This is a genomic window from Xanthomonas boreopolis, from assembly GCF_046529185.1.
In the GTDB taxonomy this organism is placed as follows: Bacteria; Pseudomonadota; Gammaproteobacteria; order Xanthomonadales; family Xanthomonadaceae; genus Pseudomonas_S; species Pseudomonas_S boreopolis.
Window position 1 is genome coordinate 3,730,309 of sequence record NZ_CP097162.1, and the last position, 57,671, is coordinate 3,787,979.

A 57,671-nucleotide genomic window follows, 5' to 3' on the forward strand; every position below is an offset into this window, starting at 1 on the left:
AGAAGATCGGCATCGCTGCGGCCGTAGCGGGCGCGGCTGTATTGCTCGATCCACTGTTCCCACGGCCGCGCAGTGCCGTCCCAGGCCAGGTCGTAGAGGTATTCGTAGACGATGGAATTGTTGTGCAGGCCCTCCGGGAACACGCCGAAGCCGGCCAGCTGCCGATGCTGCGGATCGGCCAGCAGCGCCTGCAGGTCCCGGCGGTAGAAATCGAAATCGCCGTAGACCGGATTGCTGCCGCCGTAGTTGTGCACGTAGCCGTAGATCCACTGCTTGCCGTCGAACGCCTGCGAGGCCTTCCAGGTGCCGGGATAACGGTCGTTGCCGATATCCAGCACCAGCATGCGCGCATCGGGCACCCTGCTCAGGAACGCGGCAATCGCCTCGGGCTGCCAGAACTCGCGGTCCGCCCCGAACAGCCAGCCCTGCATCACCCAGGTCGCCTTGGGGTTGGCCTGCGCGATCGAGCGGTAGATCGCCTCGCCGTACTGCGCCAACCGCGCATCGCGCTGCGCCGCGGGCACCGCCTTGGCCTTGGCCGCCTCGGTGTTGGCGGTGCCGTCGCCGTACTTGGCGGCGGCCACGTCGCTGCCGTCGTCGGCCACCGGCGGCAGCATCTCGTTGAAGGCGTCGGCCAGGTAGAACTCGCCCTCGCCGTAGGCCTGCGTGTACAGCTCGATGAAACGCTTGGCGATGCGCGCGAACAGCGGATCGGCCGGGTCCAGCCAATAGGTTTCGTGGAAGCCCTCCCAGGCCCGCATGCGGTAGATGCGCGCCTGCGGATGCGCTTGCGCGAACGCCTTGGGCACGTAGCCCGCGAACGCCGGCAACACCGGCTTCATGCCGAGCTCGCGCATGCGCGCCAGGATCCGCTTCTGCAAGGCCCGCTTGTCGTCGATCCAGCGCTGCGGCAATGGCGCGCGATAGCCCTCGATGTTGCCCATGCGCTGCCACGGCGCGAACGCCGGCCCGGAGAAATAGCCGGCAAGCTCGGCATCGGCCACGCCGAACTCGCGCCACAGCCGCTGCCAGATCGCCTCCTGCCCCTCCATCGCCAGCGGCATGTCGATGCCGTGCAGCGCCATCCAGTCGATCTCGCGCTGCCAGCGCGGCCAGTCCCAGAACGGCGTGGTGTAGCCGTAGGTGCAGGTGTTGAGATAGGCGCGATGCTTAAAGGGCGTGCCCACCCTGGATCCGGCGAAGTCCTCGAAGCGCTCGGGCATCGCGATCCGGTCGCCCTCCCAGCTGATCGAGGCCGCGCCGATCGAGTTCAGGTAGGCGTAGGCGCCATGCGCCAGCGCCACCGGATCGGAGCCTTGCACGTTCAAGCGTCCGCCCTGCGCATCCACGCGGTACCACGCATGGCCCGTTTCGCCCGCCCGGGGACTGAGGGTGATGCGCGCGGCGGCCTCGGCACCGAGGCTGCGTTCCAGCACCTGGTGGGCGGCCTCGTTGGCGCGTGCGCCACCGGCCAGCATCGAACAGGCCAGGAGCATCGACAGAACGGATGCGGGACGTCGGGTGAAGCCTTCTACGTTCAACTCATTCCTCCTGCGGCATTTGGCTCTCGACCGTAACGCTCGACGCCCGAAATCCCTCTCCCTCCGGGGTGGGCACCGCTTGCGCGCCATCGGCACCGGCCCGAAGGGAGAAGGGAAGCGCGGCGCGCTACAAGATCTCCCATTTCATCGTCAGGTAGTAACTGCGTCCGGTGACGCCGGTCATCTGCCAGATGTCGCTGGCCTGGTAATAGGCCTTTTCCTTCTGGTCGGTCAGGTTGACCGCGCCCAGCGAGAAGCTCAGCTTGTCGTTCATCTGGTAACCGAGCTGCGCGTCGAGCTGGGTGCGCGCCTTCATCACGTGGCCCGCATAGGCGAAGAAGCTGTCCGAGCGCGTCTGGTAGTACTCGCTGCGATGCGTCGCCGACAGGCGTGCGCTGAACATCCGGTTCTCCCAGAACGCGGTGGCGTTCCAGGTCTTCTCCGACAGGTTGCTGATGACGAAATCGTCCTTGTAGTCGGGGATCACCCGCGTGAAGTTGGCGGTCACGCCGAATCCGTCCACCGGCAGCCAGCGGTTCAGCGACTGCGTCCACGACAGCTCGTAGCCCTTGAGGTAGTTGGTCTCGTCGCTGTTGAAGGTCTTGGTGAACTCGTAGACCTCGCCATTGGTCGCCACGCATTCGCCTGCCGCGTTGCCGCTCAGCGACACGCCGCCGTAACTGGCCGGGCAGATGTTCTGGTTGTAGGTGCCGTTCTTGATCGCCTTCCAGAAGCCCGACAGCGACAGGCCGCCGCCATCGTAGTACCACTCCACGCCCAGGTCGGCCTGGTTGGCGGTCATCGCCTTCAGGTCGGCCGAGCCCAGCGTCACCGAGTTAAGCGTGCGACCGTCGGTCAGCAGGCTGGTTTCCTCGGTGGTGGCGATGGCCGTGCTGCTGGTCAGGATCGGGCGCACCAGCACCTTGGCCGCCGACAGGCGCAGCAGCAGGTCCGGGCGCATCTCCAGCACGACGTTCAGGCTCGGCAGCCAGTTGTGGTAGCGATAGGTGGAGCTGGCGGTGCCGACGATGTTGTTGGCTTCCTCGTTCACCGCGTCGGGCTCGGTGATCCAGGTATCGGTGTCGCGCTTGGTGTTCTCGTAGCGCAGGCCGAGGTTGCCGCGCAGCGGCATCGAGCCGATCTCGGTTTCGATCCTGGCCAGTGCGTAGCCGGACCAGATGTCGTTGGTGATCGAGTAGCTGCTCTGCGGCGCGAACACCACCGGGATGGTGACGCCCTCGGCCGCCAGCGCAGCCTCGTAGGCGGCGATGTCGGGCACGATGAAGGCGTGCTGGATGGAGTACAGCCCCCCGAGGAAGCCGGTGTCCACCGTGCCGTGCTCGGACATGCGCGGCAGGTCGGCCGGATCGGCGTCGCCGATGATGTAGCGGTCGCGCCGCCACACGTCGCGGTCCAGCGTCTCGCGCCGGTACTTGGCGCCGAACTTGACCGAGCTCAGCCAGCCCCAGCCCAGCCAGCGCTCTGCATCGAGCTGGAAGGAGTCCTCCTGGTTCTCGACGTGCCGGATCGCGCCGTTCGGGTACTCGTTGCGGACCATCGTGTAGGGGTCGTACCAGCTCGCGTCGGCCAGGTCGTTGGACACGCTGAACGCGGGACTGGACGGGTTGGAGATGTCGAGCAGGCTCGAGTCCACCACCACGCCGAGGATCGCGGCGGCCTCGCTCTCCTCGGTCTTGCCCACGGTGTGGTTGAGCGCCCCGGTCAAGGTCCAGTCGCCGGGCGTCCACTTGAAGTCGTAGGTGAGCATCTGCGAGGTCCAGTCGTGTTCCTCGAGCTGCCGGTTGTTCTCCATCCGGTAGTCCTCGGCCAGCACCTGCGTGGCATGGCCGTTCTCCACCGCCTGCACGGTCTCGGTGCCCGAGCTCAACAGGAACACCTGCTGCTTGATGTCGTTCCGGGTCTCGTCCTTGCTGTAGAGCCAGGTCAGGCCCATCTCCAGGTTGTCGGCGGGTTGCCACTGCAGCGCGCCGTTGAGCATCCTGCGCTCGGTGTCGCGGTCGATGCGACGGTAGCGGGTGCGGGTCGGCATCAGCACCGAGTCGCCGCCGTAGGTGCCGGTGCCCCAGCGGTCGATCCAGAAGTAGTCGGCACGGTCCTTGAGCTTCTGGTAGCCGGCGTTGAGGAACAGCCCGAGCTTGCCCTCGCCCGCGTCGAACTGGTCGATGTAGCTGAGCACGCCCTTGGGCGTGGTGCTCCCGACCGAGTCGGAACGCTGGCCGGTGGCCGAGAAGATCAGCTTGCGCTGCCTGTAGTCGAGCGGCTTGACGGTGTCGATGTTGACGGTGCCGGACAGCCCGCCGGCATCCATGTCCGCGGTCGGCGACTTGATCACCTGGATGCCCGCGGCGAGTTCGGGCTGGATGATGTCGTAGCGGAAACCGTCGGTGAAGTCCGCGCTCTTGAAGGTCTGGCCGTTGACCGTGGTCATCGCGTACTGCGGACCGAGGCCGCGGATGCTGATGGTCGAACCGCGGCCGTTGATGCTGGAGATCTGCACGCCGGGGATGCGCTGGATCGCCTCGGCGATGTTCTCGGCCGGGAACTTGCCGATGTCCTGCGAGGAGATGCCGTCGGTGACGCGGATGTCGTCGCGCTTCTTGTCGAGCGCGGTGATCAGGCTTTTCTCGTAGCTGCTGGTCACCGTGATGGCGTCCAGCTCGGCCACCTTGTCCTGGGCGCCGGGCGCGGCGTCCTGGGCCAGCGCGCTGCCGGCGCACAGCCCGGCAGCGACGGAGACGGCAAGCACGGACAAGGAACAGCGACACGAAGGAATGGGGGAGGTGCGTGGCATAGGGCTATCCTGGAATGATGGCTGGACGACGACGGGACGACAGCGATCGATGGACCCGATCGGCCAGGCGTGGCGATCCGCGACGACCGGACCATTCCCGCAGGCACGGCACGCCATCGGCATGGCGGCAAACCCGCCCTGCATGCGCACCCGACCGACATTTCCCCAGCCGCCGGCGCATTGCCTGCCGGAACGGCTCCCCTGGTCCATCACCCCGACGGACGCGTACCAATCGAGGGCGAATCGATTGTCATGGTATTAAAAACGTCATGTCAACGCTCTTCCGTACCTTGTCCAGGACAACTGCGCGCGTCCTCGATAAATCCTCTTTGTTTCAATGCCTTGCGCGCGAAACGGAGCGATTTCGCCGCGCGATCCTGCGCATCGTTGTCAGCCAACGTCTTATGGACCAATTCCGCGCATAGGACCAATGCGCAAAAACGTGCTGCATCGCCGCAATCGCCTGAAAAAAAAGCGGCTTTTGCAGCGTCCCACTCTTTATAAGTGGGTAGCAGGACTTCCATACGAATTTCATTACCAACTGTTGACATCGTTGTCACGACATTCTAAGAATCCGGCAAAGCTCGGGCATGCCCCGGCAATCCACAGCGCACAACGGCCGGGAGCCTCATGAGGACGTACGAAGCGGTCCCAGAACGCGAGCAGGAACAGGCGCCGGCGACGGCGGAGCGCGTTTGCTTTCTGGCCGCGGACGTCGGCGGTACCCACGTGCGCGTGGGGCGGGTGCAGGCCTGCCACGATGCCGAGCACCCGATCCAGATCCTGGACTACCGCAAGTACCGCTGCGCCGACTATCCCAGCCTGGCCGCGATCCTGGGCGACTTCCTGCGCGGCCGCCCGGCGGTGGCCGAGGTGGCGATCGCCAGCGCCGGTTTCCCGCTCGAGGACGGCACCGTGATCACCGCCAACCTGCCCTGGCCGGTATCGCCGCGCGCGATCCGCGACGAGCTCGGGCTGGCCGCGGTGCACCTGGTCAACGACTTCGAGGCCGTCGCCCATGCCGCGGCCTACATGGACGCCAACGCCGTCGCCCAGCTCACCGGGCCGGAACGGGTACCGCGGGCGCCGGTGCTGGTGCTCGGCCCGGGCACCGGCCTGGGCGCGGCGGTCTGGATTCCCAACGGCGGCCGCCCGGTCGTGCTGGCGACCGAAGCCGGCCACGCCGCCCTGGCGGCCACGACCGAACTGGAAGCGCAGCTGCTGCGCGAGATGCTCAAGACGCGCAGCCACGTGCCGGTCGAGCACGCGCTGTCCGGGCCCGGCCTGCTCAACCTCTACAACGCGCTGTGCGCGGTGCGCGGCGCCACGCCGCGCCTGGACAGTCCCAACGCGATCACCGCCGCGGCGCTGGCCGGCGAGGACGCGCTGGCCGTGGAGGGCCTGGAGGTGTTCTGCGGCCTGCTCGGCAGCATCGTGGGCGACATGGCCCTGCTCTACGGAGCGCAGGGAGGCATCTACCTGGCGGGCGGCATTCTCCCCCACATCCGCCAGTTCCTGATCGACAGCAGCTTCGTCGCGCGTTTCCTCAACAAGGGACCGATGCGCGAGGCGCTCCAACGCATTCCCGTGAAGCTGGTCGAGCACGGGCAATTGGGCGTGATCGGCGCGGCCAATTGGTACCTGGACCTGAACCACACCCCCGGCGCACCCGGTCGCCCCGCACTCTGAAGGCGGGTCCCCACGCGTCGTCGTCGACGTCGGACAGCAAAACCATGTGATGAGGAGAGACATCATGTCGCACCGCAAGTCCGCCCTATCCGTTTCCATCCTGGCCTGCCTGGCCTTCGCCGCGCACGCGCAGGAAACATCGCCACAGCCGACCGAGCTGGACACCATCCAGGTCACCGGCATCCGCGCCAGCCTCGAGAAGTCGCTGGATACCAAGCGCAACAACGTCACCATTTCCGAGGCGATCACCGCCGAGGACATCGGCAAGTTCCCGAGCACCAACGTCGCCGAGGCGTTCTCGCAGATCCCCGGCGTCACCCTGGACCGCCGCTTCGGCCAGGGCGAGCGCGTCAGCATCGACGGCACCGACCCGAGCCTGAACCTGTCGTTCCTGGACGGGCACCCGGTCGCGCAGGCGATCTGGCTGTACGGCGAGCAGCCCAACCGCGGCTTCGACTACACGCTGCTGGCGCCGCAGATCCTCGGCCGCGCCGAGATCGTCAAGTCCTCCGAGGCGCGCCTGACCGAGGGCAGCCTGGGCGGCACGGTGCTGATGCACTCGCGCCAGCCGCTGGACCTGAAGGCCAACGAGGTGGCCGCCTCGGTCGGCTACAGCTACAGCGACCAGGCCAGCAAGGGCAAGCCCAACGCCGCGCTGCTGTACAGCTGGAAGAACCCGGCCGAGACCTTCGGCGTGACCGTCTCGGCGCAGCACTACGAGGAACGCGTGGACCGCCAGGGCATCGAGGTGTTCGGCTACGCCAAGGCCTCGCAGTTCGCCAACGCCGCCGGCGGCGTGCCGGCCGACGCGGACGTGCCCAACTCGATCAACGCCGCCTGGTTCCAGCAGGACCGCGAGCGCGACAGCGCCGTGGTCAACCTGCAGTTCAAGCCGACCGACACGCTGGAGTTCAACCTGCAGGGGCTGTACATCAAGGAGAACTTCGACAACTACAACCAGTCGCTGTACAGCTTCCTGACCTGGACCGCGGATACCGTGGCGGCGGTCGACCAACTGGGCGGCGTCCGCAACGGCGTCGTCACCAGCGGTCATTCGGACGCCAACGCCAATCCCGCCGGCGGCACGGTGATCTACGACAACAACGTGCGCAAGTCCGAGGTGACGACCAAGGGCATCGACCTGCGCGGCTCGTTCCGTGGCGAAGGCTGGGGCATGAGCGGCCAGGTCGGGCAGAGCAAGTCGGACAACAAGAACCTGGCGCAGTACTTCATCGAGCCGTTCTACAACGGCGGCTTCAGCTGGGACATGGATCGCGGCATACGCTTCGACGATCCGGCCGCGGCGCGCGATCCGGCCAACTGGGGTTCGGCGGGCGGCTGGTTCGGCAACAACGGCATCTTCTCCACCGAGAGCAAGGACACCTATGGCCAACTGGACTTCAACGTCCAGTTCGACAGCGTGTTCAACCAACTGCTGTTCGGCGTGCGCCAGGGCAAGCACAAGGAGAACTTCGCGCTCAACGTCTACGGCGGCGTCACCCCGGGCACGCTGGCCGACGTAGGCACGGTCGGCCTGACCGACATCCAGGGCTTCTATCCGGACCAGGGCCGCCACATCCAGGTCGGACGGGGCAACGTGCTGGACTGGATCCGCAACAGTCCGATGGACTACGGCAATCCCGATCCGGCCAGCTACCTCAACAATACCTGGGCGCTGGAGCAGACCAACAACGCGGCCTATGCGCAGCTGAACTTCTCCACCGGCGCACTGCGCGGCAACATCGGCGTGCGCTACGTGGATTCCAAGACCGAGGGCAGCGGCTTCGTCTACAGCGGCCAGCCCACCCTGGACGACCTCGACAGCAAGTGGCAGACCCGCAGCAAGAAGGAGGACTTCTTCCTGCCGTCGCTGAACTTGGTGCTGGATACCGGCAACGACTGGGTGTTCCGCTTCGCGGCGGCCAAGGTGATCGCCTGGGCGCCGTACAACCAGATGGTCAACAACACCTTCCTCAACGACACCACGCTGACCGGCAGCGGCGGCAACGCCGAGCTCTCGCCCTACGAGTCGTGGAACTTCAACCTGTCGGCCGAGTACTACTTCGACACCAGCGCGGTGGTGGCGTGGTCGGTGTTCTACAAGAAGATCGACAACTACATCGACTCCTCCGCCACGATCGAGCGTTGGTACAACTCCATCCGCGACACGTCGCCGCAGACCTGGGCGCAGATGGTCGGCAGCAACGGCTGCAGCGCCGACGGCTACTGCGACTACAGCATCCAGCGCCCGCGCAACGCCGGCAGCGGCAAGGTCAAGGGCTTCAACATCGCCTTCCAGCAGCCGTTCGGCGACAGCGGCTTCGGCCTGACCGCCAACTACACCTACGCCAACGGCGAGAACAACACCGGCGACCCGCTGCCGTACCAGTCGCGCAACAGCATCGCGTTCAGCCCGTACTACGAGAAGGGCCCGATCAACGCCCGGATCACCTACAACTGGCGCGACAGCTACCTCGCCGGCGGCTACGTGGCCGGCGCCGCGCCCGCCAGCGTGGACGACTACGCCGAGCTGGGCGCCAGCATCGGCTACAAGTTCAACGACAACTGGTCGCTGCAGATCGACGCGCAGAACCTGCTGGACGAGGAGTACTTCCAGTACCTGGGCGACGAGCAGCACCTGGCGGGCAAGTACAAGACCGGCCGCCGCTACATGGCCACCCTGCACTTCAAGTTCTGAGGCGTTCCACCCGTCCGCCGGCCCGGGGGGCCGGCGGACGTCGTTCTTCCGCTCCAACCCGCGCCACCCGCTCCACCGCAAAAAGCCCGTTCCTACCGTCCCTGCATGTCCCGCAATTTTTAGATCGTTTTAAACCGCCCGAGTCCGCCCCTCCCGGGGGCGGCCTTTCCCTTCCAGGCAGTACGCGATTGCCACCCACGTCACCTGCCATTCCATCGAGACGTCACATGACCCGCCACACCACCAACAGGATCAGCACCCTCTCCGCCAGCATGGCCGCGGTGCTGTGCATCTGGGCGCACCAGGCAGCGGCACAGACGCAAGGAAGCGCTTCCGCGCAAGTCCAGGAGCTGGATACCGTCACCGTCACCGGATACCGCGCGTCGCTGGAGAAGAGCCAGTCGGTCAAGCGCGCCGCCAACTCCATCGTCGACGCGATCAGCGCCGAGGACATCGGCAAGTTCCCCGACACGAACGCGGCCGAGTCGCTGTCGCACCTGCCCGGCATCAGCGTGGACCGCCAGTTCGGCGAGGGCGAGAAGGTCAGCATCAACGGCACCGACCCCGCGTTGAACCGCGTGCTGCTCAACGGCCAGACCATCGCCTCCGGCGACTGGGGCGGCAACCCGACCGATACCAGCGGCCGCACCTTCAACTACACCCTGCTCTCGCCGGAGATCATCGGCCTGATGGAGGTGTACAAGACGCCGGAAGCGCGCATCGACGAAGGCTCGATCGGCGGCACCGTGATCGTGCACACCCGCAAGCCGCTCGACCTGCCCAAGAACACCATCCGCGGCTCGATCGGCTACAACTACAACGACCGCTCCGAGGAAGGCAACCCGCGCGGCTCGGCGCTGTGGAGCTGGAAGAACGACGACGAGACCTTCGGCGCCTTGATCTCCGCGACCCACGACAAGCAGGACATCGCGCGCGCGGGCATCGAGTTCTTCGGCTACACCACCGGCGCCAACATCCCCTCCGGCGCCACCATCACCGGCGACGGCGGCGACGTGGCCACGGCCAAGGTGCCGGCCGGCATCAACAGCGCCTACTTCCAGCAGACCCGCGAGCGCAACGGCCTGCAGGGCGCGCTGCAGTGGAAGCCGAACGAGCAGAACGAGTTCAACCTCACCGGCATCTACATCAAGGGCAAGTACAACAACTTCAGCGAATCGCGCTACGTCTGCCCTAACTGCAGTTCGCCGGCGGCCGACGGCTCCGTCGACGAGAACGGGAATCCGGTCAACATCAGCAACATGCGGCTGATCACCCAGGCCAACGTGCAGAACGGCTACATCACCTCGGCCAAGGTGTCCGATGGCGACCTGGCCCAGCCCTACGCCCAGCTCGACGCCAACTACCGCATGAGCGAGGTGACCACCAAGAGCCTCAACCTGCGCCACGACTGGTACGGCGACAAGTGGGTATTCACCTCGCAGGTCGGCGCGACCAAGGCCACCGGCGGCAAGGACCCCGAGTACCTGATGAAGTTCCTGCTGCAGAACGGCGGCTACGACTTCGCCTACGACGGCAGCCACACCTCGGTCGACTACGACGACAACAGCGCGTCGAACTGGGGCCTGGCCAGCGGCCAGCAGGCCGGCGGCATCGAGTACACCACCACCAAGGACCAGGAGAAGTACTTCCAGTTCGATGCGGCGCGCGATCTCGACTGGGGTCCGCTCAACAAGCTGCAGGTGGGCTACAAGTACATCAACCACGAGAACGGCCAGAAGTCGCGCGGCAACGCGCTGTTTGCCGACCAGGACATCCTGCTGACCTCGTTCAGCCCGGGCACCACGCCGGGCGGCCTGTACGACGGCCTGGGCGCCAGCGGCGACCTGGTCAACTGGCCGACCGCCAACCTCAACTCGATCCTGTCCTACCTCAGGTCGCTGCCGCAGGGCGAGTTCGAGGAGAAGTACGGCCAGGAGTTCGACGTCAAGGAGATCACCAACAACCTGTACGCGCAGTTGAACTTCGAGTCCGGCAAGTGGCGCGGCAACTTCGGCGTCCGCTACGTGAGCACCAAGGACAAGTCGTCCTATTGGCAGACCAACGACGGCGGCACGACCTACTCGCCGGTGGAAGTGTCCAAGAAGTACGAGAAGCCGTTGCCGAGCTTCAACATCGCCTATGACCTGGACGACGACAAGGTGGTCCGCTTCTCGGCTGCACGCGTGATCGCGCGTCCGCGCTACGGCGACCTGGCCGGCTCGTTCAACTTGAACAGCACCAGCGGCGACCTGACCGCGAGCGGCGGCAATCCGGACCTGAAGCCGTACGAATCCACCAACTACGACCTGGCCGCCGAGTGGTACTTCGCGCCGTCCAGCATGCTGTCGGCCGAGGTGTTCTACCGCGATATCAGCTCGTACATCGTGACCACCACCACGACCGAGACGCTGAGCGACCCGACCAACGGCATCGTCAACGGGCAGTACACGGTGACCCGCCCCGAGAACGCCTCCGGCGCCAAGGTCACCGGCGCTTCGCTGAACTACCAGCAGGCGTTCGGCCTGGGCTTCGGCCTGGCGGCGAACTACACCTACGCCGAGTCCAGCTCGGACGACGGCCTGAACCTGCCGTACCTGTCCAGGAACACCTACAACGTGATCCCGTACTGGGAGCACGGCCCGTGGATGGTGCGCGTCAACTACAGCTACCGTTCGAAGTACTTCACCCAGATCGGCCGCCTGGAATCGAACATCTTCACCGATTCCTACAAGCAGCTCGACCTGACCGCGTCGTACGAGTTCAACGACTGGGTCAGCCTGAGCCTGAGCGCGACCAACCTGCTCGACTCGACCTACTACTGGTACAACGAGGTCAAGTACGCGCCGATCGGCATGTACAAGAATGGCCGGGGTTATCAGGCCCAGCTGAACTTCAAGTTCTGATAGGGTTCTGGCGCGCCACCTCCCTCCCTTCGGTGGCGCGCCTTTTTTATCCCCGGTACCGGCCGGCATCCCGGCCGGCACTTCAACGACAAGGAGTGCAGTTCCCATGACGATCGATCCCTGCCCCGCCGCAGACGCACCCCTCCGCGCCTCCGGAACCGCACGCAGGGCCCTGGCGTACGCCCTTGCCATGCTGCTCGCACTCCCCGCATCCCCCGCGATCGCGGCCGATCCGCCCACCGCGGCGACCGCGGCCACGCTTTCGCCCGAACAGATCGACGCGCAGTGGCTGCAGGCCACCGCCAAGTACGCGCCCGAACGCGAGCGCCTGGTGCGCGAGGCCGGCGAAGGCGCGCGCAAGGGGCCGTTCCGTCCCGACTGGACCTCGCTCAAGCAATACCGGTCGCCGGGCTGGTACGACAACGCCAAGTTCGGCATCTTCATCCACTGGGGCGTGTTCTCGGTGCCGGCGTTCGGCAACGAGTGGTATTCCAGGAACATGTACCAGAAGGGCTCGAAGGAATACGAGCACCACATCGCCACCTACGGCCCGCAGGCGACGTTCGGCTACAAGGACCTGGTGCCGCTGTTCACCGCGCCGAAGTTCGACCCGGCGGCCTGGGCGAAGCTGTTCCGCGAGGCCGGCGCGCGCTACGTGGTGCCGGTGGCCGAGCACCACGACGGGTTCGCGCTGTACGACTCGCGCCTCTCCGACTGGACCGCGGCCAAGATGGGCCCGAAGCGCGACCTGCTCGGCGAGCTGTCCAAGGCGATCCGCGCCGAAGGCCTGCACTTCGGCCTGTCCTCGCATCGCGCCGAGCACAACTGGTTCTTCGACGGCGGCCGCGCGATCGATTCCGACGTCAACGACCCGCGCTACGCGGACCTGTACGGCCCGGCCCAGGTCCGGCTGCGCGGCAAGGACGACGGCGACGTCGCCAACGACTGGACGCCGGTCTCGCAGGCCTGGCTGGACGACTGGCTGGCACGCACCACCGAGCTGATCGACCGCTACGACCCGGACCTGGTCTATTTCGACTGGTGGATCGCCCACCCGACCTTCCGCAGCACGCTGCCGACGCTGCTGTCCTATTACTACAACCGCGGCGCCGCCAAGGGCGGCGTGGTGGTGAACTACAAGCTCGGCGCGTTCGCGGAAGGCGCCGGCACGCTGGACATCGAGCGCGGCCAGCTCACCGGCATCCACCCGACCCACTGGCAGACCGACACCTCGGTCAGCGACGCCTCGTGGAGCTTCGTCGAGAACGACACCTACAAGTCGCCGACGTTCATCATCCACCTGCTGGCCGACGTGGTGTCCAAGAACGGCAACCTGTTGCTCAACATCGGCCCGCGCGCCGACGGCAGCATCCCGGACACCGAGCGCGACATCCTGCTGGCCATCGGCAAATGGCTTAAGACCAACGGCGAGGCGATCTACGACAGCCGGCCGTGGCGCACCTATGGCGAAGGCCCCACCGAAGTGGCGGGCGGCAGCTTCCAGGACACCAAGACCAAGCCGTACACGCCGGAGGATTTCCGCTTCACCGTGCGCGACGGCGCGCTGTACGCGATCGAACTGGGCTGGCCCCGGGACGGCAAGGCGGTGATCCGTTCGCTCAAGCCGGCCGACGGCGTGCGCGCGGTCACGCTGCTGGCCGACGGCCGCAAGGTGCCGTTCGAGCAACGCGACGACGGCCTGCACCTGCGCCTGCCGGCCAAGCCGGTCGGCGAACACGCCTGGGCCTACAGGATCGAGCTCTCTTCTCCCATCCCACCCCGCTGACGGAATACCGATGATCAAGCGACTGTCCGCGCTGATGCTGGCGCTGGCCCTGGCCGCACCGGCCATGGCCAAGAACCCGACCGCCCTGTTCTATCTGATGGGCACGCAGAAATCGACCAACTCCTTCCTGGCCAACGTCGACAAGATCGACGTGCTGGTGCCGACCTGGTACGGCGTGGACGCCAACGGCCTGGTCAACGGCGGCCCGAACGACTACGTCTACGGCATCGCGCGCGCGAAGAAGCTGCCGGTCACGCCGATCCTGTCGATGACCGCCGGCCGCGAGGGCTTCCACAAGCTGCTGCACGACGAGACGGCCAAGAAGCGGATGAACGAGTACCTGGTCCGCGAGGGCAGGCAGCGCGGCTACAAGGGCTTCCAGTTCGATTTCGAAAGCATCGCGTGGACCGATCGCGACGCCTATACCCTGATGGTCAAGCAGACCGCCGAGGCGCTGCACAAGGCCGGCATGACGCTGTCGGTGGCGGTGGTGCCGAACGCGCCGGGCTATCCGGAGGGCGGCCGTTTCGCAAAGTGGATGTGGGAATACTGGCGCGGCCCGTACGACCTGAAGGCGCTCGGCCAGGCCGCCGACCTGATCAGCCTGATGACCTACGACCAGCACACCCGCTGGACCACGCCCGGCCCGGTCGACGGCATGCCGTGGATGAAGAAGCACCTGGAGTACGCGTTGACCCAGGTACCGAAGGAGAAGCTGTCGCTGGGCATCGCCACCTACGGCTATCGCTGGTACACCGGCGACCCGGTCAGGGAGGACGGCACCGAGGCCTCCAACATCTCCGCCACCTACATCGACGCCGACGAGTCGTTCCCGCTGGCGATCGAGCAGAACGCCACCGTGCAGTGGGATCCGGTGGAACAGGAATCGTGGTTCTACTTCTACCGCGACGACATGCGCGAGTGGGTGTTCCGCCCGGATGCGCGCAGCTTCCGCGCCCGCTACGACCTGGTGAAGCAATACGGGCTGCAGGGCTTCAGCTGCTGGGTGCTGGGCGCCGAGGACCCGAAGGTTTGGGACGAACTGCCGCTGGCCGAGCGTTGAGGAAGAAGCCCCTCTCCCCGCGGGAGAGGGGCTTGCCGGCATGATGCCCTGCAACTCGAACCAGACCGCTCCACGACGTACTCTCCATCACTTCACCGCATGACGTCCGCGCTCCGATCCCGATCGGGCGCCACGCGAACCACCGGGGACACTCCATGAACTCACGTTCTGCATCCCGCGCGATGACCGCACATCGCCTGCGTGCCTTCGGGCTTGCCGTGCTGGCCGCCGTGCTGCTCGGCGGCTGCGGCGACGAGCGCCATACCGGCAATCCGCCACCGTTCCCCAACGCGGAGTCCGGCCCGCACGTGCCGCCGCCGCTGCCGCTGATCCCCGCCCCGGCGGAGAGCCAGCGCCACAACGGCAGGCTGGACATCGGCCCGCGCACGCCGATCTCGGTGGCCGCCGGCGACGATGCGGCGCTGCGCAGCGCCCGCTACCTCGCCGGCCTGCTGCAGCGCACGCGCGGGCTGGACCTGGCGGTGAAGACCGAAGCCACCGCGACGCCCGGCAGCATCCGCCTGCAGCTCGATCCGCAGGCGCCGGTGGAGCAGAAGGAAGGCTACGCGCTCGACGTGGACCAGCAGGGCATGCGCATCGCCGCGCGCGATGCCGCCGGCCTGTTCTACGGCGCGATCAGCGCCTGGCAGCTGATGACCCCGGACGCGCGCAAGGGCGAGGTGACGGTGCCGGCCGCGACGATCCGCGACTGGCCGCGCTTCGGCTGGCGCGGCCAGCACCTCGACGTCGCCCGCCACTTCCACGACGTGGCCACGGTCAAGCACGTGATCGACGCGATGGCCCAGCACAAGCTCAACGTGCTGCACCTGCACCTCACCGACGACCAGGGCTGGCGCATCGAGATCAAGCGCTATCCCAAGCTCACCGAGGTCGGCGCGTGGCGCACGCCGCCCGGCGCGGGCCGCCACGGCACGCCGCAGCGCTACGGCGGCTTCTACACGCAGGACCAGATCCGCGAACTGGTCGCCTACGCCGCCGAGCGCCACATCGCCATCCTTCCCGAGATCGACATGCCCGGCCATGCCCAGGCCGCCGTGGCCGCGTATCCGGAAGAGGTCGGCGTCACCGGCGAGCGGCCGGCGGTGTCGGTGGACTGGGGCGTGAATCCCTACCTGTTCGGCACCGACAAGCGCAGCCTGGATTTCATCTTCGGCGTGCTCGACGAACTGCTCGAACTGTTCCCCTCGCCCTACATCCACATCGGCGGGGACGAGGCCATCAAGGACCAGTGGGAGGCTTCCCCGGCGGTCCGCGCGCAGATGCGCAAGCTCGGCGTCAAGGACGCGCACGCGATGCAGGGCTGGTTCAACGAACAGCTCGCGCAATACCTCACCGCGCACGGACGCCGCCTCATCGGCTGGGACGAGATCCTCGAGGGCGGCCTGCCCGCCAGCGCCACGGTGATGTCCTGGCGCGGCGTGGACGGCGCCGTCGCGGCCGCCAAGCTCGGCCACGACGTGGTGCTGGCGCCCGCCGGCTGGATGTACCTCAACTACCTGCAGACCACGCGCAGCGACGAACCCAACGGCCACATCGGCCCGCTGCCGCTGTCGCGCGTCTACGAGTTCGACCCGGTGCCGGCCGGGCTGACCGCCGAGCAGTCCAGGCACGTGCTGGGCGTGCAAGGCGCGCTGTGGACCGAGTACACCCCCTCGGCCTGGCACGTGGACCATGCGTTGTTCCCGCGCCTCGACGCGGTGGCCGAGGTCGCGTGGTCGCCGGCGGCAGCGCGCGGCTGGGCGGGTTTCCTGGGACGCCTGCCGGCGCAGCTGCAACGCTATCGCGCGCTCGGCATCGATTACAGCGACGGCGCCTTCGCCGCCGACATCGCGCTCGACGGCGGTCCCAACCCGGTGCTGGCCGGCGCGCCGGCCAAGGTCAAGCTCGGCAACCAGGCCGGCTTCGGGCAGATCCGCTACACCACCGACGGCAGCGAACCGACCCTGCAGTCCTCACGCTACGGCGCACCGTTCGCGGTGACGCTGCCGGCCACGGTCAAGGCCGCGGTGTTCACCGAGGACGGCCGCCCGCTGGCGGCCGCCCGCAGTCGCACCTTCGACCGCCCGTCGCTGCTCAGCCTCGACACGCAGGGCCTGCGCAACTGCCACGACCAGGGCGAGCTCGGCCTGCGCCTGCCGTTGTTGCCGGACATGCCCGGCGCCGATACGCCGGTCTACAACGTCGACCTGTTCTACGCCTGCTGGGTGTACCCGCAGGCGCGCCTGGACGGGATCGCCGCCGTGCGCGTCGATGCGGCGCGGCTGGCGCGCAACTTCGGCCTGGCGCACGACCAGTCGAAAGTGCACCAGTACCCGGCCAGCACGCCGCAGGGCGAACTGGAAGTGCTGCAGGGCTGCGACGGCGAACGGCTGGCGTCGGTCCCCCTGCCCGCCGGCGACGCGCTCGGCGAGCAGTTCGTGCTGGAAGCGCCGCTGCCGCCGCGCAGCGGCATGCACGACCTGTGCCTGCGCTTCACCGCGCCGATCTCCGGTCCGCTGTACGCGATCGGCGGCGTCCACCTGATCGAGCAAGCCGCGCAGGCGCCGCCCGCCAAGCGCTGACGACACGAGGAGAACCCCTATGCCCGTATCCCAACGCCATCGTTCCTGCACCGCCGTGCATGCGACCGCACCTGTCCGCAACGGCGCCGGGGGCTCCCCTTCGGGCACGCTGGCGCTCCTGGTCGGGCTGGCGCTTGCCCTGCCGGCCTCCGCCGCGCCGCCGTCCACGCAAGTGCTGGACAGCGGCTGGCAGGTCCGGCTCGCGCCGGGCCAGGCGCAGGCCAGGCAGTATCCGAAGGCGGCGCAGTGGCTGCCAGCCAAGGTGCCGGGCGCGGTGCAGAGCGATCTCATAGCCGCCGGCCTGGTGCCCGATCCGTTCCTGCGCGACAACGAGGCGCAGATCCAGTGGGTGGGCCTGAGCGACTGGCAGTACCGGGGCGAATTCGAGGCCGACGCCGCGCTGCTGGCGCGCCAGCACGTCGAACTGGTGTTCCAGGGCCTGGACACGCTGGCCGAGGTCAAGCTCAACGGCAAGCCCTTGCTCGAGGCCGACAACATGTTCCGGCGCTGGAGCGCCGACGTGAAGCCGCTGCTCAAGCGCGGCCGCAACCAGCTGGAGATCACCTTCCGTTCGCCGGTCGAGGCGATCCGCCCGTGGCTGGCCAAGCAGCCCTACGGGCTGCCCGGCACCTACGACTCGATGTTCGGCGACGAACCGGTGGGCCGCAACAGCTCGATCTACGTGCGCAAGGCACCGTACCAGTTCGGCTGGGACTGGGGCCCGCGCATCATCAACGCCGGCATCTGGAAGGACGTGCAGCTCAACGCCTGGGATGCCGTGCGGGTGGAGGACCTTTACATCGAGCAGAAGCGCCTGGATGAGCGCGTCGCCCAGCTCGGCGCGCAGTTGCAGATCGCCAGCAGCGTCGCCGGCGCGGTGGAAATCACCCTCGACGTGCTGGGCCCGGACGGCGCCACCGTCGTCCACGCCGTCGAGCAGCGCCCGGTCGATCCGGGCGACAACCGGATCGACCTGCCGGTACGCATCCCATACCCGAAGCGCTGGTACCCGGCCGGCTACGGCGCGCAGGACCGCTACACCTTCGTCGCCAGGGTGCGCGACACCAACGGCGACACCCAGGAGTTCCGCCGCGTCGTCGGCCTGCGCACCGTCGAGCTGCGCCGGCAGAAGGACGCGTGGGGCAAGAGCATGGAGTTCGTGATCAACGGCATTCCGGTGTTCGCCAAGGGCGCCAACCTGATCCCGCTCGACAGCTTCCCGAGCCGGGTCACCGAGGCCACGATGCGGCGCACGCTACAGGACGCGCGCGACGCCAACATGAACATGCTGCGCATGTGGGGCGGCGGGCACTACCAGGACGATCGCTTCTACGAGATCGCCGACGAACTCGGCATCATGATCTGGCAGGACTTCATGTTCGGCGGCGCGGTGCCGCCGCATGACGTGGCGTTCCGCGAGAACACCCGCCAGGAGGCGATCGAGCAGGTCAAGCGCCTGCGCGGCCATCCCAGCATCGTGCTCTGGTGCGGCAACAACGAGGTGCAGACCGGCTGGGAGAACTGGGGCGGCAGCGTCGAGTTCAAGCGGTCGCTCGACCCGGAGGAACGCAGCCGCATCGAGATGGGCATGACCACGCTGTTCGGCACGGTGTTGCGCGAAGCGGTCACCCGGTATTCGCCCGGCACGCCCTATTGGGCGACCTCGCCCGGCACCGATTTCGACGGTCCGGCCGACCAGACCGACGACGGCGACATGCACTACTGGAAGGTCTGGGGCGGCCCCGCGCTGCCAGTGACCGAGTACATGAACGTCACCCCGCGCTTCATGTCCGAGTACGGCCTGCAGTCGTTCCCGGACATGCGCACGATCCGAGCCTTCGCCCAGGACGGCGACCTGCAGCCGGAATCGCCGGTGATGCGCGCGCACCAGAAGTTCGACAAGGGCAACGGCAACCAGCGCCTGCTGCTGTACATCCGCCGCGAGTTCGGCGAGCCGAAGGATTTCGAGAGCTTCGTCTACCTGAGCCAGCTGATGCAGGCCGAAGGCATCGCCATCGCCGCCGAGCACCTGCGCGCCTCGCGCCCGCAGTCGATGGGCTCGCTGTACTGGCAGCTCAACGACGTGTGGCCGGTCGCGTCCTGGTCGAGCGTGGACTACTACGGCCGCTGGAAGGCGCTGCACTTCCACGCGCGCCGCTTCTACGCGCCTGAACTGATCGCCGCGCTGCGCAAGGACGGCACCACCACGGTCTCGCTGGTCTCCGACCGCACCGCGCCGCTGGCGGCGCGGTGGCGCATGCGGGTGATGGACTTCGACGGCAAGGTGCTGTCCGCCCGCACCCAGCCGGCGCGGCTGGCGCCGCTGAGCAGCACGCGGGTGGCGCAGTACGCCGACGCGGAACTGCTGCGGGGCGCCGATCCGAAGCGCACGTTCGCGGTGTTCGAGCTGCTCGACGGCGAGCGCGTGCTGTCGCGTCAGGCCGTGTTCTTCGACGCGGCCAAGCGGCTGGCGCTGCCGCAGGCGCAGGTGCGCAGCGAGTGGAAGGCCGACGGCGACGGCTACGCGCTGACGCTGACCAGCCCGGTGCTGGCGCGCGAGGTCTGGCTGTCGTTCGGCGACAACGACGCGCGACTGTCCGACAACGCCTTCGACCTGCTGCCCGGCGAGCCGATGACGCTGCACGTGCGCAGCGCCGCCGCGCTGGAAAAGCTGCAAGCGGCATTGCAGGTCCGCGACCTGGCCTCGACGCTCGCGGGCGCGCCGGCGGAGGCTGTGCAGTGAAAGGCGCCCTCATCCGCCCCTTCGGGGCACCTTCTCCCGCAAGCGGGAGAAGGGACGAGCGCGCGTGCCGTGATGGATGCCGGGCCGCTTCCTTCTCCCGCGGGCGGGAGAAGGCGCCCGGAGGGCGGATGAGGGCCCTGCTCGCCGCAACCCTCACCCTGTGCACCCTGCCTGGCCTCGCACACGCCGACGAGGCCGAGGACAAGGCCGCCGCGCTGGTCGCCAGGATGACCCGCGAGGAAAAGATCGCCCAGGCGATGAACGACGCCCCGGCGATCCCGCGCCTGGGCATTCCCGCCTACGAGTGGTGGAGCGAAGGCCTGCACGGCATCGCCCGCAACGGCTACGCCACCGTGTTCCCGCAGGCGATCGGCCTGGCGGCCACCTGGAACGCCGACCTGCTGCAGCAGGTCGGCACCGCGACCTCGACCGAGGCGCGCGCCAAGTTCAACCTCGCCGGCGGCCCCGGCAAGGACCACCCGCGCTACGCCGGCCTGACCCTCTGGTCGCCCAACATCAACATCTTCCGCGACCCGCGCTGGGGCCGCGGCATGGAGACCTACGGCGAGGATCCCTACCTCACCGGCCAGCTCGCCATCGGCTTCATCCGCGGCCTGCAGGGCGACGACCCGCGCCACCCGCGCACGATCGCCACGCCCAAGCACCTGGCCGTGCACAGCGGCCCGGAACCCGGCCGCCACGGCTTCGACGTGGACGTCTCGCCGCACGACCTGGAGGCGACCTACACGCCGGCGTTCCGCGCCGCGCTGGTCGAGGGCCAGGCCGGCTCGGTGATGTGCGCCTACAACTCGCTGCACGGCACGCCGGCGTGCGCGTCCGGATCGCTGCTCGATGGACGGCTGCGCGGCGACTGGGGCTTCAAGGGCTTCGTCGTGTCCGACTGCGACGCGGTCGACGACATGACCCAGTTCCACTACTTCCGCCCCGACAACGCCGGCTCCTCGGCCGCGGCGCTCAAGGCCGGCCACGACCTCAACTGCGGCTACGCCTATCGCGAACTCGGCAAGGCGATCGAGCGCGGCGAGGTCGAGGAGGCACTGCTCGACCGGTCGCTGGTGCGCCTGTTCGCCGCGCGCTACCGGCTCGGCGAGCTGGATGCGCCCGGGCGCGATCCATATGCCCGCCTCGGCACGAAGGACATCGACAGCCCCGCGCATCGCCGGCTCGCCCTGCAGGCCGCGGTGCAGTCGCTGGTGCTGCTGAAGAACGACGCCGGCACGCTGCCGCTGAAGCCGGGCACCACCCTCGCCGTGCTCGGTCCGAACGCCGATGCGCTGGCGGCGCTCGAAGCCAACTACCAGGGCACTTCGCGCGAGCCGGTGACGCCGCTGCTCGGCCTGCGCGCGCGCTTCGGCGCCGACAAGGTGCGCTACGCGCAGGGCGCGCCGCTCGCGGCCGGCGTGCCCGGCACGATCCCGGAAACCGCGCTGCGCAGCGACGGCAAGCCGGGCCTGAAGGGCGAGTACTTCGACAACCTGGACCTGGCCGGCACGCCGCGCACGGTGCGGCAGGACCGCGTGGTCGGCTTCAACTGGGACCGCGTCGCACCGGCCGAGGGCGTGCCGGCGGACCGCTATTCGGTGCGCTGGACCGGCGAGCTGCTGCCGCCCGGCCCGGGCGACTACACGCTGGCGGTGCGCGTGGCGCGCTGCTTCGATTGCGCCGGCCACGATCCGGTGCGCCTGTACGTCGACGATGCGTTGGTGATCGCCGGCAACGCCGAGGACAGGCGCATCGCCGCCGGCGTGCACAATGCCGACGGCCGCAACGTCGAGGCCACGCTGCATTTCGACGACGCGCGCCCGCGCCGCATCCGCCTGGAGATCGAGCACCGCGGCCAGGACCAGGGCCTGCGCCTGGAATGGCTCGCGCCCGCCGAGGCGCAACTGGCCGAGGCCGAGCGCGCGGTGGCGCAAGCCGATGCGGTGGTCGCCTTCGTCGGCCTCTCGCCCGACGTGGAAGGCGAGGAACTGAAGGTCGACGTGCCCGGCTTCGACGGCGGCGACCGCAACGCGATCGGGCTGCCGGCCGCGCAGGAAGCCCTGCTCGCGCGCGCCAAGGCCGCCGGCAAGCCGCTCGTGGTGGTGCTGATGAGCGGCAGCGCGGTGGCGCTGAACTGGGCCCAGCAACATGCCGACGCGATCCTCGCCGCATGGTATCCGGGCCAGTCCGGCGGCACCGCGATCGCGCAGGCATTGGCCGGCGACGTCAATCCGGGCGGGCGCCTGCCGGTGACCTTCTACCGCTCGACCAAGGACCTGCCGCCCTACGTCAGCTACGACATGAAGGGCCGCACCTACCGCTACTTCACCGGCACGCCGCTGTATCCGTTCGGCTACGGCCTGAGCTACACCCGGTTCGGCTACGACGCGCCGCGCCTGTCCGCCTCCACGCTGAAGGCCGGCGACACGCTGACCGTCTCCACCCGCGTGCGCAATACCGGCACGCGCGCCGGCGACGAAGTGGTGCAGGTGTACCTCGAGTATCCCAGGCGCCCGCAGTCGCCGCTGCGCGCCCTGGTCGGCTTCCGGCGCGTGACCCTGCAGCCCGGCGAATCGCGCGAACTGACGTTCGCGCTCGACCCACGCCGGCTCAGCGACGTCGACCGCGCCGGTACCCGCGCGGTCGAGCCCGGCGACTACCGCGTGTTCGTCGGCGGCGGCCAGCCCGGCACCGGCGCGGCGGGCGCGGCGGCCACGTTCTCGATCGAGGGCCGCGCGCCGCTGCCGAAGTGAAGCCGGGGCCCGGGACCCGGGAAAGCCGTCTTCTTGCATTGATCCCCATTGGAGCCTGTTCCATGCCAGACACCGATTCGCCATCCGCCCGCCGGCTGCGCCCGGGTCCCGGCTTCTCCGCCACCCGTCGCGACCTCCTGCGCGCGACCGCCACCGGCCTGCTCGCCGGCGCCCTGCCCGGCTTCGCCGTCGCGGCGGCCGGCGACCGCACGTTCGCCAGCAAGCGCCCGCCGAAGTCGCAGCGCCGTTTCGTCAGCGCCGCGGTCGAACGGCACCTGCAGCAGGTCAAGGCGAAGATCGGCGATCCGGAACTGGCCTGGCTGTTCGAGAACTGCTATCCCAACACGCTCGACACCACCGTCGAGACCGGCACGCGCAACGGCAAGCCTGACACTTTCGTCATCACCGGCGACATCCACGCGATGTGGCTGCGCGATTCCTCCGCGCAGGTGCATCCCTACGTGCCGCTGGCCAGGCAGGACCCGGCGTTGCGCCGGATGTTCCATGGCCTGATCCAGCGCCAGGCGGCGTGCATCCGCCTCGACCCCTACGCCAACGCCTTCCTGCCCGACGGCACGACCGCGCGCCTGAAGTGGTCGGTCGACGACATCACCGAGATGAAGCCCGGCGTCGGCGAGCGCAAGTGGGAAGTGGATTCGTTGTGCTATCCGATCCGGATCGCCCACGAGTACTGGCGCGCCAGCGGCGACACCGCGCCGTTCGACGACGACTGGCGCGAGGCGATGCGCGTGGTGGTGCGCACCTTCCGCGAACAGCAGCGCATGCACGACCGCGGCCCCTACACGTTCCAGCGGCCCTCGCCCCTGGCCACCGAGACGCTGGTGCTGGAGGGCTACGGCCAGCCGACCCGGCCCAACGGCATGATCCACTCGATGTTCCGCCCCTCCGACGACGCCTGCGTGTACCCGCTGTTCGTACCGGCCAACCTGTTCGCGGTGGTCTCGTTGCGGCAGCTGGCAGCGATGAGCGAGGCGATCCATCGCGACGCCGCTTTCGCGGCGGACTGCCGCGCGTTCGCCGACGAGGTCGAGAAGGCCACCCGCGCGTTCGGCCAGATGCGCGATGCCGACGGCCAGCCGTTCTGGGCCTACGAGGTGGACGGCTATGGCAACCAGCTGTTCATCGACGATGCCAACGCGCCCGGCCTGCTCAGCCTCGCCTACCTCGGCTGCTGCGAGCGCGACGATCCGGTGTTCCTGCGCACCCGCGCATTGGCCTGGAGCGAGCGCAACCCGTACTTCAGCCGCGGCCGCGCGGCCGAAGGCGTCGGCAGCCCGCATAGCGGCCTGGGCACGATCTGGCCGATGGCGATCGTGCAGTACGCGCTCGCCAGCGACGACGACGCGCAGATCCGCCAGTGCCTGCACTGGCTCAAGACCACCCACGCCGGCACCGGCTTCATGCACGAGGCGTTCGACAAGGACGATCCGGGCAAATTCACCCGCGACTGGTTCGCCTGGGCCAACACCCTGTTCGGCGAACTGGTCGTCGACCTGGCGCAGCGCAAGCCGCACCTGCTGAAAAACTGAGCACGAAGCCCTCTCCCGCTGGGAGAGGGGTTGGGGTGAGGGTACGGAGCGAAGCCCTGCGATGTTCCGACTGCACGCGGCTTCGCCCGAACCCTCATCCGCCCCTGCGGGGCACCTTCTCCCAAAGGAGAAGGAAGGTCCTCGCCTTCACCGAACGACGGAGTACACCCAATGGCAACACGACGCGGCTTCCTGCAGGGCGCCATCGCCCTGGCCCTGTTCGGCGGCACCGGCCTTGCCGGCACCGCGCTCGCGCGCGCCGGCCGCTACGCCATGCCGGCCGACGCGCGCGCCAAGGCCGACCTCACTCGCCACGTCGACGTGTTCATCGGCACCGGCGGGCACGGCCATACCTTCCCCGGCGCGACGCTGCCGTTCGGCATGGTCCAGCTGAGCCCGGACACCTACAACGCGGTATGGGACGCATGCAGCGGCTACCACGAGTCCGACGGCTCGATCATGGGCTTCTCGCACACGCACCTGTCCGGCACCGGCATCGGCGACATGCTCGACGTGCTGGTCGTGCCCGCGATCGGTGAAGTCAGGCTGGCGCCCGGCCCGCTCGACAATCCCGACGCCGGCTACCGCCAACGCTACGACCACGCCGACGAGGCCGCCTCGCCCGGCTACTACCGCGTGCGCCTGGAGTCCAACATCCATGCCGAGCTGACCGCCACCGCGCGCGCCGGCCTGCACCGCTACCACTTCCCGAAGGGCCGGCCCGCGCACCTGCTGGTCGACTTCGCCCACGGCATGCAGGACAACCCGTCCACGCCGACCCGGGTCACCGAGGCGCAACTGCGCGTGGTGGACGACCGCACCGTCGCCGGCGGCCGCCGCGTCTGGCAGTGGGCCAAGGGCCGCTACGTCTTCTTCGCGATGCGCCTGTCGCGCCCGTTCGCGCAGGCGCAGCTCTACAGCGGCGACCAGCCGCTCGCCGGCGACGCGCGCCAGGCCGACGGCAGCAAGCTCAAGCTCGCCCTGCACTATCCGGACGCCGGCGACGCGCCGCTGCTGGTCAAGGTCGGCATCTCCGCGGTCAGCGCCGAGAACGCGCTGGCCAACCTCGACGCCGAGCTGCCCGACTTCGACTTCGCGCGCGTGCACGCCGAGGCGGTCGCCGCCTGGGAGAAGGAACTCGGCCGCGTGCGCATCGACACCGGCGACGACGCGCAGCGCCGCATCTTCTACACCGGCCTCTACCACGCGCTGCTGGCGCCGACGCTGTTCAGCGACGTGGACGGCCGCTACCGCGGCATGGACCTGCAGGTGCACGCGCTGCCGGAGGGCCAGCACAACTACAGCACCTATTCGCTGTGGGACACCTACCGCGCCCTGCATCCGCTGCTGACGCTGGTCCAGCCCGAGCGCGTGCCGGACCTGGCGCAATGCCTGGTGCGCGGTGCCGCCGAATGCCCGGACGGCGTCGGCATCTGGCCGCTGCAGGGCGTGGAGACCGGCTGCATGATCGGCTACCACTCCGCCGTCGTGCTGGCCGAAGCGCATGCCAAGGGTTTCGCCGGGATCGACTTCGCCGCGGCCTGGCCGCTGTACCGCAAGCGCGCCATGGAGGACGACTTCCATGGCCTGCCGTATTACCGCCGGCTCGGCTACATCCCCAGCGACAAGGTCGACGAGGCGGTCAGCCGCACGCTCGAATACGCCTACGACGACTGGGCCTGCGCGCACCTGGCGCGCGCCGCCGGCGACGAGGATGCCTACCGCACGCTGCTGCAGCGCTCGCGCAACTACCGCAACGTGTTCAACCGCGACAGCGGCTTCGTGCAGCCGCGCCTGGAGGATGGCCGCTGGGCGGCGCCGTTCGACCCGCGCGCGATGGGCCACGCGAAACGATGGCGCGACTTCACCGAGTCCAATGCCTGGCAGGCCACCTTCCTCAACCAGCACGACCTGTACGGCTACATGGAACTGTTCGGCGGCCGCGACGGCTTCGTCGCCAAGCTCGACGAGCTGTTCGCCACCAGTTCCGAACTGCCCGCCGACGCGCCGCCGGACATCGACGGCATGGTCGGCCAGTACGCGCACGGCAACGAGCCGAGCCACCACGTCGCCTACCTCTATGCCTATGCCGGGCAGCCGTACAAGACCCAGGCGATGGTGCGCCGGCTACTGCGCGAGCAATACCACGACGCGCGCAACGGCCTGTCCGGCAACGAGGACTGCGGGCAGATGAGCGCCTGGTTCGTGCTCAGCGCCCTGGGCCTGTACGCGGTCGATCCGGTCAGCGGCAACTACGTCGTCGGCAGTCCGTTGTTCGACGCCGCCGAACTCGACGTCGGCGGCGGCCGCAAGCTGCGCATCGTCGCCCGCGGCAACGGCGCCGAGAACGTCTACGTGCAGTCGCTGCGCTGGAACGGCCAGCCGTTGAACCGCGCCTGGCTGCGCCATGCCGACATCGCCGCCGGCGGCACGCTGGAGTTCGAGATGGGGCCCAAGCCCAATCCCGCATTCGGCTCGCGCAAGCAAGACCTGCCGCCGTCGTTCGTGTAGCCGGGACTGAGGACTCGGGACTTGGGACTTGGGACTTGGGACTCGGGACTCGGGACTCGGGACTCGGGACTCGGGACTTCAACATGCTGCCGCATCCCCACTCCGCATGCCTGTCTCGCCCACTCCTGCTCCCACAGGCGGATCTTGCCCATCCCTTCTCCGCAAGCGGATCTCGCCTCCCCTTGCCTGCAAGCGGGCTTTGCCTATCCCTTCTCCCGCTTGCGGGAGAAGGTGGCCCGCAGGGCCGGATGAGGGCGCTTCGCTCAATCCTGACACCGGACATCGCAATGCTGCGTAGAACGCTCGCCTCATTCACCCTCGCCTGCGCGCTTGCGCTGCCGGGCATCGTCGCCGCACAGAGCGTCGATGCCTGGCCCGCCTTCTCCACCACCGGCGACCACTTCACCCGCGGCGGCAAGCCCTACCGGATCGTCTCCGGCGCGATCCACTTCCAGCGCATTCCCCGCGCCTACTGGAAGGACCGCCTGCTCAAGGCCCGCGCGCTCGGCCTCAACACGGTCGAGACCTACGTGTTCTGGAACCTGGTCGAGCCCAGGCCGGGCACGTTCGACTTCGGCGGCGACAACGACGTCGCCGCGTTCGTGCGCGAGGCCGCCGCGCTCGGCCTCAACGTGATCCTGCGCCCCGGTCCCTACGCCTGCGCCGAATGGGAAGCCGGCGGCTATCCCGCCTGGCTGTTCGCCGAACCCGGCATGCGCGTGCGCAGCCAGGACCCGCGCTTCCTCGCCGCCAGCGGCGCCTACCTCGAGGCCGTCGCCGGCCAGGTGCGCCCGCTGCTCAACGGCAACGGCGGCCCGATCATCGCCGTGCAGGTCGAGAACGAGTACGGCTCCTATGGCGACGACCACGCCTACATGCAGGCCAACCGCGAGCTGTTCGTGCGCGCAGGCTTCGACAAGGCGCTGCTATTCACTTCCGACGGCGCCGACATGCTCGCCAACGGCACCCTGTCCGGCACCCTGGCGGTGGTGAACTTCGCGCCGGGCGAGGCCAGGAGCGCATTCGAGAAGCTGGCGAAGTTCCGCCCCGGCCAACCGCGGATGGTCGGCGAGTACTGGGCCGGCTGGTTCGACCACTGGGGCGAGAAGCACGCCAGCACCGACGCCGCCCAACAGGCCGGCGAGTTCGAATGGATCCTGCGCCAGGGCCATTCCGCCAACCTGTACATGTTCGTCGGCGGCACCAGCTTCGGCTTCATGAACGGCGCCAACTTCCAGGGCAATCCCGACGACCATTACGCGCCGCAGACCACCAGCTACGACTACGACGCCGTGCTCGACGAAGCCGGCCGGCCGACGCCGAAGTTCGCGCTGTTCCGCGACGCCATCGCGCGCGCCACCGGCATGCAGCCACCGGCCCTGCCCGCGCCGATCCATTTCGCCGCCCTGCCGGCCACGCCGCTGCGCGAATCCGCCTCGCTGTGGGACAACCTGCCCGCGCCCTCGCCGCGCAGCGACGACCCGCAGCCGATGGAGCGCTACGGCCAGGCCTACGGCTACATCCTCTACCGCACCACCCTCACCGGCCCGCGCAAGGGCGCGCTGTACCTGGGCGAGGTGCGCGACTATGCGCGCGTCTACGTCGATCGCAAGCTCGCCGGCAGCGCCGACCGCCGCCTGAAGCAGGCGACGGTGGACGTGGACATCCCGCCCGGCCGGCACACCCTCGAGGTGCTGGTCGAGAACGGCGGCCGCATCAACTACGGCCCGCGCATGGCCGATGGTCGCGCCGGCCTGGTCGATCCGGTGTTCCTCGACGGCCAACCGGTGAAGGGCTGGCAGGCGTTCCCGCTGCCGATGGACGCGCCCGAAGCGATCCGCGGCTGGACCACCGCCAACGTGGAAGGCCCCGCCTTCCACCGCGGCACACTGAAGATCGCCACTCCCGCCGACACCTACCTGGACATGCGCGCCTTCGGCAAGGGCTTCGCCTGGGCCAACGGCCACAACCTCGGCCGCCACTGGAACATCGGCCCGCAGCGCGCGCTCTACTTCCCAGCGCCATGGCAGCGCAAGGGCGGCAATACGGTGATCGTGTTCGACCTGGACGACGTGCCGGAACCTCGCGTCGGCGGGCTACGGCACCAGGTCTGGTCGGCTCTGGAAAACTAGTTCCCGTTCCCTGCCACCGGCAATCTCCGCACTTCTACCTCAAGCCGCCACCCGACGCTGGCGGAGCTTGTGAGCAACGCCCGCCGGTGATAGCGTCGCCTCGTGCTCTCGCGCATGGCGAACCACAGGGGATTACACGCATGGATTACGCGACATATTTCAGGGGAAAACCAACAAGGACTTGGAGATCCAGCTGCCAGGCTTTGGAAACTGCTGCGCTATGCACCGTGCATACGCACCATTTTGACGTCGAATAGTAGTTAGGGCGCATGAGCAGGCAATTGCGGCTACCAAAGTTTTGGATACTCGCGCTGGCTCAGCTGGCGCTTGCGGTTGCTATTGCCGGCACTTGGTTCTACTTCCGGACAGAGGCGCTTTTAGCTGGCCCACCAAGTGGCGACCTCTACGCCAACAACTGGGGATTCCAGCTCATCGTTTTTGTCGTAGCCTGGCTTCCCGCCACACTCCTTATAACTGGCATTCTGCTTGCCATCGAGCATCGAGCGCTAAAGCCACATTACTCGGCGCATCAGGCGGAGGGCGTGCGACATGCGCCCTAACAATTCATTCAAGCCGAACCCGCTTCGCGGGTCGGCTTAATTCAGGCGTTAGGTGTCAATGAAATGTTCTCGCTAACCACACAAGAGCTAGATAACGCGTTTGCGGCCATCCAGAGACATGGATACAGCGCAATGTTGCCCGCACCCCCGGAATGGGGCGAGGTCGTTGCTAACTGGGCGGCAGTCCGAGATGCAATCGCTCAGATTGATTTAGATACATACATCCCGTACAAGCCGTTAACTGTATTCTCTCCGAAGAATCGCGCTAACGTCCGCGTGCTTCATCTGCTACATCCTCAAGACCTATTGATATACACAGCGCTGACGTTAATAGCAAAGCGCGACATAGAGGCCAATCGCCTCCCAACACGATCCAAGCGGGTGTTTTCCTACCGCGCGTCGCTGGTCGACGGTGAACTCTATAGTGTAAGAGGCTCATACGACTCATTTAGAGCGGCTAACAAAACCGCCTTGTACACCTGAGCGGTGATGACAAAATCGCCTGCATGGCACGTCGCAAAGAGATTCCCGCCGCGCTGTGGAAGCGCATCGAACCTTTGATCCCGCCCGTGAAGCCCTCGCCCAAGGGAGGGCGACCGCGCGTGAGCGACCAACAAGCCCTCAACGGTATCGTCTATGTCCTGCGCACCGGCATCCCGTGGGAGGAGTTGCCCCAGGAACTGGGCTACGGCAGCGGCATGACCTGCTGGCGGCGGTTGCGCGACTGGCAAGCCGCCGGGGTCTGGCATCGTCTGCATCAGGTCCTGTTGGCCGAACTGCGCCGGGCCGACAAGCTGGACCTGAGTCGAGCCAGCCTGGACGCGGCCAGTGTGGCCGCCCCCCGGGGGGCGCCTACACCGGGCCGAACCCGACCGATCGCGGTAAGCTCGGTAGCAAGCGGCACCTGATCACCGACTGCAACGGCATTCCCTTGGCGTTCTGTGTCACCGGAGCCCACCGGCACGACTCGGTGGTATTCGAGGAGTTGGTTGATGCACTGCCCCCGATCGCTGGCAAGCCGGGGCGTCCGCAACGCTGGCCGGGCAAGCTGCACGCCGACAAGGCCTACGACATCGACCGCTGCCGCGATCACCTCAACCAGCGAGGTATCACCCCGCGTATCGCCCGCAAGGGGATAGAACGCAACGATAGGCTGGGACGCTATCGTTGGGTAGTCGAGCGCACTCATGCTTGGTTCGCGGGCATGGGCAAGCTGCGCATCCGTTTCGAACGCCGGATCGATATCCATCTGGCCCTGCTGTCTCTCGCCTGCTCGGTCATCTGTCTTCGCCATCTTCCCGGGTTTTGTTAGCCGCTCTTAAACGCAGACTTGCAGAGCTAGCGCAGCGGCCTGCGTTCAAATATGTCGCCATAGCGGATATAGCGGACTTCTACGCTAGGATTTATCAGCATAGGCTCGAGAATGTAATTGAAAGCGTAGCAACCACGCAGCGCGTACGTGACGTCGCAAGAGTTCTCGTCAGGAAGTTGATCGGCAACCTGATGGGGAAAGATAGCTATGGCATACCTGTGGGGCCGTATGCGTCGAGACTTCTCGCTGAGGCGCTACTCATTGACGTAGATACGCAGCTAGATACGGCAAAGATCGAGTTCGCGCGCTGGGTCGATGACTTCGTCATGTTCACGAAGAGCGAGTACGAAGCTCAATCCGTTCTCTTTACCCTAGGGGAGTGGCTCTACACCAGGCACGGCCTAACGCTTCAGTCTGCAAAGACCCAAATCATTCCGATCGGCCGCTACAGGGAAGATCATCTCGTTGGGCATGAGGATCTTTTGACTGACAGAGATGCCGTGGTTCAGATGTTCCGAGACGCGGGCGATCTTTATGGAGACGCGGAGGAGCCTTCGGAAGAAGAAATCCAAGACATCTTAGAGAACCTCCAAGGTCACGATGTGGTTGGATTGCTGCGGCACTCGATGGAGGACACTGCACTCGTTGACTACCAAGCGGTAACTTACGCACTCACTAAGAGCGGCTAACAAAACCCGGGAAGATGGCGAAGACAGATGACCGAGCAGGCGAGAGACAGCAGGGCCAGATGGATATCGATCCGGCGTTCGAAACGGATGCGCAGCTTGCCCATGCCCGCGAACCAAGCATGAGTGCGCTCGACTACCCAACGATAGCGTCCCAGCCTATCGTTGCGTTCTATCCCCTTGCGGGCGATACGCGGGGTGATACCTCGCTGGTTGAGGTGATCGCGGCAGCGGTCGATGTCGTAGGCCTTGTCGGCGTGCAGCTTGCCCGGCCAGCGTTGCGGACGCCCCGGCTTGCCAGCGATCGGGGGCAGTGCATCAACCAACTCCTCGAATACCACCGAGTCGTGCCGGTGGGCTCCGGTGACACAGAACGCCAAGGGAATGCCGTTGCAGTCGGTGATCAGGTGCCGCTTGCTACCGAGCTTACCGCGATCGGTCGGGTTCGGCCCGGTGTAGGCGCCCCCCGGGGGGCGGCCACACTGGCCGCGTCCAGGCTGGCTCGACTCAGGTCCAGCTTGTCGGCCCGGCGCAGTTCGGCCAACAGGACCTGATGCAGACGATGCCAGACCCCGGCGGCTTGCCAGTCGCGCAACCGCCGCCAGCAGGTCATGCCGCTGCCGTAGCCCAGTTCCTGGGGCAACTCCTCCCACGGGATGCCGGTGCGCAGGACATAGACGATACCGTTGAGGGCTTGTTGGTCGCTCACGCGCGGTCGCCCTCCCTTGGGCGAGGGCTTCACGGGCGGGATCAAAGGTTCGATGCGCTTCCACAGCGCGGCGGGAATCTCTTTGCGACGTGCCATGCAGGCGATTTTGTCATCACCGCTCAGGTGTACAAGGCGGTTTTGTTAGCCGCTCTAAGTTGCCCCGCATTCCAGGCGCCCCTGCGGACCTAAAGCGAGAAGTTCTTGAGCTTGTAATCGACAACGCGGAACTTTTGTATCCGGTGGCAGAGCACATCGCTACGTACGTGCTCTCTTTTGATGACCTTACTGCTGCCGAGCGGAAGAAGATCGCAAAGAAGCTCCTCAAGCCACTGCAAAGTAAGCGGCGGCCACCCCCACCGTACTACGCAATGTGGATCTTGCACATTTTTGCTTCGTCTGAGGACTGGAATCATGCCAGTGAAATTATGAAACTGTTCACCGACAGCAGCTCAGAGGTAATCAAGCGCGCCTGCGCATTGGTAATTCATAAGTCTGGCACGCGAGCTCAAGCTGTGGCGGTCATGGACTCGTATGCCACAGCTTCCCCTCTACTTCGGCTTGGGATCCTGTCCGCTACTCGAAAGCTTGGGGTCGACGAGCGTCGACACTGGAAGATCGTGCAAGGGGTGAACGGGGTCTTGGAAAAGTTGGTTTGACACCTAACAAATCATTCAAGCCGAACCCGCTTCGCGGGTCGGCTTAATTCATGCGTTAGCCGCTATGCACAATCGCCTCTTCGTGTATGTGTCCTTCGCACTGATGTTTGCGCTCGTGGGTATGTCAAATATCTACGCACAAACCCCAACTGCCGCTTCGCCAGATCAGGTAAAGGAAGCTGTCGAGGCGTCGAAGAAGAAGAGGGGCAGAACTACCTTTTGGCGTTCAGAGGCCCTCGCAGTCTCTTTTGGGTACGACGAGCGCTGGGTGCAGGTTCCTGCTTCTCAGAAGAACTCAGCGGTAGTTATTAGCTGGAGAAGCCGCACGTCTGGAGGGCTAATGGCCACCTGCTACCTAGAAACATCTAGGTCGTCTGAGCTTGCAAACCTCTCGCCAAACCAGGTGGAGCAGCGCGCAGATGCTATCGCGCAGGCGCTACTTCGCCGTACTCGGCTCAGGGATCCGAATGCGCGCTTGGTGAAGTGGAGGCCCGCGAAACAGGATAATCATCCCGTTGTGTACTCGGAGCGCGACGTCTCTGTAGAGAACATTGATGGAAAGACGCGCTTGCGCCTTTACTCATTAACATCTGCGTGGAACGGCACTGAAGTGAATTTCGAGTGCGGCTCGTCCATCCCCCGCGATATGCCGCAAGCATCCGGAGTCGTCGAGTTCCCCATACAGGCAATCCTCGGCTCTTTGCAATTTACTCGCGGGGGCTAACAATTCGTCCAAGCCGACGCCGCTTCGCGGCGCGGCTTAACTCAGGTGTTAGGCGCCACACCGGACTCCCAGAAACCTGAAGGGCCAGAGCATGAAAATCACGGTGACTTGCACAAATGACCGGGCCTTGCGCCGCGACATCATCGTGCATTCTCTGAGCTTTGACGTAGCGTCTCACAGCTTTTCCGTACCCTGTCCGAGGGGGGATGACTGGTTGCAACGGATCCAATTCCCCCTCAAGTCCTCGCAAGTCACCATCCACCTCCAGTATGACGTGGCCACAGTCGCGTTCGCAGACAGCGCACATGCAGACGCATTTTTTGATTGGGTTACTAGCGCAGAGCGTGAGGCCCAACATGGCTACACAACGATGCGCGGCTAATCATTTTCCAGGAGAGAGAAATGTTTGGCCTTTTTAGAAAAAAGACTGACATGCAGCGACGGATTGAGGCGCGCATTAATCTAATTCCGTCCTTGCAGGACAAGGATCCAACGACCTACGCAAAAGCGTCAAACACCATATGGCCATTTTTGCTCAAGACGATTCTTCTGCAACTTAAGATGACCGAAGAGAATGAAGGCATCTTTGCAAAAAATTCGTTTTGTCTAGGCTACTTGTTAGGCGCTACTGAGTCGATGATCCAGAGACTTGGTTATCCAGATAATGCGCGAGCGGTAATTGTTCCAGAGGTTCTTAGAGCGGCTAACAAAACCGCCTTGTACACCTGAGCGGTGATGACAAAATCGCCTGCATGGCACGTCGCAAAGAGATTCCCGCCGCGCTGTGGAAGCGCATCGAACCTTTGATCCCGCCCGTGAAGCCCTCGCCCAAGGGAGGGCGACCGCGCGTGAGCGACCAACAAGCCCTCAACGGTATCGTCTATGTCCTGCGCACCGGCATCCCGTGGGAGGAGTTGCCCCAGGAACTGGGCTACGGCAGCGGCATGACCTGCTGGCGGCGGTTGCGCGACTGGCAAGCCGCCGGGGTCTGGCATCGTCTGCATCAGGTCCTGTTGGCCGAACTGCGCCGGGCCGACAAGCTGGACCTGAGTCGAGCCAGCCTGGACGCGGCCAGTGTGGCCGCCCCCCGGGGGGCGCCTACACCGGGCCGAACCCGACCGATCGCGGTAAGCTCGGTAGCAAGCGGCACCTGATCACCGACTGCAACGGCATTCCCTTGGCGTTCTGTGTCACCGGAGCCCACCGGCACGACTCGGTGGTATTCGAGGAGTTGGTTGATGCACTGCCCCCGATCGCTGGCAAGCCGGGGCGTCCGCAACGCTGGCCGGGCAAGCTGCACGCCGACAAGGCCTACGACATCGACCGCTGCCGCGATCACCTCAACCAGCGAGGTATCACCCCGCGTATCGCCCGCAAGGGGATAGAACGCAACGATAGGCTGGGACGCTATCGTTGGGTAGTCGAGCGCACTCATGCTTGGTTCGCGGGCATGGGCAAGCTGCGCATCCGTTTCGAACGCCGGATCGATATCCATCTGGCCCTGCTGTCTCTCGCCTGCTCGGTCATCTGTCTTCGCCATCTTCCCGGGTTTTGTTAGCCGCTCTAAAGACACTTGCCTCTACAATCAAGGCCCTGAGCAATCTTAAATTGACCGACAAGCAAGTCGAGGTTGTGATTCAGCACTTGCGGTCATCCGGAAAGGTCACAGTTAACAATGATCAAGTGGCGTACAAACTGTAGCGGTACGCCCTCTAACAATTCATTCAAGCCGAAACCGCTTCGCGGTTCGGCTTAATTCAGGCGTTAGACCGCAAAGAAAGTCTTCCACACTTTGGAGAAGAGCATGAGACGTGTCACTGGGATTGGCGGCATTTTCTTCAAATCCAGAGACCCAAAAACACTCGGTGCTTGGTACCGCGACCACCTCGGCTTGGATGTGACAGATTGGGGCGGTGCAGTCTTCCAATGGGGCGGTCCCGAGAGTCAGCCGGGCATGACCATCTGGAGTCCATTTGCGCTGGACACAGACAAGATGGAGCCGAGCGCCGCCCCCTTCATGCTCAATTTCCGAGTAGCTGATCTCGACACACTTCTTGCAGCGTTGCGCGCTGAAGGCTGCAACGTGCTGGACAGTACAGAGTCATCGGACTTCGGCAAGTTCGGATGGGTGATCGACCCGGACGGCAACAAAGTTGAGCTGTGGGAGCCGCCGAGTGCGCAATAGCTGGCTGCGGCCTAACAATTCATTCAAGCTGAACCCGCTTCGCGGGTCAGTTCAATTCAAGCGTTAGCCATCCCCCGAGAGCTGTGCAGCTTGTCGATGCAAGGCGACGCGTAGCAAGTAGCGACGGGGGCAGGTTCGCCTCACCAGGCGGACCTGCCCCTACCCGGCGCCGTCATCTCCAACTCAACGCACCGCGCCCTTCCCCGTATCGAACAGCTGGAACTCGCGGATATGCACCGCGTCCGCGCTGGACAGGATGTTCAGGCGCACCTTGCTGGTGGTCACCGGGGCGAAGTGGTCGATCTTCATGCGGCCGATGGCCTGCGCCTGCGCGAGGCGCACCCACTTGCCGTCCTGCCAGGCCTCGACCGCGTACTTCTGCACGAGCTGGCCGTCGTTGATCCACTCCATGCTCAGCGCCGCGTCGAAGGTGACCGGCTGCTTGAACTGCAGTTCCAGCACCGCGCTGTGCGAGCCTTCCGGCGCGCTCCAGAAGGTGTCGCGGTCGCCGTCCACCGCCGCGGCGATCGCGCCGGGATTCTTCAGGTTGCGCGGCACCAGGTTCCTGTCCACGCCGTAGCGGGCCTGGATCGCTTCGCCCATCTCCTTCAGGCGCTGCACGTCGGCCTCCGGCAGCAACCCGCGCTCGTCCGGGGCGACGCCGAGCACCAGCTGACCGCCCAGGCCCACGCTCTTCTCCCAGATCTCGACCAGTTCGTCCACGCTCTTGAGCGTCTCGTCGCTGTTCGGGTGCCAGAACCACTGCAGCTTGTGCAGCGGCGTATCGACCTCGACCGGGCGCCAGCGCAGGTAACCGTGGCGATCGATCACGTTCCAGTTCTCGCCCTCGATGAAGCCGGCCTCGTTGCCGACCCAGCGGATGTCGCCGTACTCGAACAGCGCGGTGTCGGCGAACACCATCGCGTTCGGCTGGTAAGTGCGCAGTTCTTCCATGTATTTGTCGAAGTCGTAGACATGGCCGGCGCTGCCGGCGCCGTCCAGCCACCACTCGGTGATCGGGCCGTAGTGCGAGGCCAGTTCCACCAGCTGCGCGGCGTAGAACTTGTCGTAGGCCTTGGAATCGGCGTACTTGGGCTCGTGGCGGTCCCACGGCGAGAGATAGATGCCGAAGCCGAGGCCTTCCTTGCGCACCGCCTCGCCGGTCATCTTCACCAGGTCGCCCTTGCCGCCCAGCCACGGGCTGTTCTTGACCGAGTATTCGCTCTGCGCGGTCGGCCACAGCGCGAAGCCGTCGTGGTGCTTGGCGACCAGGATCAGGTACTTCGCGCCGGCGGCCTTGACCGCGCGCGCCCACTGGCCGGGATCGACCTGGGTCGGGTTGAAGACCTTCGGGCTGGCGGTGCCGTCGCCCCATTCCTGGTCGAGCCAGGTGTTGGGGTTGAAGTGCACGATCACGCCGAACTCCAGGTCCTGCCATGCCACCTGCTGCGGCGAGGGCTTCACCTCGGCGAAGTTCTGGGCGATCGCGGCCGGCAGGGCCAAGGCCAGGCCGAATCCGGCCAACCAGCGCAACGGGGAAAGCGGGCGTCGTTTCATCGCGGATCCTCGAAGGGGTCGGCGGCCGGCGGCCGCCCTGAACCTCGAGCATATGGTATTTAATAGATCATATACAGGTATATCACCAATCCTACGGACCCATTCCATGCCGCGCTTGTTCGCCCTCGCCGCCCTGGCCTTGCTGTCGTCCGCAGGCGCTGCGGCCGCGCCATCGCCGATCGTGCTCGGCGAGTTCGTCGCCGAGGCGCCGCCCACGCCGCAGAGCCACGCCTCGACCATCGTCGAGACCGGCGACGGCCGGTTGCTGGCCGCTTGGTTCGGCGGCGCGCACGAGGGCGCGCCCGACGTGGCGATCTGGCTGAGCGAGCGCGATGCGAACGGCTGGTCCGCGCCGCGCAAGGTCGCCGACGGCGGCACCCAGCCGGCCTGGAACCCGGTGCTGTTTCAACCCGCGCACGGCCCGCTGCAGCTCTACTACAAGGCCGGCCCAAACCCGTGCCAGTGGTGGGGACTGCTCGCCACGTCGGACGACGACGGGCGGCACTGGTCGACGGCGCGGCGCCTGCCTGGCGGCATCCTCGGGCCCATCAAGAACAAGCCGCTGCAGTTGCCCGATGGACGCATCCTCGCCCCGAGCAGCACCGAGGCCGATGGCGAGCGGTGGCGTGCCCACATCGAATGGAGCGACGACGGCGGCACGCACTGGCAGCGCGGCGGCGACCTCAACGATCCGGCCCAGATCGGCGCGATCCAGCCCAGCCTGCTGCTGCACCCGGACGGTCGCCTGCAGGCGCTCGGGCGCACGCGGCAGGACCGCGTCTTCAGCACCTTTTCCGAGGACGGCGGCGAGACCTGGTCGCCGATGACCCTGCTCGACCTGCAAAACCCCAACGCGGGCACCGACGCGACGATGCTGCGCGATGGCCGCGCCCTGCTGGTCTACAACCCGGCGGTGGCCGGCAAGGACTGGTGGGACGGCCGCGGCACGCTGGCGGTGGCGCTGTCCCGCGACGGCGTGCACTGGCGCCGCGTGCTGACGCTGGAACACAGCCCGAAGGACGAGTTCTCCTATCCGGCGGTGATCCAGGCCCGCGATGGCCTGGTGCATGTCACCTACACATGGAAGCGCCGGCGCATCAAGCACGTGGTGATCGATCCGGCGCGGCTGTAGCTTCTCTGTGGGAGCAGCATTACCGAAACAACTTCCGATCCAACGCCTGCAACCAGCCACGCGCCGGCGTCCACGCCAGCGCCAGCCCCGCGACCACGCCGACCGCGTCGGCCAGCGCATCGGCCGGATCGGCGCTGCGCGTGGCGGTCAGCGCGCCCTGCAACACCTCGATCAGCACGCCCATCAGCAGCAGGCCCAGCGCCGGCCGCCACAGCGTCGCGCGCCGCGCATGCAGTTGCGCCGAAGCCGCGGCGAGAAGGAAATAGGCCAGGAAATGCTCGACCTTGTCGCCGCCTTCCGGCACCTGCGGCAGGTCCGGCGCCGGCAGCAGGCAGACCGCGAACACCACGGCGACGCCGAGCCACCAAAGCCCCTGCCACAAGCGGGGCCGCGCGAACGGACGCAAGACCGGCACGACCTACAACCGCCAGGTCAGGTCGCCCATCAGGAACGCGGCGTTGAGATCGACGTCGCGCGAGAACCCCATCACCTGGAAGCGCTCGCCCATCTCGCTGGGCAGGGTCAGCCGCTTCACCTGCTCGCGCAGGCGCACGCGCCCGACCTCGTCGGTGCGGGTATCGGCGACTTCCAGCAGCTTGTGCAGGCCATTGCCGAGCAGGAAGCTGGCCTGGGTGCAATAGCCGGCCAGGTCGAAGCCGGCGCCGGTGCCGGCTTCGGCCAGCGCGGTGAAGTCCACCGAGGCGGTGAGGTCCTGCAGTCCCGGCCAGCGGTACAGGTCGTCGTGCACCCGGTGGCGATAGAACGCGCGCAAGGTGCCGTCGGTGCGCTGCGGCTGGTAGTACTCCGAACGCGGATAGCCGTAGTCGACGAACAGCATCGCGCCGCTCTTCAGCCCGCCCGCGACCGCCTGGATCCAGTACGGCAGCTGCGGCAGCAGTTCGGAACGGTAGCCGCTCTCGAACGGCCGCTCCAGGTACGCCTCGACGTGCCGGACCGCGGCGACCATCAGCGGATCGGCCGGCTGCATGCCGCGCACGAAGCGCCCTTCGCCGTCGAGCGCGACGGTCTCCTCGTGGATCTCGCCCTCGTGGATCAGGAAGCGCGGGGTCGGCAGCGCGTCGATCACCTCGTTGGCGAACAGCACGCCGTTCCAGTCGTCGGCGAACGGGCCGTCCACCCATTCGACCAGGTCGAACACCGGCGGGATCAGCGACTTGCCGAGCCGCTCGCGCTGGCGCTCGCGCAGGTCGGCGCTCGGCTCCAGGATCGCATAGCGTTCCGGCAGCGCGTCCAGTTCCAGCAGGCGCTTGAGCGTGACCTCGGCGAACGCGCCGCTGCCGCCGCCCAGTTCGAGCATGCGCGACTGCGGGCCGAGCTGCTGCAGCACCGGCGCCAGCGCACCGGAGACGGTGGCGGCGAACAGCGGCCCCAGCTCCGGCGCGGTGACGAAATCGCCGGCCTCGCCGAACTTGTGCGCGCCGGCGCTGTAGTAGCCCAGGCCCGGCGCATACAGCGCCACTTCCATGAAGCGCGAGAACGGGATCGCCCCGCCCGCGGCCATGATCTCCGCCCGCAGGTGGGCCGCGAGCCGCTCGCTGTGCTCGAGCGCGTCGGTACCGGGAGGGGGAAGGTCGGCGTGCATGGCGGGATCGATTGCGTGGACAATGCACAGGATAGCCGAGCGGGAACCACGCGATGTCTTCAACTGCCAAGGTCGTCCTGATCACCGGCGGCGCGCGCCGCATCGGCGCGGCGATCGCCCGCCGCCTGCACGCGCGCGGCTGGGACCTCGCCGTGCACGCCCATCGTTCCGGCGACGCGCTGCAGGCGCTGGCGGACGAACTGCTGGCCCTGCGCCCGGGGAGCGTGGCGACGCTGCATGCGGACCTGCGCGACCCGCAGGCCCCGGCCGGGCTGGTGGCGCAGTGCCTGGCGCGGTTCGGCGGGCTGGACGCGCTGGTCAACAACGCCTCGAACTTCTATCCGACCCCGCTCGGCGGCGCGACGCCGGCGCAGTGGGACGACCTGTTCGCGGTCAACGCGCGCGCGCCGTTCTTCCTCGCCCAGGCCGCCGCCCCGCACCTGCAGGCCCGCAGCGGGGCGATCGTCAACATCACCGACCTGCACGCCCGCCAGCCGCTGCGCGACCACGCCGTCTACACCGCGGCCAAGGCGGCGCTGGCGATGCTGACGCGCTCGCTGGCGCTGGAACTGGCGCCGCGCGTGCGCGTCAACGCGATCGCGCCCGGTGCCATCCTGTGGCCCGAACAGGGCAAGAGCGAGGCCGCGCAACAGGCGCTGCTGGCGCGTACGCCGCTGGCGCGCACCGGCACCCCGGAAGAAGTGGCCGAGGCGGTGCGCTGGCTGCTGGAAGACGCCGGCTACGTCACCGGCCACACCTTGCCGCTGGACGGCGGCCGCACGCTGTCCTGACAACGCGCGCCGCCGCCGCGGGAGCCAGCTTCCATTGGCTCTTGTGGGAGCGGCTTCAGCCGCGATGGGTTTTTCCCATTGAACCCCTGCACAGGGATGTGCAGGCTGTTGCAGAGGGATCTGGCATGAAAGCCCCATCGCGGCTGAAGCCGCTCCCACAGAAGCCGTTCCCGCAGAAGCCGCCCGCGTCCACAAGCGCCGATGCGCCCAGCCAGACCCATCCGGCGCTACAGCGCCACCACCTCGAACGCCCGGTCGTGGTCCGGATGCGCCCGCCACAGCTCGGCCAGCGTGCGTCCGGTCACCGGGTCGACGAAATCCGGCGCGATGTCGGCCATCGGCCGGAGCACGAAGGCATGCTTCAGCTCCGGCCGCGGAATGCGCAGGTGGCCCGGCCCTTCGACGATCGCATCGCCATAGAAGACGATGTCCACGTCCAGGGTCCGGTTGCCGAAGCGCGGACCGCTGCGGTCGCGGCCGTGGCGGTCCTCCAGCGCATGCAGCCAGGCGTCCAGCGCCGGCAGCGCCATGTCGGTCTCCAGCGACACCGCATTGTTGAGGAAATCCGGCCCGTCGAAGCCAACGGCCGGGGTCAGGTACGCGGGCGAAACGGCCAGCTCGCCGAACGCCGCGCGCAGCTCGCGCAGCGCCGCGCCCAGATGGCGCGCCGGTTCGAGGTTGCTGCCGAGGCTGAGAAGCACCGTGGTCATGCGATATTCGCGCATGCGCGGCGGGGCAGCGTCAACCGCGGCGTGCGGCCCGGCGGCGCGGTCCCGCACTAGTCACCGCCCCGCCGCGGTGCATAGAATCGGCCTGCACAGCCACGGGCAGCACCATGACCTATTGCGTCGGCATCGAAACAGACGAAGGCCTGGTCTTCGCCGCGGACACCCGCACCAATGCCTCGCTGGACGACGTGCGCGTCCATCGCAAGCTGCATGTGTTCGAGTACCCGGGGCAGGCGGTGTTCGCGATCATGTCCGCCGGCAATCTAGCCACGACCCAGCTCACCCTCGCCAAGCTGCAGCGGGATGCGGACGACGGCGCGCCGCGCAGCCTGCGCGCGTTCCGCCACCTGTTCGAGGCCGCCGAGTACGTGGGCGAAGTGCTGGTATCCAGCCAGGCCAAGCTCAGCGAACAGGCCCAGCAGAGCGGCGTGAGCACCTCGGCCACGCTGATCCTGGGGGGCCAGATCGCCGGCGAGCGGCCGGGCCTGTACATGATCTACCCGCTCGGCAACGCGATCGCCTCCTCGCCGGAGACGCCCTACATGCAGATCGGCGAGTCCAAGTACGGCAAGCCGATCCTGGACCGCATCATCCGCCCGGAGATGAAGCTGGAGGACGCCGCCCGCACCGCGCTGGTGTCGCTGGACTCGACGATCCGCTCCAACCTGTCGGTCGGCATGCCGATCGACCTGGCGCTGATCCGCACCAACGACCTGCGCGTCACCGAGCGCATGCGCCTGGAGGCGGATACGCCGCTGTACGCCGACATCCACGAGAACTGGTCGCGCAAGCTGGAGAATGCGGTGCGCACCTTGCCGCGCTTCCCCTGGGAGCCGGCGCTCCCCGAAGCCGACACCGCCGCGGCGCCCGGCGCCCTGCCGCCGCTGCCGCCCCGGCGCTCGGCGATCCGCCGCGATCCGGAGGACCAAGCGGCGCAGCAGTGAAGGGTGGGATTCGGGATTCGGGATTCGGGATTCGGGATTCGGGATTCGGGATTCGGGATTCGGGATTCGGGCAAGGGTCCTTGCCAAGACCTGGCTGTCAAGCGATCCGATGTTTCTCCTGGGGGTTTCAGGCCACGGTAGGCCGGCAAAGCCCGTCGAGGCCGATCCCCCTGCCGTAGCCGGCGTCTCTCCGAAGCCGGCTTCTACGAATCCCGAATCACGGCTCTTCCAACGCCATCGCCACGGCACGGAACACCCGGCGCATCTCCAGCGGCTTGTGCAGCACATGCACCGGGATCTCGGCCGGGTAGTGCTCGTGCTGCAAGGGCGAACCGATGTCCTCCAGCACGATCGCCGGGCCCTGGTAGCCGAGTTCCTGCATCGTCAGCAGCAGGCTCACCGCGGACAGCAGGATGATGTCGCTGTCCACGATCACCAGGTCCGGCAGCACGTTCTGCTGGGCGTACTGCAACGCCGCGGCGCCATCGATCGCCAGGTGCGGCCGGTATCCCTGGCTGGACAACGCGTTGCCCAGCAGCGACAGCCGCGTGGCCTCGCCGTCCACCAGCAGGATGCGCTGGCCCCTGCCCGGCACCAGCGGCGCGTCGGACTCGACCTCCGGCACCACGCCGGCGCGCACCGGCAACACCATGTCGAAGCTCGTGCCCTTGCCCGGCGCGCTCTCCACGCTGATGCTGCCGCCGTAGGACTCGACGATGCGCTTGCACGAGACCAGGCCCAGGCCGGTGCCGTCGGCCTTGGTGGTGAAGAACGGGCTGAACAGCCGGGCGCGGGTCTCCTCGCTCATGCCCACGCCGGTGTCGGCCACGCTCAGGCGGACATGCTCGGCATCGGTGGCGGCGGCGGAAAGGGTCAGCGTGCCGCCGTGCGGCATCGCCTGCAGCGCGTTCAGCCCGAGATTGAGCAGGCATTGCTGCAGCTCGGTGTAGTTGGCCTCCACGCTCAGCGCGTCGTCGGCCACGTCCAGCCGCAGGTGCACGCCCTCGGGCAGGCTGCTCTTGAGCAGCAACTGCACGGCCTGGAACAACTGCGGGATCGCCACCTGCTCGCGCGCCTTGCTCGAGCCGCGCACGAACGAGAGCATCGATTCGGCCATTTCGTGCCCGCGCCGCCCGCATTCGGCGATGACGTTGGCGAGCTGGCGCAGCTGCGGATCGTCGGTACGCCCGGCCAGCAGGTCGGGCACGATCAGCAGCGGCTGCAGGATGTTGCGCAGGTCGTGGCTGAAGCCCGCCGCGAGCAGCGCCAGGCTCTCCAGGCGCTGCGCGCGCATCAGTTCGGCTTCCACGCGCCGGCGGTCCATGTCCGCGCGCGCCTCGCGCACCGCGCGCGCCACCGCGGCCGGCAGGCGCGTGGGATTGTGCTTGATGATGTAGTCGTTGGCGCCGTCCTGCAGCGCCTTGACCGCGGTCTCCTCGCCCATCGTGCCGGAAACGAACACGAACGGCATCGCGGCGTTGTTCTCGCGCACCACGCGCAGCGCCTGGTAGCCGGAGAAGCCGGGCATGCTCAGGTCCGACAGCACGATGTCCGGCTGGAACGACTCCAGCGCCAGGCGCAGCGACGACTCGCTGTCCACCCGCTCGAAGACGGCGTCCAGGCCGGCTTCGAGCAGTTGGTCGGACAACAGTTCGGCGTCCTCCGGCGAATCCTCGATCAGCAGGATCCGCAGCGTGCCGAGCTTTGCGGCTTCGTTCGACATCGCGCTCAACCCAGCTCCGGTGCCTGGTTGATGACCGCCCAGAACGTGCCCAGGGTCTTGACCGCGTTGAAGAACTGGTCGACGTCCACCGGCTTGACCACGTAGGCGTTGACGCCCAGGTCCCAGCTGAGCGCCAGGTCGCGCTCCTCGCGCGAGGACGAGAGGATCACCACCGGCAGGCGCTTGAGCTGCTCGTCGGCGCGGATCTGCTTGAGCACTTCCAGCCCGTCCATGCGCGGCATCTTGATGTCCAGCAGCAGTACCGCCGGCAGGCCTTCCTCGCGGCCGGCGAACGCGCCCCGGCGCAGCAGGTAGTCCATCGCCTCCACGCCGTCCTCCACGTGCACGATCGGGTTGGCCAGCCGGGCCTCGCGCAGCGCGTCGACGGCCATTTCCGCGTCGGCGGCGCTGTCTTCGGCGAGCAGGATGGTGCGAATGGAGGTCATGCGTTGGACTCCGTGTTGGCCGCTTCAAGCGCGGGAGGCAGGATGAAATGGAAGGTGGCGCCCTGGTCGACCGCGCTCTCGGCCCAGATGCGCCCGCCATGGCGCGAAAGCACGCGGCGCACGCTGGCCAGGCCGATGCCCGTGCCGGGATATTCGCTGGCCTTGTGCAGGCGCTGGAACACGCCGAACAGCTTGCTGGCGTAATCCATGTCGAAGCCGGCGCCGTTGTCGCGGACGGCGAAATGGTGGCTGCCGTCGGGCAGCGCCTCGTAGTCGATCTCGATGCGCGCCACTTCGCGCTTGGCGCTGTACTTGACGGCGTTGCTCATCAGGTTCATCCACAACTGCCGCATCATGTTCTCGTCCGCCACCAGGATCGGCAACGGGGCGATCCGCCATTCCACCCGGCGCGCGGAATTCTCCGCCTGCAGGTTGGCGTCCAGGATCGAGCGCGTCTCGGCCACCAGCGACTGCATGTCCACCGCCTGCATGCGCATCGCGCTGCGGCCCAGGCGCGAGTACACCAGCAGGTCGTCGATCAGCGCAGCCATCCGCTGCGCGGAGCTGCTGATGACGTCCATGTAGTGGCGCGATTTCTCGTCCGCCTGCTCGCCGAGGTGGCGCGACAGCTTGTCGGCGAAGCCGGCGACGTGGCGCAGCGGCGCGCGCAGGTCGTGCGAGACCGAGTAGCTGAAGGCCTCCAGTTCGCGGTTGACCTCCGACACCTGCTCGATCTTGCCCTCCAACTGCCGGTTGAGCTCCTGGATGCGCCGCTGCGCGGCCTTCTGCAGGCTGATGTCGCTGACCGTCATCAGCACCACTTCGTCCTCGGAGCCCGGCAGCAGCATGCGCCGCGCGTTGAGCAGCATGGTCCGCACCACGCCGTCGGCGGCGCGCTGCTCGTGCTCGAAGTCCCACAGCTCGCGCCCGCGCAGCAGGATGTCCGACAGGCGCTGCTGGATCAGCACGTCGTTCCAGGCGCCGCCGCCCACGTCCTTCAGCAGCAACTGCTCGGGGGCCTTGGCGCCTTCCTCCAGCCCGTACAGTTCGGCGAAGGCGGGGTTGTGCAGGATCACCCGTTGCTGGCCATCGAGCAGCACGATCGGCTCGCGCACGGTCTGCAGCACCGCGGAGGCGCGGCCGCTGGCATGCAGCAGCCCGCGTTCGGCCACCAGGCGCCGGCGGATCTGGCGCTGGAGCAGCCACACCACGGTGCCCAGCAGCAGCAACTGCACCACCAGCGCGGTCCAGCTCAATACGTTGTAGAGCGTGCGCTGGCGCTGCATCTCGCCCTGGCGCAGCGCCAGCAGGCGCGCTTCCTCGTCCTGCACGCCGTCGATCAGGCCGCGCACCGGGCTGCGCGTGGTCATGTCCTCGATCAGGACGCGGATCTGCGCGGGATCGCGCGTGGTGGCGATCTCCTCCGCGGTCGCCATCCGGCGTTCGACGGTGGCCTCCGTGCGCCCGAGCCGCAACTGCTGGCTGGGGTTGTCGCGGGTCAGCACGGCCAGGCGCGCCAGTGCCGCTTCGGCTTCCTGGCGGCCTTCGGCCATGCGCTCGCGCAGGATCGGCTTGTCCACGTCGTGCGAACGCGCCAGTGCGGCCGATTCCAGGTCGCGCAGCGACGCTTCCAGGCGTTGCGCCTGCTCGCGCACTTCCTGGCTGTGCGATGCGCGGTTGGCAGCGCTGTCGGCATTGCGCGCCATCTGCTGCAGCAGCAACGAGGGAACGACGACGATCAGGAACACCGCCAATGCCAGCAATGGCAGGCGCCAGCGGTCCCATACGTCTGCACTGCTCGTTGCCTGCATCGATCCCTTTCCCGTCGTTCACCGTGGCGATAGCGCGACATTGTCCGCCATCACGTTCCTGTCGTGATTAACCGTTAAGATTTCCCGTCCCGTCACTTTACTGAACGTCGCCGAAAACCGGCAATCGTAAGTGCACTCCGCGTGAAGAACGCGCGGACGTTCCGGTTTCCGCTTTCCCCTCCCCATGAAGAAGGGCGCGTCGTCGACGCGCCCTGCATCCCCGCCGATGGCTCGCCATCGGCGAACCGCCCTGCCCTTTTACCTGCCGCCCACCTCGAGCCCGCTGGCATCGACGCTCTTGACGCCCTTGATCGCCCTGGCGGTGGCCACGGCCTTGTCGCGCTCGGCCTGGCTCTTCACGGTGCCGGACAGGCTCACGACGCCATTGCGCGTCTCCACCTTGATGTCGGTACCGGACACGTTGCGGGTCGCCAGCAGGTCGCTCTTCACCTTGGTGGTGATCCAGGTATCGGTCACCGGCTCGTCGGATTCCATCTTCGAACCTTGCGGCGGCGGATCGACGGCCCACGCCTGGCCCGCGACGGCCAGCAGGCCCAGCGACAGCGATGCAGCCAGCACAGGGGAAATCATCGGGTTGCGCTTGCTCATCTCGGCTCCTCCTGGGATAGGTACGATCCATGTTCCGCGCAGGGCGTACAGCGCGCGTGACCGCCGCGGGCGTCCCGCCGCGTTCCCTTCATCCGGTCTTGACTGGCTATCATCCGGGCACCCACCCATTCAGGCATGCATCGCCATGGCCGGATCCTTCAATGTCGCGCTGCTCGGCTACGGCTACGCCGGACGCGTCTTCCACGCGCCCCTGGTCGCCGCCACCGACGGCCTGCGCCTGCATACCATCGTCTCCAGCCAGGCTGCGGCCGGCCGGGATTTCCCGGACGCGCGCTGCCTGGCCGAGCGCGGACAGGCGCTGGCCGACCCGGACATCGATGCCGTCGTCATCGCCACGCCCAACGATACCCATGCCGCCCTCGCCTGCGAGGCGCTCGCCGCCGGCAAGCACGTGCTGGTCGACAAGCCGTTCGCGGTCACCGCCGAGGAAGCCCGGCGCGTGCTGGCGGCGGCCGAGCGCGCGGGCCGCGTCGCCAGCGTGTTCCAGAACCGGCGCTGGGATGCCGACTTCCTGACCGTGCAGCGCCTGCTCGATGCCGGGAAGCTCGGCCGCATCGCCGAGTTCCATTCCCACTTCGACCGGTTCCGGCCGCAGGTGCGCGACCGCTGGCGCGAGAGCGATGCGCCCGGCGCGGGGCTGTGGTTCGACCTCGGCCCGCACCTGCTCGACCAGGCCCTGCAGCTGTTCGGTACGCCGCAGGCCATCCAGGCCGACATCGACGCGCAGCGCGAACGCGCGCGCAGCGACGACTGGTTCGACGTCGTGCTGCACTACCCGCGCATGCGGGCCGTGCTGCACGCCGGCTCGCTGGTTCCCGATGCGCGGCTGCGCTTCGCCGTGCACGGCACCGGCGGCAGTTTCGTCAAGCACGGCCTGGACACGCAGGAGGACGCCTTGCGCGCGGGCCGGCGCCCGGGCGGCCCCGAGTGGGGACTGGACCCGAGCGATGGCGTGCTGACCCGCGTGGACGAAGAAGGCCGCTCCCATGCGGCCGCCGTGACCAGCGAGCGCGGCGACTACCGCCGCTGCTACGCGCAGTGGCGCGACGCGATGGCCGGCACGGCGCCTGCGCCGGTCACGCCGGCGCAGGCGCTGCGGTTGATGGAACTGCTGGAACTGGCCGTGCGCAGCGCCCGGCTCGGGCAGCGGCTTGAGGTTCCCTCCGCCGGCTGACGTCCCGGGCGCCATGGAAGCGGCGCGAGCTGCGGAGGCTCGTCGCGACCCATGCCGCCTCCGTCGTCATCCGCCCTCGGCCTCGGTCTTCACCGCGTGGCCGCCGAACTGGTTGCGCATCGCGGCCAGCAGCTTGTCGGTCAGCGAATCCTTGTCGCGCGAGCGCAGCCGCTCCAGCAGCGACAGCGTGATCACCGGCGCCGGCACGTCGAGGTCGATCGCCTCGGCCACGGTCCAGCGGCCTTCGCCGGAATCGGCCACGTACGGGGCGATGCCGTGCATGTCCGGGTTCTGCTTGAGCGCCTCGGAGGTGAGATCGAGCAACCACGAGCGGACCACGCTGCCGTCGCGCCAGATCTCGGCGACCTGGTGCAGGTCCAGGTCGAATTCCTGCTTGCGCTGCATCAGCGCGAACCCTTCGGCGTAGGCCTGCATCAGGCCGTACTCGATGCCGTTGTGGACCATCTTGGTGAAGTGCCCCGCTCCGCTCGGGCCTACCCGGCCCCAACCCGCGTCCGGCCGCGGCGCCAGCGTCGACAGGATCGGCGCCAGCCGCGCCACCACCGCCTCGTCGCCGCCGACCATCAGGCTGTAGCCTTCCTTCAGGCCCCAGATGCCGCCGCTGGTACCGCAGTCCACGTAGCCGATGCCGTGCGCGCGCAGCGCCTCGGCGCGCCGCTGCGAATCCCGGTAGTAGGAGTTGCCTCCGTCGACGACGACGTCGCCCGCCGCCAGCAGCGGCTGCAACTGCGCCAGGGTGTCGTCGACGATCTGCCCGGCCGGCACCATCAGCCAGACCACGCGCGGGCTGGGCAGCGCGGCCACCAGCTCGGCCAGCGATGCGTACGGCGCGATGCTCTTGGCCCGGGCGGCGTCGCGGGCGGCCTGGCCCGGATCGAATCCGCCGACGCGATGGCCGCCCCGCACCAGGCGCTCGGCCATGTTCGCGCCCATCCGCCCCAGCCCCACCATTCCCAGTTCCATGCTTCACCTCGATCAGGTTGTTGTCGTCAGAGTGGCACGAATGCATGGCATCGGCGCCACTGCGGTTTCAATGATCCGTTCCAGCGATGCTCGCGGCGCACGCCTCCAGGCGGCTGTCGATCCAGCGCCGGTACAGGGTCGTGTGCAGGTTGTGCAGGGCCAGGTCGATCGAGTACGGCGTTCGCGGGTTCCGGTCCAGCAACCGTGCGACGTGGTAGCCGATCGGCCGCACGCCCTGCGGGTGCACGTAGATCATGAAACCGCGATAGAACGGATCGTCGAGCAACGCCTGCATCGAAGCGACGAGCGCCTGGTGTTCCGGCGGCAGGGCCGCGCGCAGGTCCTCGTCGCGTTCGTAGAGCAAGCGCTCGAAGCGGCGATAGCCGGTCTGCGGCATCCGCCGCGCCAGTTCCCAGATCCGCCGGTTCACCGCATCGTAGTGGCGCAGCCCGCCGTGGGCCGCCAGCGCCTCGGCGGCGGCCGCGTCGACGTCGACCACCACGAAATTCTCGGCCTGGTTGTTGATGTCGTCCAGGGAGGTCCGGTCGAACACGTGCTCGATGAACCCGGGCGCGCCCATGAAGGCCTGCCGTCCCAGCACCGCGGTCTTCTCGGCCTTGCCGTCGGCGAACAGTTCGCCCGCGTGCCGGCCGAGCAGGATGCTGTCGGTGCCGTGCAGCGTCATGAACGTGCCGATCGACAATTCCGGGGCGGCGAACGCGCGGTCGAACGCGGCGTCGCCGTACAGCTCCCGCAGCGTGGCGAGCTGGGCCACCTGCCGGCCGACGCCGCAATCGGACCGCACGCGCCCGGAGTAGAACGCTTCGATGGCCCGGGCATTGCCGGCCACCGGCCGATACCCGCGGCCGAAGCTGCGGAAGCGCTCCCAGCCCTGTGCCCGTGCCCCACGCAGCCCGAAGCCGATCCAGCCGAGCTGGACTGCACTGAACCGGTATCCGGGATTGCCCTGCAGCCGCGCGGCCGCGCGCCGGGCCGCATCGCCCAGTTCGAAGGCATAGGCACAGCGGCTGGCCTGGGTATCGAGCGCTTCGCGCAACAGCCGGCGACGGTCGTCCGGACCGAGCCGTGCCGGCAACACCAGGCGCAGGTCGCCCGCCGCCTGCACCTCCGCCAGCGATCCCCGCCGGCACGGCGTTCCTTCCACGACCCGGGCTTGCCCGGCTTCATCGGTCTCGATGCGCCAGCCCAGTCCGCGCAGCAGCGCCTCCAGGCAGCCGGACGAGGCGTCGTCCAGCGCCGTGGCCCCGGCCGCCAGGCTCCCGGCGAACCAGAGCAACGCCAACGCCGGCAGCTGCCGCAGGCGGCGCCAGGGCACGGGCCTGGACGGGCGCGACGGCAAGCTCAGGTCCTAGCGGAACGCGCGGGAGCGGCCGGGACGACGGAACGGCAAGGTCCGTTGCAGCCAGGGCCGCGCGACGCGGTGCGGCCGTCGCACTGGCCGCGCACGCGGCTCAACGGCGCACGCGCTCGCACACGGTCTGCACCACGCGGTCGCCATGGGTCTGCTGGCGCTGTCCCTGGATGTAGCGGCCGGCCGCGCCACCGGCCACGGCACCTCCCACGGTCGCCAGCTTCTTGCCGCTGCCGCCGCCGAGCTGGTTGCCGACCAGGCCGCCGATCACGGCGCCTGCCACGGTGCCGCCGACCCGGTTCGGGTCGGAGCTGTTCTTCTGCACTTCTTCCTTGTGGCATTTCACCACCGTGCCGTCGCTGAAACGGCGCCCTTCGTCCTGCGGGCCGTAGGTCTGCGCCTGCACGGCTCCTACCGCGAGCATCGACAGCAGCGAAGCGCCCGCGAGGGCGTTGCGGATGCGGTTGCTCATGACGTCACCTCCATCGCGCCGGCCTGGGCGGCCTTGCCGGGCACTATGCGAGGCCGGCGGCGAATATGCCGTGAAGCGCGGAAGCCAAGTTAAGCGTGCAGCCGAAGGCGTGAAGAAACACCTACGGTCGCGGCCCGTCGCCGGAAGCGGGCGGCGCCTGCCGGGCCGCCTCCGGCACGGCCTCGGACGCCTGCGCCGGCGGCGATGGCGGCGCGGGCTGGGCCGGCGCGGGCGGCAGGTACAGCTGCACCCGCTCGAAGAAGCGGTTGTAGAAGTCCGCATCCTGCACCGTGCTGCTGGCGACCTTCACCAGCGAGTCGTCGGTGCTGCCGATCGGCAGCGACACCGAACCGAGCACGCTCACGCCCACGCTGGCCGAGGTCGGGCTCTTCTTCAGCGCATAGCGGTCCTGCAGCGCGCTGACGAACACCCACGACTTGTCCTCGCCCTGGGTCACGCACGACACGCGCAGGTCCAGCTGCTCGTGGAGGTCGTCCTTCGGCTGGAAGTTCTTGCTGCCTTCCACCGTGGCGGCATCGGCCCGCGCCACGATGTAGCCCTGGCTCAGCAGCGCGCGCCGCGCCGCCTCGCAGGCCACGGCCGGCTTGGCGTCGAAGCTTCGCGAATAGGTGTTGTCGGAGTTGAACGATTCGCGCATCAGCATCGTGTCGCCCTTGCCGCCGCATCCGGACAGGCCGGTGGCCAGCAGCAGGCCGATCGCTGACGTTTTGTGGAGGACGTTCATGGCGGCATCCGGTACTCGAGAACCAGGCCCGGATTATCGCGCAAGGGGGTCCGGGGCCGCCCCGGGCATGGCCACGGCGCTCACGTTGCGGTCAGAACGCCCGATTCGACACATCCTTGAAAACCCGGCCATGGCACGCTTGGCGTTTCGACAATGCGAGGAACTCCAATGCCTGGATACAGGTGGGCTTCACGTCTCCCGGTGGTGCTGATGGCGCTGTCCGGCATCCTGGCCAGCGGCCAGGCCCTGGCCGCGGACACGCTCCGGGTGATCTCGTTCAACGTGCGCGTGCCGGTCGACACCGACGGCGACAAGCGCTGGGAGGTTCGCCGCAGCGCCATGGCGGAGCTGATCCGGGAACAGCATCCGGACATCTTCGGGACCCAGGAGCTGGTGAAGAAGCAGGCCGACTACCTGGCCGAACAGCTGCCGGACTACCGCTGGTTCGGCCGCAGCCGCGACGGCAGCGAAGACGGCGAGCGCATGGGCGTGTTCTACGACAGCCGCCGCCTGAAGCTGGTGCAGTCCGGCGACTTCTGGCTGTCCGACACGCCGGAAGTGGTGGGCAGCATCAGCTGGGGCCACCCGTTGCCGCGGATGGTGAACTGGGGCCTGTTCGAGCGCCTCTCCGACCATCGCCGCTTCTACCTGTTCGACACCCACCTGCCCTACCGCGACGAGGACGAACCGGCGCGCGCCAAGGGCGCGGCGCTGATCGTCTCGCGCCTGGAGGCCCTGCCGGCCGGCATCCCCGTGGTGGTGACCGGCGACTTCAACACGACACCGGACAGCCCCACCTATCGCACGCTCACCGCGTTGCTTGCCGACGCACGCGTGCAGGCCCACGCCCCGGCCGGCCCGGAAGCCACCTTCCACGACTTCACCGGCCAGCCCGACCGGCGCATCGACTGGATCCTCACGCGCGGCCTGACCGCCACCCGCTTCGCCACGCTCGACGACCGGCCGCAGGGCCACTGGCCCTCGGACCACTTCCCCGTCATGGCCGAACTGGCCTGGCCGTGACATCGCGCAAAAGCGAAGTCCAGGACGGCCAAGTTGTTGCCGTTGCTCGTGATCTTGCGCGAGATGGGCAGCACCTCCTCGCGCGGCGGCGCGCCAACCTCCATGGCCTACGAATGTCACTGCGGCGCGGCCCCTCCGAAGCGGCGGAGGTGGCGGGAAAAACCCGAAGGGCGACGTGCATGGGCTCGCCGGAAAAAGGCGAAGCACTGCTTCGCCCCGGCAGGCGGGCATTCGCCGCGCGGCGAATGCCCCGGACTCGGCCGCGTAGCGGACGAGCACGTCGTTTTTCGCCGTGACAGGATGTCGCGTCGAAAAATCCCGCCGGCTCCGCGGACCCGCAGCAAAGCTGCGGGCGCGAAGGCGGGGTGTGCTTGATCAGCCGTTCGGCTGCTGTGAAGCGCTTCTTTTGGTTACTTTTCTTTACGCGGCACATCCCTGTGCCGCGCCCTTCGGGCGGCTTCGCCGTGCGGCGCTGCTCCTGCAGCGCGCGTGCACAAGCAAAGAAAAGTGACTCGCCAAAGGCGAAAGCTTTTGCCTTTCTCGCCAAAGGCCTCAAGAGCCCAAAGCAACGTCCCTGGATCCCCGCTTTCGCGGGGATGACGGTAGAGAGATGGCTTGAGCCAACATGACATCAAAGATGCTGGATGATCAGCCATGACCAGCCATTCGGCTGTTGTGAACCACTTCGGCTGCTGAAAAGCGCTTCCCGCCTCCGCGGCAATGGCGATTGGGAGATTGCGTGAGGCGGTGAGATGGCGTGGACCGGATAGAGGGCGAGAAAGACGCCGGGTCCCCGCCTACGCGGGAACGACGGCAGATCGATTACCGGAAACGGCAGAAAGAAAAACACCCAAGCAAGAACAACCACCACCGCAACCCACAAAGATCAAAAGCCCCCCTACGGAACACCCCTACCCCACCAACCAATCCCGCAATCTCTCCACCGGCGCCTGCCCACGATCCTGCAACCGAGTCACCACCCACAGCTGGCGAGGCGCCCAGGCATCCACCAACCGCACCGTCGCCAGCTCCCCTCGCGCCGCCGAACGCCCCACCGCCGCCTGCGGCAACACCGCGATGCCCGCCCCACGCGCGACCATCCGGCATACCGCCGTCGCATCCTGCACATGTGCACGCACGCGCAGCCGGCTTCCGCTTCGCGCCGCCTGCGCTGCCAGATGCCGCTGCAACGCGCTGTCGCTGGCCAGCCCGATGAAATCCTCTTCCAGCGCATCGGCCAGCGACAACGACGGCAGCGCCGCCAACCGATGACCGCAAGGCACCACCAGCACCAGCCGATCCTCGCGGAACGGCCGCGCATCCAGTCCATCGAGCACGGCGTGCCCGGCCACCACGACCAGGTCGGCGCGCTCCTCGCGCAGCGCTTCCACCGCCGCCTCGCTGCCGCGTTCGGCCAGTGCCAGGTCGATGCCCGGATGCGCCTTCAGGAAATCGGCCAGCCGCTCCGGCAACCACTCCGACAGCGCCGCGGTATTGGCCAGCATGCGCACCGTCGCCTTGCTGCCGCCGGCATGCTCGGCCATTTCCGCCCGCAGCGCCTCCACCTGCCGCTGCAACTGGCGCGCCTGCCGGAGCATGGCGCGGCCCGCCGGGGTCAGCTCCACCCCGCGTCGCCCGCGCTCGAGGAGCTGAACGCCGGCCTGGTGCTCCAGCGCGCGAAGACGCGTGCTGGCGGCGGCCAGCGACAGCGCCGCGCGCTCGGCCCCGGCGGTGATGCTGCCCGCCTCGGCGATGGCGACGAACAAGCGCAGGTCGGTCAGGTCGAAATGCATATCGCGGCTCCAGCCTTCGCCATCGCCGAAGGCTGGCTCATGGTATTCCGCATTGTCGCTACCTGTCCCGGCTGCAATGCTGCCCCGCATGAGCACCGCGATCGCTTCGCACCTGGTCCCCATCCTGCTGGTCTTCCTGCTGGCGGGCGCCGTCAAGGGCGTCACCGGGATGGGCCTGCCCACCATCGCGATGGGCCTGCTGTCGCTATGGCTGAGCCCGGTCGAGGCGGCCGCGCTGCTGGCGCTGCCTTCGTTGTTGACGAACCTGCAGCAGGCCTGGGGAGCGCATGCCGGCAGCTTGCTGCGCCGGCTCTGGCCGATGCTCGCGGGCATCGCGGCCGGGACCTGGTTCGGCGCCGGGCTGCTGGCCGGGCACGACCCCGCGCCGGCCCGGCTCGGCCTGGCGGTGCTGCTGGTGCTCTATGCCGTGCTCGGGCTGGCCCGCTGGCAACCCGCGTTGCCCGCGCGCTGGGAACCCGCGCTGGGTCCGCTCGCCGGGACCGCCACCGGCCTGCTGACCGGCGCCACCGGCGTGTTCGTCCTGCCGAGCGTGCCCTACCTCGGCGCGCTGCGCCTGCAACGCGATGCGCTGGTGCAGGCGCTGGGCCTGTGCTTCGGCACCGCCACGCTGGCGCTGGCCATGGCGCTGGCATCGCGCGGCGCCTTGCCTTGGCATTCGCTGCCGTCGTCGCTGCTGGCCCTGCTTCCGACCGTGGTCGGGGTCGCGCTCGGCACGTACCTGCGCCGCTACCTGCCGCCGCAGGTCTTCCGGCACGTGTTCTTCCTCACCCTGCTCGCGCTCGGCCTGCACCTCGGCTGGCAGACGCTGCGCTGACTCGCGCCCACCGCGGCCGGCGCCGCTGCCTGCCACGAAAAAGCGCGCCGCCGGAAGAACCCGGCGGCGCGCTCGGTCGTTTGCGGTAGCGGCGAGGCTCAGTCCGCCCAGCGCCCCGGCGCGGTGGATTGCGGCAGTACCTGCGCCGAGAGCGGGCGGTCCTGCTCCAGCAGGTTCACCGCGTCGGCCAGGATCGCCGCCGATTCGTGCAGCAGCGGATCCGGACGCTTGTCGGCCAGCTTCTCGCGCGCGGTGTCCTTGGCGATGTCGCGTTCGTTGCCGGTCAGGCCGTCGTCGCTGTCGTCGGCCAGCGGATCCAGCGGCAGGCCGAGCTGCTTGCGGATCGCCTGCCGCTCCTTGCGCTGGTTCTCCTGCTTCTCGCGCTCGGCGCGGCGCTCGGCCTCGTTGAGGGAGACGTATTTCTTGGCCTTCTCCTCCCGGAACTGCGCCACGTCCTGCTCCCACCACTGGAACTCCTTGTCCTGCGCGATGCGCGCCTTGTGCAGCGCGTCCAGCTTCGGCAGCAGCGGCGCGAAGTTGCCGTACTGCGTGTGCGGCACCGCGGCGATGCGGGTCCACGGCAGCGCGTTGTCGTAGGTGCTCTCGCCGAACTCGGAAGCGTCCACGCTGGCCGGGAAGGCGATGTCCGGGACCACGCCCTTGTGCTGCGTGCTCGAGCCGGACACGCGGAAGAACTGCGCGATGGTCAGCTTGACCTGGCCGAAGCGGTCGCCTTCGCTGGCCGGCCAGCGGTCCAGGTCGACGATGTTCTGCACCGTGCCCTTGCCGAAGCTGGTCTCGCCGATGACCAGGCCGCGCCCGTAGTCCTGGATCGCGCCGGCGAAGATCTCCGAGGCCGAGGCCGAGCCGCGGTTGATCAGCACCGCCAGCGGGCCGTCCCAGGCGACCTTCTCGTTGCGGTCGCCGTTGACCGTGACGCGCCCGCCGGATTCGCGCACCTGCACCACCGGCCCCTGCTCGATGAACAGCCCGGTCAATTCGATCGCCTCGTCCAGCGAGCCGCCGCCGTTGTTGCGCAGGTCCAGCACCACGCCGTCGACCTTGTCGGCCTTGAAGCCGGCCAGCAGCTTGGCGACGTCGCGGGTGGCCGAGGCGTAGTCGGCCGCGTTGCGGCGGCGCCCCTCGAAATCCTGGTAGAAGCCGGGCAGCTTGATCACGCCGATCCGGCGCGCCGGCTCGCCGCCGCCGGGCGGCAGCGTGATCGTCTCGCCCTTGGCCGCCTGCTCGGCCAGGCGCACCTTCTGGCGGGTCAGCGTGAGGGTGCGGTGCGCGCCATCGATGCCCGACTCGGCCGGGATGTACTCCAGCCGCACCTGGGTGTCCTTGTTGCCGCGGATCTTGGCGACCACGTCGTCGATGCGCCAGCCGATCACGTCCTCGATCGGCCCGTTCTTGTCCTGGCCGACGCCGACGATGCGGTCGCCCGGCTTGAGCGTGCCGTCCACCGCCGCGGGGCCGCCGGGGATGATCTCGCGGATCACCACCATGTCGTCCTGCTTCTGCAGCTGCGCGCCGATGCCTTCCAGCGACAGCGACATCTGCTGGTTGAAGTTCTCGGCGGTACGCGGGGTGAAGTAGTCGGTGTGCGGATCGACCGCGTTGGTGTAGGCGTTGAGGAAGAACTGGAACACGTCCTCGCCCTTCAGCTCGTTGACCGACTTGGCCAGGTTGGCGTAGCGCTTGTCCAGGGTCTTGCGGATGTCGTCGGGCTTCTTGCCGGCGAGCCTGAGCCGCAGCCAGTCGTTCATCACCGACTGCCGCCACAGCGCGTCAAGTTCCTTGTCGTCCTTCGCCCACGGCACCTTCTCGCGGTCGTACTCGAACTTCTCGTCGCCGTCGAAATCGAAGTCCTGCTTGAGCAGCTTGCGCGCGTAGGCCACGCGCTGGTCGACGCGCTTCTTGTAGACGCCGAACACCTCGAACGCCGGGCTCAGGTCGCCCTCGCGGATCGCCTTGCCCACGCCCGCCTGGGCCGGCGCGAACGAGTCGATGTCGGCCTGGGTGAAGAACTGCTTGCTGCCGTCCAGCGTCTCCAGGTAGCGCTTGAACACGTCCTTGGCCATCGCATCGTCCAGCGCGCGCGGCCGGTAGGCATAGCGGCTGTCGGAGAGCAACCCGTACACCAGCTTGGTGGCGGTGGCCTGGTCGGGCGTGGCGGCCGACGGCAGCGGCACGGCATTGTCCGCCCGCGCCAGCAGCGCCACCGGGGCCGTCAAGGCCAGCGCCAGCACGCTGGAGGTAAGCAGGGTCTGGAGCTTGTATTTCATCGGGATGCTCTCGGCGCCAAGG

General features: G+C 67.7%; 41 protein-coding genes and 1 pseudogene (1 of these 42 running past the window's edge). 24 read left to right on the top strand and 18 right to left on the bottom strand.

From position 1 onward, the window contains the following. The 3 genes from M3M27_RS16840 to M3M27_RS16850 all read right to left on the bottom strand — a co-directional run. On the bottom strand, positions 1-1,496 hold the 5' portion of the coding sequence (locus M3M27_RS16840) for an alpha-N-acetylglucosaminidase (RefSeq protein WP_434026348.1). It extends 760 nt beyond the left edge of the window; the window shows 1,496 of its 2,256 coding nt (coding positions 1-1,496); it begins with the start codon at positions 1,494-1,496; the stop codon falls past the left edge of the window. A 172-nt stretch (positions 1,497-1,668) separates the two neighbouring features. After that, entirely contained in the window at positions 1,669-4,353 is a 2,685-nt protein-coding gene (locus M3M27_RS16845) for a TonB-dependent receptor (protein ID WP_434026349.1), read from the bottom strand. A 272-nt stretch (positions 4,354-4,625) separates the two neighbouring features. Then, positions 4,626-4,877: a hypothetical protein gene (locus M3M27_RS16850; protein ID WP_434026350.1), complete on the bottom strand. Its 252-nt coding sequence runs from the start codon at positions 4,875-4,877 to the stop codon at positions 4,626-4,628. A gap of 106 nt (positions 4,878-4,983) precedes the next feature. Between M3M27_RS16850 and M3M27_RS16855 the strand changes: the two genes are divergently transcribed. From M3M27_RS16855 to M3M27_RS16920, 14 genes are all read left to right on the top strand, one after another. Further along, the gene (locus tag M3M27_RS16855) at positions 4,984-6,042 is read left to right on the top strand and encodes a glucokinase family protein (RefSeq protein ID WP_140724108.1); all 1,059 of its coding nucleotides are present in this window, start codon (positions 4,984-4,986) and stop codon (positions 6,040-6,042) included. A 64-nt stretch (positions 6,043-6,106) separates the two neighbouring features. Continuing rightward, positions 6,107-8,740 (top strand): TonB-dependent receptor, encoded by a 2,634-nt coding sequence (locus M3M27_RS16860; RefSeq protein WP_434026351.1) that lies wholly within the window; start codon positions 6,107-6,109, stop codon positions 8,738-8,740. 227 nt (positions 8,741-8,967) lie between these two features. Beyond that, positions 8,968-11,643 carry a TonB-dependent receptor gene (locus tag M3M27_RS16865; protein WP_434026352.1) on the top strand — a complete coding sequence of 892 codons (2,676 nt, stop codon included), beginning with the start codon at positions 8,968-8,970 and terminating at the stop codon, positions 11,641-11,643. Between the two features lie 106 nt (positions 11,644-11,749). Then, the gene (locus tag M3M27_RS16870) at positions 11,750-13,429 is read left to right on the top strand and encodes an alpha-L-fucosidase (RefSeq protein WP_140724119.1); all 1,680 of its coding nucleotides are present in this window, start codon (positions 11,750-11,752) and stop codon (positions 13,427-13,429) included. A gap of 10 nt (positions 13,430-13,439) precedes the next feature. Then, positions 13,440-14,492: a glycosyl hydrolase family 18 protein gene (locus tag M3M27_RS16875; protein ID WP_140724122.1), complete on the top strand. Its 1,053-nt coding sequence runs from the start codon at positions 13,440-13,442 to the stop codon at positions 14,490-14,492. 182 nt (positions 14,493-14,674) lie between these two features. Continuing rightward, complete coding sequence (locus M3M27_RS16880; protein ID WP_434026353.1) at positions 14,675-17,074, top strand: beta-N-acetylhexosaminidase; 2,400 nt, start codon at positions 14,675-14,677, stop codon at positions 17,072-17,074. A gap of 19 nt (positions 17,075-17,093) precedes the next feature. After that, complete coding sequence (locus M3M27_RS16885; RefSeq protein ID WP_434026354.1) at positions 17,094-19,817, top strand: beta-mannosidase; 2,724 nt, start codon at positions 17,094-17,096, stop codon at positions 19,815-19,817. A 128-nt stretch (positions 19,818-19,945) separates the two neighbouring features. Beyond that, positions 19,946-22,573 carry a glycoside hydrolase family 3 C-terminal domain-containing protein gene (locus M3M27_RS16890; RefSeq protein ID WP_434026355.1) on the top strand — a complete coding sequence of 876 codons (2,628 nt, stop codon included), beginning with the start codon at positions 19,946-19,948 and terminating at the stop codon, positions 22,571-22,573. 62 nt (positions 22,574-22,635) lie between these two features. After that, complete coding sequence (locus M3M27_RS16895) at positions 22,636-24,123, top strand: glycoside hydrolase family 125 protein (RefSeq protein WP_434026356.1); 1,488 nt, start codon at positions 22,636-22,638, stop codon at positions 24,121-24,123. A 171-nt stretch (positions 24,124-24,294) separates the two neighbouring features. After that, on the top strand, positions 24,295-26,634 hold the full coding sequence (locus tag M3M27_RS16900; protein WP_434026357.1) for a GH92 family glycosyl hydrolase: 2,340 nt from the start codon (positions 24,295-24,297) through the stop codon (positions 26,632-26,634). 287 nt (positions 26,635-26,921) lie between these two features. Beyond that, complete coding sequence (locus M3M27_RS16905) at positions 26,922-28,766, top strand: glycoside hydrolase family 35 protein (RefSeq protein WP_434026358.1); 1,845 nt, start codon at positions 26,922-26,924, stop codon at positions 28,764-28,766. Positions 28,767-29,035: 269 nt separating this feature from the next. Beyond that, complete coding sequence (locus M3M27_RS16910; protein WP_434026359.1) at positions 29,036-29,326, top strand: hypothetical protein; 291 nt, start codon at positions 29,036-29,038, stop codon at positions 29,324-29,326. A 506-nt stretch (positions 29,327-29,832) separates the two neighbouring features. After that, positions 29,833-30,638 (top strand): IS5 family transposase gene (locus M3M27_RS16915; protein ID WP_130531530.1). Its coding sequence is split into 2 segments (ribosomal slippage): positions 29,833-30,163 and positions 30,163-30,638, totalling 807 coding nucleotides; the frame shifts between segments, so codons are not numbered across the junction. Beyond that, positions 30,632-31,327, top strand: a complete 696-nt coding sequence (locus M3M27_RS16920; protein WP_434026360.1) for an RNA-directed DNA polymerase — start codon at positions 30,632-30,634, stop codon at positions 31,325-31,327. The genes M3M27_RS16915 and M3M27_RS16920 overlap by 7 nt, the downstream gene beginning before the upstream one ends. Here M3M27_RS16920 and M3M27_RS16925 read toward each other — a convergent pair. Then, positions 31,324-32,129, bottom strand: a protein-coding gene (locus tag M3M27_RS16925) for an IS5 family transposase (protein ID WP_130531530.1) whose coding sequence is annotated in 2 segments (ribosomal slippage) — positions 31,324-31,799 and positions 31,799-32,129 — 807 coding nt in all. Because the reading frame shifts where the segments join, the coding sequence is not laid out codon by codon here. The genes M3M27_RS16920 and M3M27_RS16925 overlap by 4 nt on opposite strands. A 143-nt stretch (positions 32,130-32,272) precedes the next feature. Between M3M27_RS16925 and M3M27_RS16930 the strand changes: the two genes are divergently transcribed. The 4 genes from M3M27_RS16930 to M3M27_RS16945 all read left to right on the top strand — a co-directional run bounded on the left by M3M27_RS16930 (position 32,273) and on the right by M3M27_RS16945 (position 35,598). Continuing rightward, positions 32,273-32,689 carry a hypothetical protein gene (locus M3M27_RS16930; RefSeq protein ID WP_434026361.1) on the top strand — a complete coding sequence of 139 codons (417 nt, stop codon included), beginning with the start codon at positions 32,273-32,275 and terminating at the stop codon, positions 32,687-32,689. A 1,126-nt stretch (positions 32,690-33,815) separates the two neighbouring features. Next, on the top strand, positions 33,816-34,142 hold the full coding sequence (locus tag M3M27_RS16935) for a hypothetical protein (protein ID WP_434026362.1): 327 nt from the start codon (positions 33,816-33,818) through the stop codon (positions 34,140-34,142). A gap of 23 nt (positions 34,143-34,165) precedes the next feature. Then, positions 34,166-34,971 (top strand): IS5 family transposase gene (locus tag M3M27_RS16940; protein ID WP_130531530.1). Its coding sequence is split into 2 segments (ribosomal slippage): positions 34,166-34,496 and positions 34,496-34,971, totalling 807 coding nucleotides; the frame shifts between segments, so codons are not numbered across the junction. 246 nt (positions 34,972-35,217) lie between these two features. Next, a complete protein-coding gene (locus M3M27_RS16945; protein WP_434026363.1) occupies positions 35,218-35,598 on the top strand; it encodes a VOC family protein in 381 nt (126 codons plus the stop codon). Between the two features lie 183 nt (positions 35,599-35,781). On the opposite strand, the gene M3M27_RS16950 is transcribed toward M3M27_RS16945, so the two are convergent. Continuing rightward, positions 35,782-37,155, bottom strand: a complete 1,374-nt coding sequence (locus tag M3M27_RS16950; protein ID WP_434026364.1) for an alpha-L-fucosidase — start codon at positions 37,153-37,155, stop codon at positions 35,782-35,784. A 106-nt stretch (positions 37,156-37,261) separates the two neighbouring features. Between M3M27_RS16950 and M3M27_RS16955 the strand changes: the two genes are divergently transcribed. Continuing rightward, positions 37,262-38,287, top strand: coding sequence for a sialidase family protein (locus tag M3M27_RS16955; protein ID WP_434026365.1), 1,026 nt, complete (start codon positions 37,262-37,264; stop codon positions 38,285-38,287). A 19-nt stretch (positions 38,288-38,306) separates the two neighbouring features. On the opposite strand, the gene M3M27_RS16960 is transcribed toward M3M27_RS16955, so the two are convergent. Together M3M27_RS16960 and M3M27_RS16965 are read right to left on the bottom strand one after the other, a co-directional pair. After that, complete coding sequence (locus M3M27_RS16960) at positions 38,307-38,702, bottom strand: VanZ family protein (protein WP_434026366.1); 396 nt, start codon at positions 38,700-38,702, stop codon at positions 38,307-38,309. Positions 38,703-38,705: 3 nt separating this feature from the next. Then, the gene (locus M3M27_RS16965) at positions 38,706-39,890 is read right to left on the bottom strand and encodes a class I SAM-dependent methyltransferase (RefSeq protein ID WP_434026367.1); all 1,185 of its coding nucleotides are present in this window, start codon (positions 39,888-39,890) and stop codon (positions 38,706-38,708) included. 53 nt (positions 39,891-39,943) lie between these two features. On the opposite strand from M3M27_RS16965, the gene M3M27_RS16970 reads away from it, so the two are divergent. Beyond that, complete coding sequence (locus M3M27_RS16970) at positions 39,944-40,681, top strand: pteridine reductase (protein ID WP_434026368.1); 738 nt, start codon at positions 39,944-39,946, stop codon at positions 40,679-40,681. A gap of 227 nt (positions 40,682-40,908) precedes the next feature. Here the strand turns inward: M3M27_RS16970 and folK are convergent, their stop codons facing one another. Next, positions 40,909-41,391, bottom strand: coding sequence for a 2-amino-4-hydroxy-6-hydroxymethyldihydropteridine diphosphokinase (gene folK, locus M3M27_RS16975; RefSeq protein WP_140726864.1), 483 nt, complete (start codon positions 41,389-41,391; stop codon positions 40,909-40,911). Positions 41,392-41,516: 125 nt separating this feature from the next. On the opposite strand from folK, the gene M3M27_RS16980 reads away from it, so the two are divergent. Beyond that, positions 41,517-42,353: a 20S proteasome subunit A/B gene (locus M3M27_RS16980; protein ID WP_434026369.1), complete on the top strand. Its 837-nt coding sequence runs from the start codon at positions 41,517-41,519 to the stop codon at positions 42,351-42,353. 217 nt (positions 42,354-42,570) lie between these two features. Here M3M27_RS16980 and M3M27_RS16985 read toward each other — a convergent pair whose 3' ends face one another. The 4 genes from M3M27_RS16985 to M3M27_RS17000 all read right to left on the bottom strand — a co-directional run bounded on the left by M3M27_RS16985 (position 42,571) and on the right by M3M27_RS17000 (position 46,942). Continuing rightward, a complete protein-coding gene (locus M3M27_RS16985) occupies positions 42,571-44,076 on the bottom strand; it encodes an ATP-binding protein (RefSeq protein WP_434026370.1) in 1,506 nt (501 codons plus the stop codon). Positions 44,077-44,081: 5 nt separating this feature from the next. After that, positions 44,082-44,522: a response regulator gene (locus M3M27_RS16990; RefSeq protein WP_140726852.1), complete on the bottom strand. Its 441-nt coding sequence runs from the start codon at positions 44,520-44,522 to the stop codon at positions 44,082-44,084. Continuing rightward, complete coding sequence (locus M3M27_RS16995) at positions 44,519-46,333, bottom strand: sensor histidine kinase (RefSeq protein ID WP_434026371.1); 1,815 nt, start codon at positions 46,331-46,333, stop codon at positions 44,519-44,521. Before M3M27_RS16995 ends, M3M27_RS16990 begins: the two co-directional genes overlap by 4 nt. A gap of 258 nt (positions 46,334-46,591) precedes the next feature. After that, on the bottom strand, positions 46,592-46,942 hold the full coding sequence (locus tag M3M27_RS17000) for a BON domain-containing protein (protein ID WP_256661968.1): 351 nt from the start codon (positions 46,940-46,942) through the stop codon (positions 46,592-46,594). Between the two features lie 145 nt (positions 46,943-47,087). On the opposite strand from M3M27_RS17000, the gene M3M27_RS17005 reads away from it, so the two are divergent. Beyond that, complete coding sequence (locus M3M27_RS17005) at positions 47,088-48,137, top strand: oxidoreductase (RefSeq protein ID WP_434026372.1); 1,050 nt, start codon at positions 47,088-47,090, stop codon at positions 48,135-48,137. 66 nt (positions 48,138-48,203) lie between these two features. Here the strand turns inward: M3M27_RS17005 and gnd are convergent, their stop codons facing one another. The 4 genes and pseudogenes from gnd to M3M27_RS17025 all read right to left on the bottom strand — a co-directional run bounded on the left by gnd (position 48,204) and on the right by M3M27_RS17025 (position 51,710). After that, positions 48,204-49,121 carry a phosphogluconate dehydrogenase (NAD(+)-dependent, decarboxylating) gene (gene gnd, locus M3M27_RS17010; protein ID WP_434026373.1) on the bottom strand — a complete coding sequence of 306 codons (918 nt, stop codon included), beginning with the start codon at positions 49,119-49,121 and terminating at the stop codon, positions 48,204-48,206. Positions 49,122-49,133: 12 nt separating this feature from the next. After that, positions 49,134-50,487: pseudogene (locus M3M27_RS17015) on the bottom strand (hypothetical protein). Between the two features lie 106 nt (positions 50,488-50,593). Next, positions 50,594-50,965, bottom strand: coding sequence for a glycine zipper 2TM domain-containing protein (locus tag M3M27_RS17020; RefSeq protein WP_140726839.1), 372 nt, complete (start codon positions 50,963-50,965; stop codon positions 50,594-50,596). A 121-nt stretch (positions 50,966-51,086) separates the two neighbouring features. Next, positions 51,087-51,710 carry a DUF2242 domain-containing protein gene (locus tag M3M27_RS17025; RefSeq protein WP_140726835.1) on the bottom strand — a complete coding sequence of 208 codons (624 nt, stop codon included), beginning with the start codon at positions 51,708-51,710 and terminating at the stop codon, positions 51,087-51,089. 168 nt (positions 51,711-51,878) lie between these two features. Here M3M27_RS17025 and M3M27_RS17030 point away from each other — a divergent pair, with 168 nt between their 5' ends. After that, entirely contained in the window at positions 51,879-52,733 is an 855-nt protein-coding gene (locus M3M27_RS17030) for an endonuclease/exonuclease/phosphatase family protein (RefSeq protein ID WP_140726832.1), read from the top strand. A gap of 911 nt (positions 52,734-53,644) precedes the next feature. Here M3M27_RS17030 and M3M27_RS17035 read toward each other — a convergent pair. Then, positions 53,645-54,526 carry a LysR substrate-binding domain-containing protein gene (locus M3M27_RS17035; protein ID WP_140726829.1) on the bottom strand — a complete coding sequence of 294 codons (882 nt, stop codon included), beginning with the start codon at positions 54,524-54,526 and terminating at the stop codon, positions 53,645-53,647. 88 nt (positions 54,527-54,614) lie between these two features. Here M3M27_RS17035 and M3M27_RS17040 point away from each other — a divergent pair, with 88 nt between their 5' ends. After that, entirely contained in the window at positions 54,615-55,361 is a 747-nt protein-coding gene (locus M3M27_RS17040; RefSeq protein WP_218569813.1) for a sulfite exporter TauE/SafE family protein, read from the top strand. Between the two features lie 98 nt (positions 55,362-55,459). Here M3M27_RS17040 and M3M27_RS17045 read toward each other — a convergent pair whose 3' ends face one another. Continuing rightward, complete coding sequence (locus tag M3M27_RS17045; protein ID WP_140726823.1) at positions 55,460-57,649, bottom strand: carboxy terminal-processing peptidase; 2,190 nt, start codon at positions 57,647-57,649, stop codon at positions 55,460-55,462. Positions 57,650-57,671: the final 22 nt, after the last annotated feature.

Excerpts from the sequence above, each read along its gene's own strand:
- M3M27_RS16970 (WP_434026368.1), top strand. The coding sequence starts at position 39,944 with ATGTCTTCAACTGCCAAGGTCGTCCTGATCACCGGCGGCGCGCGCCGC.
- M3M27_RS16885 (WP_434026354.1), top strand. The coding sequence starts at position 17,094 with ATGCCCGTATCCCAACGCCATCGTTCCTGCACCGCCGTGCATGCGACC.
- M3M27_RS16865 (WP_434026352.1), top strand. The coding sequence starts at position 8,968 with ATGACCCGCCACACCACCAACAGGATCAGCACCCTCTCCGCCAGCATG.
- M3M27_RS16875 (WP_140724122.1), top strand. The coding sequence starts at position 13,440 with ATGATCAAGCGACTGTCCGCGCTGATGCTGGCGCTGGCCCTGGCCGCA.
- M3M27_RS16880 (WP_434026353.1), top strand. The coding sequence starts at position 14,675 with ATGACCGCACATCGCCTGCGTGCCTTCGGGCTTGCCGTGCTGGCCGCC.
- M3M27_RS16895 (WP_434026356.1), top strand. The coding sequence starts at position 22,636 with ATGCCAGACACCGATTCGCCATCCGCCCGCCGGCTGCGCCCGGGTCCC.
- M3M27_RS16855 (WP_140724108.1), top strand. The coding sequence starts at position 4,984 with ATGAGGACGTACGAAGCGGTCCCAGAACGCGAGCAGGAACAGGCGCCG.
- M3M27_RS16965 (WP_434026367.1), bottom strand. The coding sequence starts at position 39,890 with ATGCACGCCGACCTTCCCCCTCCCGGTACCGACGCGCTCGAGCACAGC.
- M3M27_RS16980 (WP_434026369.1), top strand. The coding sequence starts at position 41,517 with ATGACCTATTGCGTCGGCATCGAAACAGACGAAGGCCTGGTCTTCGCC.
- M3M27_RS16910 (WP_434026359.1), top strand. The coding sequence starts at position 29,036 with ATGAGCAGGCAATTGCGGCTACCAAAGTTTTGGATACTCGCGCTGGCT.
- M3M27_RS16985 (WP_434026370.1), bottom strand. The coding sequence starts at position 44,076 with ATGTCGAACGAAGCCGCAAAGCTCGGCACGCTGCGGATCCTGCTGATC.
- M3M27_RS17025 (WP_140726835.1), bottom strand. The coding sequence starts at position 51,710 with ATGAACGTCCTCCACAAAACGTCAGCGATCGGCCTGCTGCTGGCCACC.
- M3M27_RS17035 (WP_140726829.1), bottom strand. The coding sequence starts at position 54,526 with ATGCATTTCGACCTGACCGACCTGCGCTTGTTCGTCGCCATCGCCGAG.
- M3M27_RS16995 (WP_434026371.1), bottom strand. The coding sequence starts at position 46,333 with ATGCAGGCAACGAGCAGTGCAGACGTATGGGACCGCTGGCGCCTGCCA.
- M3M27_RS16990 (WP_140726852.1), bottom strand. The coding sequence starts at position 44,522 with ATGACCTCCATTCGCACCATCCTGCTCGCCGAAGACAGCGCCGCCGAC.
- M3M27_RS17030 (WP_140726832.1), top strand. The coding sequence starts at position 51,879 with ATGCCTGGATACAGGTGGGCTTCACGTCTCCCGGTGGTGCTGATGGCG.
- M3M27_RS17005 (WP_434026372.1), top strand. The coding sequence starts at position 47,088 with ATGGCCGGATCCTTCAATGTCGCGCTGCTCGGCTACGGCTACGCCGGA.
- M3M27_RS17020 (WP_140726839.1), bottom strand. The coding sequence starts at position 50,965 with ATGAGCAACCGCATCCGCAACGCCCTCGCGGGCGCTTCGCTGCTGTCG.
- M3M27_RS16890 (WP_434026355.1), top strand. The coding sequence starts at position 19,946 with ATGAGGGCCCTGCTCGCCGCAACCCTCACCCTGTGCACCCTGCCTGGC.
- M3M27_RS16870 (WP_140724119.1), top strand. The coding sequence starts at position 11,750 with ATGACGATCGATCCCTGCCCCGCCGCAGACGCACCCCTCCGCGCCTCC.
- M3M27_RS16950 (WP_434026364.1), bottom strand. The coding sequence starts at position 37,155 with ATGAAACGACGCCCGCTTTCCCCGTTGCGCTGGTTGGCCGGATTCGGC.
- M3M27_RS16935 (WP_434026362.1), top strand. The coding sequence starts at position 33,816 with ATGTTTGGCCTTTTTAGAAAAAAGACTGACATGCAGCGACGGATTGAG.
- M3M27_RS16900 (WP_434026357.1), top strand. The coding sequence starts at position 24,295 with ATGGCAACACGACGCGGCTTCCTGCAGGGCGCCATCGCCCTGGCCCTG.
- M3M27_RS17045 (WP_140726823.1), bottom strand. The coding sequence starts at position 57,649 with ATGAAATACAAGCTCCAGACCCTGCTTACCTCCAGCGTGCTGGCGCTG.
- M3M27_RS17040 (WP_218569813.1), top strand. The coding sequence starts at position 54,615 with ATGAGCACCGCGATCGCTTCGCACCTGGTCCCCATCCTGCTGGTCTTC.
- M3M27_RS17000 (WP_256661968.1), bottom strand. The coding sequence starts at position 46,942 with ATGAGCAAGCGCAACCCGATGATTTCCCCTGTGCTGGCTGCATCGCTG.
- folK (WP_140726864.1), bottom strand. The coding sequence starts at position 41,391 with ATGACCACGGTGCTTCTCAGCCTCGGCAGCAACCTCGAACCGGCGCGC.
- M3M27_RS16860 (WP_434026351.1), top strand. The coding sequence starts at position 6,107 with ATGTCGCACCGCAAGTCCGCCCTATCCGTTTCCATCCTGGCCTGCCTG.
- M3M27_RS16845 (WP_434026349.1), bottom strand. The coding sequence starts at position 4,353 with ATGCCACGCACCTCCCCCATTCCTTCGTGTCGCTGTTCCTTGTCCGTG.
- M3M27_RS16945 (WP_434026363.1), top strand. The coding sequence starts at position 35,218 with ATGAGACGTGTCACTGGGATTGGCGGCATTTTCTTCAAATCCAGAGAC.
- gnd (WP_434026373.1), bottom strand. The coding sequence starts at position 49,121 with ATGGAACTGGGAATGGTGGGGCTGGGGCGGATGGGCGCGAACATGGCC.
- M3M27_RS16850 (WP_434026350.1), bottom strand. The coding sequence starts at position 4,877 with ATGGAAGTCCTGCTACCCACTTATAAAGAGTGGGACGCTGCAAAAGCC.
- M3M27_RS16905 (WP_434026358.1), top strand. The coding sequence starts at position 26,922 with ATGCTGCGTAGAACGCTCGCCTCATTCACCCTCGCCTGCGCGCTTGCG.
- M3M27_RS16955 (WP_434026365.1), top strand. The coding sequence starts at position 37,262 with ATGCCGCGCTTGTTCGCCCTCGCCGCCCTGGCCTTGCTGTCGTCCGCA.